The 57671-nt window shown below is 45.2% G+C and carries 47 protein-coding genes and 1 pseudogene; 17 read left to right on the forward strand and 31 right to left on the reverse strand.

The window, feature by feature from the left end; genetic code table 11:
- Nucleotides 1–137: 137 nt before the first annotated feature.
- From JK130_RS13535 to JK130_RS13550, 4 genes are all read right to left on the reverse strand, one after another.
- A complete protein-coding gene (locus JK130_RS13535; RefSeq protein ID WP_218354862.1) occupies nt 138–698 on the reverse strand; it encodes a YqhA family protein in 561 nt (186 codons plus the stop codon).
- A gap of 90 nt (nt 699–788) precedes the next feature.
- Nucleotides 789–992, reverse strand: a complete 204-nt coding sequence (locus JK130_RS13540; protein WP_218354863.1) for a hypothetical protein — start codon at nt 990–992, stop codon at nt 789–791.
- Between the two features lie 199 nt (nt 993–1191).
- Nucleotides 1192–1512: a hypothetical protein gene (locus JK130_RS13545; RefSeq protein WP_218354864.1), complete on the reverse strand. Its 321-nt coding sequence runs from the start codon at nt 1510–1512 to the stop codon at nt 1192–1194.
- Between the two features lie 383 nt (nt 1513–1895).
- The gene (locus JK130_RS13550) at nt 1896–3620 is read right to left on the reverse strand and encodes a tetratricopeptide repeat-containing diguanylate cyclase (RefSeq protein WP_218354865.1); all 1725 of its coding nucleotides are present in this window, start codon (nt 3618–3620) and stop codon (nt 1896–1898) included.
- A 516-nt stretch (nt 3621–4136) separates the two neighbouring features.
- Between JK130_RS13550 and ansA the strand changes: the two genes are divergently transcribed.
- From ansA to JK130_RS13575, 5 genes are all read left to right on the forward strand, one after another.
- A complete protein-coding gene (gene ansA, locus JK130_RS13555; protein WP_218354866.1) occupies nt 4137–5144 on the forward strand; it encodes an asparaginase in 1008 nt (335 codons plus the stop codon).
- Nucleotides 5145–5175: 31 nt separating this feature from the next.
- Nucleotides 5176–5988, forward strand: coding sequence for a DUF2797 domain-containing protein (locus JK130_RS13560; RefSeq protein WP_218354925.1), 813 nt, complete (start codon nt 5176–5178; stop codon nt 5986–5988).
- Nucleotides 5989–6510: 522 nt separating this feature from the next.
- On the forward strand, nt 6511–7128 hold the full coding sequence (locus JK130_RS13565) for a hypothetical protein (RefSeq protein ID WP_218354867.1): 618 nt from the start codon (nt 6511–6513) through the stop codon (nt 7126–7128).
- Nucleotides 7129–7309: 181 nt separating this feature from the next.
- Nucleotides 7310–7564, forward strand: a complete 255-nt coding sequence (locus JK130_RS13570; RefSeq protein WP_218354868.1) for a type II toxin-antitoxin system Phd/YefM family antitoxin — start codon at nt 7310–7312, stop codon at nt 7562–7564.
- Entirely contained in the window at nt 7557–7820 is a 264-nt protein-coding gene (locus JK130_RS13575; RefSeq protein ID WP_218354869.1) for a Txe/YoeB family addiction module toxin, read from the forward strand. The genes JK130_RS13570 and JK130_RS13575 overlap by 8 nt, the downstream gene beginning before the upstream one ends.
- Nucleotides 7821–8667: 847 nt before the next feature.
- Here JK130_RS13575 and JK130_RS13580 read toward each other — a convergent pair.
- From JK130_RS13580 to malQ, 17 genes and pseudogenes are all read right to left on the reverse strand, one after another.
- Nucleotides 8668–9822: pseudogene (locus JK130_RS13580) on the reverse strand (IS110 family RNA-guided transposase).
- A 107-nt stretch (nt 9823–9929) separates the two neighbouring features.
- On the reverse strand, nt 9930–10331 hold the full coding sequence (gene vapC, locus JK130_RS13585) for a type II toxin-antitoxin system VapC family toxin (RefSeq protein WP_218354870.1): 402 nt from the start codon (nt 10329–10331) through the stop codon (nt 9930–9932).
- Nucleotides 10328–10522 (reverse strand): type II toxin-antitoxin system VapB family antitoxin, encoded by a 195-nt coding sequence (locus JK130_RS13590; protein WP_218354871.1) that lies wholly within the window; start codon nt 10520–10522, stop codon nt 10328–10330. The genes vapC and JK130_RS13590 overlap by 4 nt, the downstream gene beginning before the upstream one ends.
- Before the next feature lie 407 nt (nt 10523–10929).
- Nucleotides 10930–14073, reverse strand: coding sequence for a PAS domain-containing protein (locus JK130_RS13595; RefSeq protein ID WP_218354872.1), 3144 nt, complete (start codon nt 14071–14073; stop codon nt 10930–10932).
- Between the two features lie 720 nt (nt 14074–14793).
- Entirely contained in the window at nt 14794–15012 is a 219-nt protein-coding gene (locus tag JK130_RS13600) for a hypothetical protein (protein WP_218354873.1), read from the reverse strand.
- A complete protein-coding gene (locus JK130_RS13605) occupies nt 14996–17812 on the reverse strand; it encodes a DUF349 domain-containing protein (protein ID WP_218354874.1) in 2817 nt (938 codons plus the stop codon). The genes JK130_RS13600 and JK130_RS13605 overlap by 17 nt, the downstream gene beginning before the upstream one ends.
- Nucleotides 17802–18092 carry a YeaC family protein gene (locus JK130_RS13610; RefSeq protein WP_218354875.1) on the reverse strand — a complete coding sequence of 97 codons (291 nt, stop codon included), beginning with the start codon at nt 18090–18092 and terminating at the stop codon, nt 17802–17804. The genes JK130_RS13605 and JK130_RS13610 overlap by 11 nt, the downstream gene beginning before the upstream one ends.
- Complete coding sequence (locus JK130_RS13615; protein WP_218354876.1) at nt 18089–18418, reverse strand: zinc-ribbon domain-containing protein; 330 nt, start codon at nt 18416–18418, stop codon at nt 18089–18091. The genes JK130_RS13610 and JK130_RS13615 overlap by 4 nt, the downstream gene beginning before the upstream one ends.
- 125 nt (nt 18419–18543) lie before the next feature.
- The gene (locus JK130_RS13620; RefSeq protein WP_218354926.1) at nt 18544–20166 is read right to left on the reverse strand and encodes an alanine/glycine:cation symporter family protein; all 1623 of its coding nucleotides are present in this window, start codon (nt 20164–20166) and stop codon (nt 18544–18546) included.
- A 92-nt stretch (nt 20167–20258) separates the two neighbouring features.
- Entirely contained in the window at nt 20259–21386 is a 1128-nt protein-coding gene (locus tag JK130_RS13625) for a M14 family metallopeptidase (protein ID WP_218354877.1), read from the reverse strand.
- Between the two features lie 175 nt (nt 21387–21561).
- The gene (locus tag JK130_RS13630) at nt 21562–22107 is read right to left on the reverse strand and encodes a TlpA family protein disulfide reductase (protein ID WP_218354878.1); all 546 of its coding nucleotides are present in this window, start codon (nt 22105–22107) and stop codon (nt 21562–21564) included.
- Between the two features lie 206 nt (nt 22108–22313).
- Nucleotides 22314–23759 (reverse strand): glyceraldehyde-3-phosphate dehydrogenase, encoded by a 1446-nt coding sequence (locus tag JK130_RS13635; protein ID WP_218354879.1) that lies wholly within the window; start codon nt 23757–23759, stop codon nt 22314–22316.
- Between the two features lie 550 nt (nt 23760–24309).
- Nucleotides 24310–24705, reverse strand: a complete 396-nt coding sequence (gene msrB / locus JK130_RS13640) for a peptide-methionine (R)-S-oxide reductase MsrB (RefSeq protein ID WP_218354880.1) — start codon at nt 24703–24705, stop codon at nt 24310–24312.
- 28 nt (nt 24706–24733) lie between these two features.
- Nucleotides 24734–26287 (reverse strand): NADP-dependent phosphogluconate dehydrogenase, encoded by a 1554-nt coding sequence (gndA, locus tag JK130_RS13645; protein WP_218354927.1) that lies wholly within the window; start codon nt 26285–26287, stop codon nt 24734–24736.
- Between the two features lie 198 nt (nt 26288–26485).
- Nucleotides 26486–28576 carry a glycogen debranching protein GlgX gene (gene glgX / locus JK130_RS13650; protein ID WP_218354881.1) on the reverse strand — a complete coding sequence of 697 codons (2091 nt, stop codon included), beginning with the start codon at nt 28574–28576 and terminating at the stop codon, nt 26486–26488.
- Between the two features lie 9 nt (nt 28577–28585).
- Nucleotides 28586–30751, reverse strand: a complete 2166-nt coding sequence (gene glgB, locus JK130_RS13655) for a 1,4-alpha-glucan branching protein GlgB (protein ID WP_218354882.1) — start codon at nt 30749–30751, stop codon at nt 28586–28588.
- Nucleotides 30752–30808: 57 nt separating this feature from the next.
- Nucleotides 30809–33016 (reverse strand): 4-alpha-glucanotransferase, encoded by a 2208-nt coding sequence (gene malQ, locus JK130_RS13660; protein ID WP_218354883.1) that lies wholly within the window; start codon nt 33014–33016, stop codon nt 30809–30811.
- 243 nt (nt 33017–33259) lie between these two features.
- Here malQ and gap point away from each other — a divergent pair, with 243 nt between their 5' ends.
- Together gap and JK130_RS13670 are read left to right on the forward strand one after the other, a co-directional pair.
- A complete protein-coding gene (gap, locus tag JK130_RS13665; RefSeq protein WP_218354884.1) occupies nt 33260–34255 on the forward strand; it encodes a type I glyceraldehyde-3-phosphate dehydrogenase in 996 nt (331 codons plus the stop codon).
- A 147-nt stretch (nt 34256–34402) separates the two neighbouring features.
- Nucleotides 34403–35254, forward strand: a complete 852-nt coding sequence (locus JK130_RS13670) for a D-hexose-6-phosphate mutarotase (RefSeq protein ID WP_218354885.1) — start codon at nt 34403–34405, stop codon at nt 35252–35254.
- A gap of 53 nt (nt 35255–35307) precedes the next feature.
- Here the strand turns inward: JK130_RS13670 and JK130_RS13675 are convergent, their stop codons facing one another.
- Genes JK130_RS13675 through zwf form a run of 5 tightly spaced genes read right to left on the reverse strand, consistent with a single transcriptional unit; the run spans nt 35308 to nt 40934 of the window.
- A complete protein-coding gene (locus JK130_RS13675; protein WP_218354886.1) occupies nt 35308–35955 on the reverse strand; it encodes a bifunctional 4-hydroxy-2-oxoglutarate aldolase/2-dehydro-3-deoxy-phosphogluconate aldolase in 648 nt (215 codons plus the stop codon).
- The gene (locus tag JK130_RS13680) at nt 35952–36911 is read right to left on the reverse strand and encodes a glucokinase (protein ID WP_218354887.1); all 960 of its coding nucleotides are present in this window, start codon (nt 36909–36911) and stop codon (nt 35952–35954) included. Before JK130_RS13680 ends, JK130_RS13675 begins: the two co-directional genes overlap by 4 nt.
- Complete coding sequence (gene edd, locus JK130_RS13685; RefSeq protein ID WP_218354888.1) at nt 36908–38737, reverse strand: phosphogluconate dehydratase; 1830 nt, start codon at nt 38735–38737, stop codon at nt 36908–36910. The genes JK130_RS13680 and edd overlap by 4 nt, the downstream gene beginning before the upstream one ends.
- 9 nt (nt 38738–38746) lie before the next feature.
- Nucleotides 38747–39439 (reverse strand): 6-phosphogluconolactonase, encoded by a 693-nt coding sequence (gene pgl / locus JK130_RS13690; RefSeq protein WP_218354889.1) that lies wholly within the window; start codon nt 39437–39439, stop codon nt 38747–38749.
- Nucleotide 39440: 1 nt separating this feature from the next.
- The gene (gene zwf, locus JK130_RS13695; protein WP_218354890.1) at nt 39441–40934 is read right to left on the reverse strand and encodes a glucose-6-phosphate dehydrogenase; all 1494 of its coding nucleotides are present in this window, start codon (nt 40932–40934) and stop codon (nt 39441–39443) included.
- A gap of 267 nt (nt 40935–41201) precedes the next feature.
- Here zwf and JK130_RS13700 point away from each other — a divergent pair, with 267 nt between their 5' ends.
- Both JK130_RS13700 and pyk read left to right on the forward strand, forming a co-directional pair.
- A complete protein-coding gene (locus JK130_RS13700) occupies nt 41202–42050 on the forward strand; it encodes a MurR/RpiR family transcriptional regulator (RefSeq protein WP_218354891.1) in 849 nt (282 codons plus the stop codon).
- Nucleotides 42051–42504: 454 nt separating this feature from the next.
- Nucleotides 42505–43941: a pyruvate kinase gene (pyk, locus tag JK130_RS13705; RefSeq protein WP_218354892.1), complete on the forward strand. Its 1437-nt coding sequence runs from the start codon at nt 42505–42507 to the stop codon at nt 43939–43941.
- Between the two features lie 76 nt (nt 43942–44017).
- On the opposite strand, the gene JK130_RS13710 is transcribed toward pyk, so the two are convergent.
- Nucleotides 44018–44569 carry an NAD(P)H nitroreductase gene (locus JK130_RS13710; protein WP_218354893.1) on the reverse strand — a complete coding sequence of 184 codons (552 nt, stop codon included), beginning with the start codon at nt 44567–44569 and terminating at the stop codon, nt 44018–44020.
- Nucleotides 44570–45080: 511 nt separating this feature from the next.
- Between JK130_RS13710 and sppA the strand changes: the two genes are divergently transcribed.
- Together sppA and JK130_RS13720 are read left to right on the forward strand one after the other, a co-directional pair.
- Nucleotides 45081–46946, forward strand: coding sequence for a signal peptide peptidase SppA (gene sppA / locus JK130_RS13715; RefSeq protein ID WP_218354894.1), 1866 nt, complete (start codon nt 45081–45083; stop codon nt 46944–46946).
- 12 nt (nt 46947–46958) lie between these two features.
- A complete protein-coding gene (locus JK130_RS13720; RefSeq protein WP_218354895.1) occupies nt 46959–47474 on the forward strand; it encodes a SprT family zinc-dependent metalloprotease in 516 nt (171 codons plus the stop codon).
- Between the two features lie 26 nt (nt 47475–47500).
- Here the strand turns inward: JK130_RS13720 and yfbV are convergent, their stop codons facing one another.
- Entirely contained in the window at nt 47501–47950 is a 450-nt protein-coding gene (yfbV, locus tag JK130_RS13725) for a terminus macrodomain insulation protein YfbV (RefSeq protein ID WP_218354896.1), read from the reverse strand.
- A gap of 278 nt (nt 47951–48228) precedes the next feature.
- Between yfbV and trxB the strand changes: the two genes are divergently transcribed.
- The 4 genes from trxB (at nt 48229) to infA (ending at nt 51059) form a co-directional block, all read left to right on the forward strand.
- A complete protein-coding gene (gene trxB / locus JK130_RS13730; protein ID WP_218354897.1) occupies nt 48229–49194 on the forward strand; it encodes a thioredoxin-disulfide reductase in 966 nt (321 codons plus the stop codon).
- Between the two features lie 112 nt (nt 49195–49306).
- Nucleotides 49307–50056, forward strand: coding sequence for a leucyl/phenylalanyl-tRNA--protein transferase (gene aat, locus JK130_RS13735; RefSeq protein ID WP_218354898.1), 750 nt, complete (start codon nt 49307–49309; stop codon nt 50054–50056).
- A complete protein-coding gene (locus JK130_RS13740; protein ID WP_218354899.1) occupies nt 50053–50766 on the forward strand; it encodes an arginyltransferase in 714 nt (237 codons plus the stop codon). Before aat ends, JK130_RS13740 begins: the two co-directional genes overlap by 4 nt.
- A 74-nt stretch (nt 50767–50840) precedes the next feature.
- On the forward strand, nt 50841–51059 hold the full coding sequence (gene infA / locus JK130_RS13745) for a translation initiation factor IF-1 (RefSeq protein WP_137166795.1): 219 nt from the start codon (nt 50841–50843) through the stop codon (nt 51057–51059).
- A gap of 80 nt (nt 51060–51139) precedes the next feature.
- Here infA and clpA read toward each other — a convergent pair whose 3' ends face one another.
- Both clpA and clpS read right to left on the reverse strand, forming a co-directional pair.
- Nucleotides 51140–53419, reverse strand: coding sequence for an ATP-dependent Clp protease ATP-binding subunit ClpA (clpA, locus tag JK130_RS13750; RefSeq protein WP_218354900.1), 2280 nt, complete (start codon nt 53417–53419; stop codon nt 51140–51142).
- A gap of 25 nt (nt 53420–53444) precedes the next feature.
- Nucleotides 53445–53765, reverse strand: a complete 321-nt coding sequence (gene clpS, locus JK130_RS13755) for an ATP-dependent Clp protease adapter ClpS (protein WP_218354901.1) — start codon at nt 53763–53765, stop codon at nt 53445–53447.
- Between the two features lie 205 nt (nt 53766–53970).
- Between clpS and cspD the strand changes: the two genes are divergently transcribed.
- Nucleotides 53971–54192, forward strand: a complete 222-nt coding sequence (gene cspD, locus JK130_RS13760; RefSeq protein WP_218354902.1) for a cold shock domain-containing protein CspD — start codon at nt 53971–53973, stop codon at nt 54190–54192.
- 282 nt (nt 54193–54474) lie between these two features.
- On the opposite strand, the gene JK130_RS13765 is transcribed toward cspD, so the two are convergent.
- Nucleotides 54475–56697 (reverse strand): NADP-dependent isocitrate dehydrogenase, encoded by a 2223-nt coding sequence (locus tag JK130_RS13765; protein WP_218354903.1) that lies wholly within the window; start codon nt 56695–56697, stop codon nt 54475–54477.
- Between the two features lie 373 nt (nt 56698–57070).
- Between JK130_RS13765 and JK130_RS13770 the strand changes: the two genes are divergently transcribed.
- Nucleotides 57071–57622 (forward strand): pseudouridine synthase, encoded by a 552-nt coding sequence (locus tag JK130_RS13770; protein WP_218354904.1) that lies wholly within the window; start codon nt 57071–57073, stop codon nt 57620–57622.
- Nucleotides 57623–57671 lie beyond the last annotated feature (49 nt).

Raw genomic sequence — 57671 nt, forward strand, 5'->3', positions numbered from 1 at the left:
GCCAGCAGTGGTGTTTGATAAATTACGTGGCGCGGCTTAATTTAGCGAGTGGTGCACTTCGGGGTTGAATCCGCGGGAACATCTTCTTTGTTAATAAAAATTAGCAGTGGTAATTTTTACTTATTATCAAACCTGCCTTAATGTTCTTTATCCCGGTGTGCCTGACTCATCAAAAACAAGCCTGCGGCAAGCGCAAGAATAGATAAAGCTAAATAAATAGCATCTAGTGGAGTTTCAAAACTAATATCTACCACGGCTCTGAAAAACTCAATGATAACCGCCAAAATCACTACCCTTGCAATCTTATCTTTGAGCTGATCAAAAGAATGAACATTAAAAGGATGCGAAGGACCGTGGCTTTCTGCCTCATCAATGGGCGACACAAACAGCCGATAAATTCCTGTACCAAATATCAGCAAAACAACGGCGATTAAGTAGATATCAATGGCAATAATAATACTTGGAACAACTGTATCGTGAATATCAGGCCCGGGCTCACCAAGGTAATACTTAACGATTAAAACCGCCAGATTGAAAATATCTACGGTACCTATACAAAACAATAACAGCGCCCCAAGAATGCTCGGTATTACTGCGAACATAACTAATAATCTGGAACGCCACAGCGCGCGTTCAAAGGGTTGCTCGAAGCGCTCAGAAAGCGGCTGACGCTTATTACCTGATGAGTTTGGTTTCATTGCATTAGTACTAAAAAACAAAAGAGCGATAGTAGTCTAAACACAGCAGATTTAAAGCACTTTCTACTAAAAACAGTACAGTAAATGTAGTTAGCAACGCTTTTCGATACTTTTTAAATCGCACTTTACACGCTTTAACACACGTTGTTGCAGTTCGAGGCGACGTTGATGCTCACAAACCTTACCCTGAATGGCCGCATCAATAAGAACACTCGACTGATGATGCCGAACACTGGATTTTTGAAATACCTCTTGTGCGTGTTCAAACTTATTCTGTAGGCTATCTTGTACCATAATATTCTCAGTAGTTGATAATACCAAAGTCCAGGCTTCGTTTTAGAAGCTATTTTTCTCGCTCATTCAATTTTTGTATGCTTTTTTATTCGGTAGGGGTTGGCCCTTCGCTTTGTAGCACAGAGAAAATTCTTCGGTGAAAGAAAGGCTTGCCAACAAGAGGAAACGATCAAAACTAAAACCATCAATGGAATCAACTCTAAAAGCTATGAATATGTTGCTCGATAGCTGAAATTTCTCTTTTTCGTTTAGCGTAACTTACATCCCATAGTGCCGTAGCTTCGTGCAGAAAAAAACACACTATGGCAATCAATAACACCAAAGCATTTATTTTGAAGAGCATAGCCAGAAGCAAAGCCACACCGACTTCTACGAATATAAGCAAATGAATAAAAGACTCTTTCACACCTGCGGTAGACGCTATGTACGACTTGCACTGGCATAACCAATCGGAAAAGCCCACAAGCATCCATAGTGGAATAATAAAGTAGAGTAAAATAAGCTGATTGGGTTCGCTCAAAACATTTCACTTTGTCCACATAGCGTATTATTGAAGGCTAAACTATTTATTAAAATTAGTTAACCTTTTTTTGTGAAAATATAAGAACTGAATTTAATTGATTGAAATCACACCGCAAAAGTTAACTTATCGAAAAATAACAGAACAAATGAAAATACAAAATTAAATGCTTTATAAAAATAATTTACTTTATTCTATATCAATTATTGTATCGAAAATTTTTTGAAGTGACTGTCGATAAATGAAATTAAGGAAGTCAGTTTATTTTCTTAACTCCCCCCTGTATATAAGTTGAACATCTATAGCCCAAGCGTGTATCTTGCCTATAGCGAATCGCAAGCTATGTCTTATAACCGTTAAGTTTTTCACTGAATGCGGCGAAACTAGAGATTTGATTCGTGATTAGAATAGGTGCACACCTGATCGCGGCCATATTTCTTCGCCTGGTATAAGGCCAAATCAGATGCCGAAAACAACTGTTCCAAATGATAACCCACCTGTTGAGTATCGCTGATACCGAAGCTAGCCGTAACGGTGAGCGCTGTACCGACCACATCCGGATCAATTCTGCTAATTGCTTCACGGCAACGTTCAGCAAAAACACGCGCCGTATTTATATCAGTATTGGTCATTAGTATGCCAAATTCCTCACCACCGATGCGTCCTAGCAGGTGTTGATTAGAATGACAGCATTCATTAATCATTGATACAACTTTGCGTAAAACCCAGTCGCCGGTCTGATGTCCATGGCTATCATTTATTTTCTTGAAATGATCGAGATCGAAGAAGATAAGCGCAACAGGGAGATGATTGATTTTCGCTTTTGATAAGAGTAAGTTTGCCTGTTCACTGAAATGACCTCGATTAGCAACTTGCGTTAAGGCATCGGTGGTGGCCAAATACTTCAGTTTGTTCTGTACCCGGCGAGTGCGATAAGACCAGAATAAAAGAATAATCACCGTCAATACGGCCAGCCCTAGTGCCATGATCATGCTCTGAATTTGTTCACTAACCAGGCGTGTCTCTGTGCTAAGCAGTTTATTTTCTTTGTTCAATAACGTAATTCGGGTTTCTTTATTCTTCAGATCAAAACGCGCCTGCTGTAAAGCGAGGGATTTCACCACCTGTTCATTGTGAAAATCATCTTCAAGCCGATTTACCGCAGAAACATAGGTATAGGCCAGCTGGTAATCGTTTTGCGCAGCAGACAATTTTGCTAAAAGCTCGTACGCAATAATCAAAGATGCTTTGTATTGCTCTGCTTTATCTAAGGCAATAACCTGCCGGGCAATGCTGACAGCCGCTTGGTTATTACCAAGCATATATTTAAGTTTGGCATAAGTGGCTAAAAACTGACTTTTAAGAAACACAAAGTTCACCGGTTCGACCTTTGACCATGCTTCTTTTGCGGCTACGCGGGCCTTACTCAGTTCATTCTGACTTATATAATAGCTCACCAGGGTAATCAGATTGGTCGAGATAAAGTAATCCTGTTCGGTCGATTTACATTGCTCTATTGCTTCATAAATTTGTGCTTCGGTGACCGTGGATTTATCGAGTTTAATTTCTACACCCTTACTTTTTGCAAAACACTTATGTTCAGCGTTAGCAAAAGGGTGTTCTAAAATACGACGGATGTAGATCTCGGCGGTTTCTAACTGCCCTACATTTTTGTAAAACACCAAAAGTCCCTGATAAGCTTCAGCTTCTGTTTCAGCCGTACCATGGCGTTCGAGGAGACTGTTAAGCTCAGCAGCAAGCTCAAAACTTTGCTGCCAATTTTCGCGATAAGAAGCGATACCTAACGCAGATTGCAATACCCTGATCCTAAGTACCGAATCAGGCAGTACTTGTAATAATGCTTCATATTGGTCAAGGGTGAAGTCTAAGTCCCCGTCAAAGGTACTTAAATAGGCTTTCAAATATCGGTAAAGGTACAGTTCTTGTGGTTTAAGCTGGTCTAACTGAATTTTGCTAAGCAGCCGCTGAGCCTGTGAACGATCGCTCAATTTTATCGCATCGACTTCTTCGAGTATGTGCGCATTTTTTGCGTAAGCGGCATGGGTCATTCCCAGACAAATAATCAGTACTACAATAGCTCTGAGCATAGATTACTGCCGTGTCAGGCAGACAGAAATTTGTTTACTTCGAAGAATGTTATTGAAGCTTAGGTTTACCCGTGAGCCCCAACCACAAGCCCTGAGAAAAAATGTACAGAGACCGGGGCCTATGCTCAACCTTTGATAAAAAAGAACTTCTGGTAGGTCGATAAGATAATGGTATTTTTTTGAAAATATTCCGCTCATAAATATCCCTGTTTATAAAGCATCAGATGTTAGTACACACATTTAATACGGGTTAAATACGTAAGTTGACTTGCTTTTACGCCCCCTGCGATAAAGCCAGCTATTTACCTATAGGTATGAATAATGTGTATGTTTTGTCTTATATTAACGAGTTAATTATGCCCGTTGTCGGACTATCTGCAAGCACTAATTGCTTTTCATCTTATACTTTTGGCTAATCTTATTAGTTAAACGATATCTTCACTCTGTTTGCCTTTGTGATGACTTATGGCTGTCACTTGTTACAATATAGCCAAATCAATTGCTTATCGGCACCCCATGCGTAAAAACATCTATATAGCCTATACAGGCGGAACCATTGGCATGAAGCCGTCGCAGCACGGCTATGTACCGGCTGCTGGTTTTTTAAGTCAAACGCTTCAGGATATGCCTGAGTTTCATCGTAGCGAAATGCCGTTATTCACCCTGCACGAATACGACCACCTGCTTGACTCATCAGATATGAAACCTGCTGACTGGCAGCGAATAGCGGAAGATATTTCGCGAAATTATGCAAAGTACGATGGCTTTATTATTTTGCACGGTACTGACACCATGGCGTATACCGCGTCGGCTCTTAGCTTTATGCTGGAAAATTTATCGAAACCAGTCATTGTCACGGGCTCGCAGATTCCTTTAGCTGAACTGCGCTCTGATGGACAGGTCAATCTGTTGAATGCGCTTTATATCGCCGCAAATTACCCTATTGCTGAGGTTAGTCTGTTTTTCAATAATCGTTTGCTACGGGGTAATCGGAGCCGTAAAGTAGATGCAGACGGTTTTAATGCCTTCGACTCGCCAAATTTTCCGTCATTAATAGAAGCCGGTATCAACATCCGCCTGAATGCAGGAAAATTAGCCACCGATGAACACCACGCTATGCAGGTTAGTTCGGTTTCTGCACAGCCTATTGGACTGGTAAGCCTATACCCCGGAATATCTTCCCAGGTAATTAAAAACATACTTCAGCAGCCGGTGAACGCACTTATATTACTGAGTTATGGCGTTGGCAACGCGCCGTTACATCGCGACCTTCTGGAGCAGTTAGAACATGCTGCAGCTAATAAAATACCGGTTCTTAATTGTACTCAGTGCTTGCGCGGGCGCGTAAACATGCGCGGTTATGCCACCGGCCAGGGCTTAGCTGCGGCGGGAGTGCTCCCCGGTAGTGACATGACGCCCGAAGCAGCTCTGGCGAAACTGCACTATTTATTGAGTAAAAATTTACCGTTTGAAAAAATACAATCTTTATTGACGCAAAACCTGCGTGGAGAATTAAGTGACTGATTCAAAGATTTTGACCGGCAATATTCGAAAAATGCAGGTTAGTGCTGACCCCCAGTCTCATGAAGTACAGTATTCTTTGCCGGTTGGTGAGACATTGCTACCCATGAATCCTCTCATAGGACAGCGTATCTCAATGTCTCATACCGGCACGATTAACTGTGTGCACTGTAATCGAAAGACCAAAAAAAGCTTTAACCAGGGTTATTGTTACCCGTGCATGACCCGTTTAGCACAATGTGACAGCTGTATAATCAAACCAGAAAAGTGTCACTACCACGAAGGTACTTGCCGCGAACCCGAGTGGGGTGAAAAGTATTGTATGAGTGATCATTATGTTTATTTAGCCAATACTGGAAATTTGAAGGTAGGCATTACCCGCCATGTAACAGACACCGTTTCCAGTCGGTGGATGGACCAGGGTGCCAGCCAGGCTATCGTCATGTTGCGAGTTCCCAACCGCCTTACAAGCGGGTTGGTAGAAACTTTGTGCAAAGACTATATTGCCGATAAAACAAACTGGCGAACCATGCTAAAAGGTGCACCCGAAGAACAGGACCTTTGCGCTAAAAAAGATGAGCTTTTGCGTGCCATAAAGCCTGGGTTAGATAAGCTCCAACAAGAAAAAGGACTGCAGGCAGTCAGTGAGATCTCTTCTGAAACGGTGGAAATTGTTTATCCGGTTCAGCAATATCCCGAAAAGGTAAGTTCGATTAACCTGGATAAAACCCCCTCTTTTAGTGGTATTTTGCACGGTATAAAAGGGCAATATCTTATTCTGGATGAAAACCGGGTTATAAACATGCGTAAATACGCAGGTTACGAACTGCAAGTGTCGACGCAATAACAAATTCGGTAAAAGGTTTTTCTGCTGTGATTTTTCGCAATGAATATCACCATCACTGCTAGTTAATACAGGATGGGCAAGGCCACCCAGTCGGGCAAGGTAATAAGGTAATTAACGATAAGATTGTTCGATGAGACAATCCCCTCTTACCTCACTGTTGCAAAGTCCTCGTTGAAAAATAGTGAAGGCCCGATAACTATCGGGCCTGACGCTATCTGCGCTTTTAGCACTAAAAATTATTTGAATAGCTTATGTCTGATTTTACAGCCTAGATACAAAGGATCGGACGTTATCTTACAGGCGGCTATGAGCAAAGAGCGGTCGTTAAACCATCACTGCATCGACGTCTGCTTAAGCTAACAAAACAGTAGTAGAATTTTGTGAACGCAATTTCAAACAAGCGTTTGCCGCCATATTCAGAAAAACGAGAAAATCGCGCGTTTTTGTCCTGAAAATAATTAGGCTCAGCCTATCGATGGTAGTATCAACGTTGACTTTCAGAAGCTCGGCAATCATGGCAATATGGATAAAAACGAGCACGTGCTCGGTAAAAAAACGCGCAATTTGCGCGCTATTAAATTGTTAGGTTTTCAGGGAAGTATGAAGCATTCAATTATTATTTTATTACTGCTAATCACAGGATGTACCTCAAATTCCAATCAGGAATATCCAGATAATTGGGCAAAGATACCTAAAATAATGGGTAATGAGTGCCCTGATATATCTGGGAAGTATGAAAATATTGCTACAAACACTAAAGGTGAAAGTGGTTTAAATTTGGCATGGCTAATCCTGCCTGAATCTAAAGATAAAAACGATATTAACTCTATCGAGTTAATTCTTGACCCTTTGCATAATAGCCTTCTAATTGTAGCGACTTCCGATGAAGGTGTATTTATAGAGTCTACATTGTCAAAACAAAACGAAGAATTTTCTTGTAAACAAGGGGCATTAGTTTTCGAAAACAATCAATTTGTTAACGAGCATGGAGTCATAGCTCAAAATTGGAGATCTTATGCAGTTAATAAAACTGCTGATGGGCTGGTAATGCGCTACATCGATAGTGCAACAGGAGTAGCTTTTTTAGTTCCAATAACTGGTAGCCATAAGTATTGGTATCTCTATAAAAAGAAAACCTAACAAGAAATTAAACAAGGACAAAAAACAGTTGGTTTTTGCTCCTTCGTCGCTTATTTTAACCAACTATTTTTTGCCTGTTAATTAGGCGTTAGGTGCCAAGGTAAAGTCATGCACAACATTCTGTACATGTACTTAGTTTTGAACTAAACTTGTTCCATATACTGTACAAGTGAGGTGCGAAATGAGAATAGTCTCTTTTACCGAAGCCCGAAATGGCCTAAAAGCCGTTTTAGATAATGTAATTAACGATGCGGATACTACTGTAATTACTCGTCGTGACTCTGGAGATGCTGTTGTAATGTCATTGGATTACTACAACAGCCTTATGGAAACTGTTCATTTACTTCGTTCTCCAGCGAATGTTGAACACTTAAATCGTTCAATTGCACAATTTAAGGCGGGTAAAACGACCCAGCGAGAACTTATTGATGAGTAACAGGCTATTATCATGGACTGATGAAGCTTGGAATAGTTACATCTATTGGCAGACTCAAGACAAAAAAACCTTGAAACGCATCAATAAGCTAATTGCCGATGTTAAGCGCTCTCCGTTTGATGGAATTGGAAAACCGGAACCCCTTAAAGAAAACCTTTCTGGCTTATGGTTTCGCAGAATAGATGATACTAATCGTCTGGTATATGCCGTAAATGAAACAGCAATTACGATTATCTCGTGTCGTTATCATTATTAGTAGGTGGCAGCTAACATCAAGTAAGTGGGACAATTTCACGCTGGCTCCCGTCACTTCGTTCCATATTATAGCCTGCGTGCAATTACCCCTTCTTGGGGTGTTAGTACCCTCGGAGCAGGAAGCTTGAAAGTAAAACCATCGAAAAAGCTCTATCTGAAAATGTTAAGAAGTCTTTTGATCATTGGCGTTTTATTCGGTTTTACTGCGTATGTCTGGTCAGCTTCAGTCTATGAATGTATTTCTTTCTTTTCTCGGGACTTTTGCGGCTCTATTGGACAGGCAGAACTAATTTACCCACTTTTTGCTTTAGATGTGTTCTTAGCTTTTTATTTACTATCCCCATTTTTTACCTATTTCAGCTATCGGGAAATAATCAGAAATAGGAATAAAATCAAATAATGTTGCTAGGTAGTATTGAGTTTACGGGTACTAACAACCCAATAAACTCGTTCACTTCGTTCGCTGGGACACGTACACGCGGGGCGGCTTCGCCATTATGCCCTGCACGCCTGCGCCCGTTATTGAAAAGTTGGTATGACTCCCTTTGTCAAGCTTGAACGAGTGCTTCCCTGACACTCTTTCAGCCCATAATTAGCTTTGTTTCTTACTCATAATAAATGAGCTAACGCACCAGATGAGGCAGTAATGTCGTCGGTTGGTATGCTGGTATTCGTAGATTACTTATTCATTGAATAAGCAGAGCTGACCTTACATGTTCCGCCGTAGCACCTTCTCATCAGTCTATGCTCGTGGATCAATCATGGTTAGGTGACTGCCATCATAACTTTTTCGTAGGTTGTGCCACATTCCGCGGCCTGATCCGAATGCGTTAGCTCAAACTCGTTTATCATGCAGGTACTCTGCTCAATCTTAATTTTGGATTGACCGGCGTAAGCACGACTTCTCTCGCGATAGCCCATATGTAGGCGGCCATCTCTCTGGCTATTGCGGTGATAATGAGGTTGTAATGTTTACCTTTCTTGCTCATTCGCTGGTAGCGTTTGCACAGGCGAAGCTGTGCTTTCCACGCAATATCGACAATGTCTTTGGGTAGCCCTTCTTGCCGGATTTGAATATTAGTCGACACATTCGCGGGATATCGATAGCTGTGCGCCCCCTCAATTAACAAGCGCCTAGTTCTGCCGTTGCCAGACTTCGTAATAGCCCCCAAATGACGTTTTCCGCCTGAGAAATGCTCGCTTGGTACCAAACCTAAATAAGCCATGAGCTTTCTAGGATGGTCGAAGCGGTGTAAATCTCCAAGCTCAGCAACAACTCCAACCGCCACTAGCAGCCTCACACCACGCATGGCTTGAATCGCTTTAACGACAGGATAATACCGCCACTGGTGTACATGATGTGTCAGTTCGTTATCTAACCTTTCCAATCGTCGTATGCGCTCTTCTATCGTTTGTAAGTACTCTTGCAGCACAATGTGCTGCGAGGGATGAGGTAATATCAGCTCGGTCAGCCACCGCAGATGTTTCTTCGACCAATTAGCAGTGCCCTCATATCGAATATTATTTCTCAGTAGCAGAGCTTTGAGTTGGTATTTGGCTTCTTTTAAATCCTTCATGGCAAGCTCGCGAGCGCGGGATAAATCTCGTACTGCCCCATCTTCTGGCTCCGGCACATAAATAGGCGTGAGATCTTCCGACTTTAGCAGCTTCACTAATTAAAGTGCATCACGGCGGTCAGTCTTAATTCGTTCACCAGGCTATTTGGGTATAAGGGAAGGCACGACGACATAACAACAATGCCCTAAACTTGTTATCAGCCGATAAATCCAGTAGCCACAAGGCCCTGCTTCGTAAACCACACGAATCGTTGCCTCAGGGTATTTCGATTCAAACTGACGAATGAGCTTTTTAACGCTGACTTTTGAAGAAAGAATACGACCATAGTGCACAGCACTTGCCCCGCGCTGCTCTTCACAATAGGCAACTTCGTGAAACTCTTTATGCGTATCCAATCCGATAAAAATCATGCTATGTTTGTTCATGCTAGCCTCCAAATTGATTTAGTATTGAACAAACTAATTATGGCACTGGCTTTTTGAGCTAACCCAGGAAAATGCGGAGGCTAGCATTTCTCAGGGAGTCATTGTGTCTATGTTTCGGTTAATACCGATTGAAGTTTCAAATGTTTGGTAAAGGGTATAAAGTCTTTATCAGCAAATAGCAGTGGGATACTTTTATTTATGCAAAATGTTGCAATTATTACGTCAGCGGTTTTTCTTATAGTTATGCCACGCTTTCTTAAAACACGGTAATTTTCAGCTGCATTTATCGCTATTTCTGGTGAAAGCATACTAAACTGAGGTAATACTTGTAGGTGTTCTTTAGCTGTTTCATAGTCTTTATCAGAACGAAACCCTTGAAGTATCTCCAATAAGATTAAATCACCAATGACCACACTATCATTACTCAAAACTGTATCTAATAAATTAGTTTCTTGTGTTTCAATACCTTTAAAGTAATCAATCCAAACACTAGTATCTATCAATATCATTCACTGGTTCTCATATCATCAAGGTCGCCTTCCCAATCTAACCTTCCTCTAAGAGAGCGAATCTTAGCTTGTTTTCTGAGTCTGATTAATGCTTTTAAGCCTTCTTCTACAGCTTCTTTTTTGGTTTGTAGACCAGTCGCACTGAGCGCTTCTGCCATTAATTTATCGTCGATGACAATATTAGTTCTCATGTTGCACCTATGTGTAGAGAGTGGTAATTTTATACACATTATGACTCCGTTGAAAAAACATAACAATAGATTGAAGACGGATAAAAATTATAGAGCAAATTTTTACTGCTTAATCAGGCGTTATACACAATTGGTCAGAATAACTTTTTAACGTCGCGGTAAAAGTTTTCATTAGAACCAAGAGCTACAGTAATAGCAGGACAGTCACCTTTTACATCATCCCTGCATACTTTTAAAAGGGACCCTTAACCACTAAATTAAACCCATTCCGGCTAAAAGAACGCCGGAATGGCGAGGTAGGTACAAGGTGTGATGAGACCGATACAGGGTAAGGCCAGTCTGGCTCTGCCTAAATTTTTTATTTGGCTTTGGCGCTTTACTAGCTTCTAGCATCTAGTCATTAGTATCTATTTGCTGTTTTCAAACTGTACGGAGTCGATTCCATTCAGGATTTGCTGCAATTGACTGAAGCCAGCGGGCTTAGCCAGGTGATGATCAAACCCAGCGGCCTTTGACTTCTGGCGATCGCGGGACTGGTCATAGCCTGTCAGCGCGATGTAGGTCGAACAATCAGCAGTCATCTTAAGTTGTCGCGCGAGTTCATATCCCGTCATGTCGGGTAAACCAATGTCCAGGATGAACGCGTCCCAACGTGGTTCGGCCCGCACTATGGCCAGCGCGCCAGCGCCATCGACAGCGATTTCGGCCTCATGGCCCTGTGCATCCAGCAGAATAGCGAGCAACTCCGCCGCATCCCGGTTGTCGTCGACAACCAGTATTTTCAACGATGTACTCGCACCCGTGGCGACAGATGGCGCTTGTACCAGCGCCTCATCAGTTGCCGCCAATGGCAACGTCATCGTGAATGTGCTGCCCAGATTAAGGCCAGGGCTTGTGGCGGTAATAGTACCTCCATGCTGCTCCACGATACTGTGGACCAGAGCCAAGCCGATTCCCAGGCCTCCCTGGGAGCGATCCGGAGTGCGCTTACCCTGCGCAAACAGCTCGAATACCGTTGGCAATAGTGCGTCGTCCATACCTATGCCGCTGTCAGTGACACACAGTTGCACCTTTTCATTTTGGACTTGCATCGACATTTGCAGCCGACCGTTAACTGGCGTGTACTTCGCAGCGTTGTTAAGCAGGTTCGCCACCACCTGAACCAGCCTGTGGCGGTCACCGATAACCACCGCCGTATCAGGGAATTGTGTGGTGAGGGCATGCCCGCGCGCAGCGATCAAGGGCTGGGCCTGTTCCACTGCTGCGTCCATTACCGAGCGAATGTCCACTGGTTCACGCGCAAAGTCCACCAGGCCCCGCGTCACCCGCGAAACGTCCAGAAGGTCGTCCACTAGCTCGGTCATATGCGCCACCTGGCGCGTGATGACTCCCCCAATCTCCCGCACCTGCGCTTCATTATCCACAGGTGCCATCTCCAGCAAGCTAGCCGCTGTCCCAATCGGGGCCAGAGGGTTGCGCAGCTCGTGTGCGAGCATGGCAAGGAATTCGTCCTTGCGGCGATCCGCCTGCTCTAAGCTCTCGACCATTCGCCGGCGCTCTGTGATATCGAGTACCGTCCCGATCATTGACAAGGGTCTGGCATCCGGCATGTCGTTTTCGAACAATATCTGCCCGCGCGCCATTGTCCACACCACCTGACCATCGGCGTGGGTCCATCGGAACTCCTCGGTATAGCTGCCACCGGAACCGGGTTGAAGTGCATGATTGAGAGCGGCGTCTATCCGCGGCCAGTCCTCGGGATGGACGCGCTGGGACAAGACGTCCAGCGTCACCACCGCATCATCCGTTGCAGCACCGACTATCTGCCTGCATCGTGGGTCCATGCGGACGTCGCCGGCCTGTACGTTCCAGACCCAGGTTCCGAATTGGGCCACGTCCATGGCCAGTGCAAAGCGCTGTTCAGATACACGTAATGCGTTCTCCATGCATTTACGGTCCGTAATATCGACGGACGAGCCGATCAAACCCAAAATGTTCCCGTCTTTATCACGCCACGGTGCCTTGGTCGACAACCAGAAGGCAGGGGTCCCATCCGATAGCATAACCTCTTCCTCGACTTGCTCGCTAACGCCGGAATCCATAATGCGGCGGTCGTTCGCCATAATGGCGGCGCTCTGGACGCTGTCTGCGAGTACGTCTTCATCGGTACGCCCCAGGAACGCCTCGGGGGGCAGGCCCAGCAGTTCCGCGACTCCGCGGTTGGCAACCACGAATCGGCCAGCACGGTCCTTGGCATAAACCACCCCGGGCACCGCATCAGTAAACATACGCAGCAGCGTGCCGGCCTGGTCGCGTTCGGCTTCCATGCGTCGTCGGTCCTCGATGTCTAACAATACGCCCGGGAAGCGGATCGCCTTACCGTCGGCGTCAAGTTCTACCCGACCGTTGGCTTCGACCCAGCGCAGGGTACCATCCCTGTGCCAGACCCTATATTCGCACCTGTATGCACCACCGCGCCCCATCACCTCCTCGAGCGCCGCCGAGACTCGGTCGCGATCATCGGCGTAAATGGATTCCAGGGGGACTTCCAGTGGGAGGCCCGACTTACACAGCGTCTCGTCGAGTCCAAAGCTGGCGGCGAAACGGGCGTCTGCAATAAAACGATTGTCTGGTATCGTCCAAACCCAGGTCCCAACGATGGCCCCCGCGTCCAGCGCCAGTTGTACGCGTTCGGCTGCGTCCGCTGCATCTGCAGCCATTTTCTTATGCTCAGTGATATCGCGTATGAACACGGCCAGTCCCGCGTCGACCATATAGGCGCGCGCTTCAAACCAGCACAATCCTTGTTCAGCTGATACGTGTGAATAATCGCGCCGCTCTGGTGTACCGCTGGCCCTGACGCGTTGGCACATTGAGTAGACTGAAGCCTGACCGTCTTCCGAAAAAAGGGCCCCGAACTCCTCTCCGACTATGTCGCCCTGCGTCTTAATCAGATGCGAAGCGGCATCATTGGCTTCCAGTACGCGCAAGTCGGCTCCCAGTAACAGGAATGCTTCATCCATGTTGTTGAGCACACCGCGATGCCGGGCCTCGCTTTCGGCCAACCGCTTCTCGGTCAGCACCTGGGCGGTGATCTCGGTGCACGCGCAGAACAATCCCTCGACTTCCAAACCTTCGCCTCGCACCGGAGAATAGAAGAAGGAAAAATGAGTCTGTTCCGGATAGCCGTGCCGGTGCATTATCAGCGGGATGTCCTGCATCTGCACCGGTTCGCCTCTCAAAGCAGCAGATACTATCGGCTGGAGTTGCTCCCGGATCTCGTACCAGACACCTAAGAAATCGCGGCCAAGCGCATCTGGATGTTTGTTTCCCAGGATTTCGGCGTAGTAGTCATTATAGATAAGAGTGCGCGTGGGACCCCACGCTACAAACATCGGTTGGTTTGACGCCAACATGATTCCCACCAATGTTTTCAATGATGACGGCCAAGCCGTCGGTGCACCCAGGGGCGTTTGTTCCCAGGCAAAGGCCCGCAACCGCGCACCCATTGCACCGCCGCCAGCCAAAAAATGTGGTGTTTCTTTTGTCACTTGGTCCTACCTATAACGCCAATGAGAACGACTGACGCGCAATTGCGAGCCAGTCCAGTGAGCGCAGCGAACGTGTTTACTACACTTTATAGGCGAATGAGTCATCGTCCAACAACTGCACATTTCTCCGAGAGATAATTATTGAAGAAATCTCTTGTCACTATGCAGTGCTCGGTTTCTTCACGTGTGATTTCAAATATACCAAATTCTCTAAATTTTAAAATCTTAGCATTTGGAAATGCAAGAAGAACTGGCGAATGCGTCGCAGTTATAAAGTGCGACTCATCATTAACACGCTAATGAACTTCAGCAAGAGCAGCCAGTTGAGGTATTGGTGATAGCACAGTCTCTGGCGCATCTTGTATGAATAAGCTCTTTCCCACGCAATTTATCTAAGCGCACTGACATAAATGATTCACCTTGCATGAAGTGATTTATTACCAGATCGTGCTAAATAACCAAGCTTATCTATGTATGATGCAACCTAAAAAAACGGTCTGCTCGCAAAAAATATAGAAGGCTAAATAATATCTGAGTGAGTGTTTGATAGATTCAAACCGCTCAAACATCTATTTAAACGGAAATTTAAATGTCTGCTTTAGTTTGTTATTTGAAACTTCCCTGTGCTTTTACCTATATCCGCTGCTGGCACATATGGAAGGGTCAGACTCAATTACACTCTGAATTGAAAACATCAGAGGCAATAGTGCCTAACCCAAATCATTTCACCTCTTCACCGTCGAGATCGCGTGCTAAATCATCAAGTTCAGAAGCCGTGGTATCGAACTGGTTATCTGCGTATTCGTAGGCTACTTTTACGTGATGATCAGAACGCCCAAATTTCACTGTTAGATTTTGAGCGCTAAGATGCTTTGCCGTATTTAGAAAACGATAAGCCTTTTGTTCGGTTTCAAACTCATATTCAATCTGCACGTTCATTTGTTGATTCCGTATAAATAAACAAACGTTTTATAACGTCTGCAAAACGTTCAAATAAAGGCTTTTCGATATCAGTTATGGCACCACAACTTACCCACAAAAGAACAATATCCTCTAACTCTGATTCATCACCCTGCTCTAGCTTTGCCATCATCATTGCCAACTGAATGTTTTGACGTAGCGAGGTATCTTCGTCGGGCGTTGCCGTATTTGCCAAAATCTCCAACTTGGTGGTATACCACCTACGCGGTTTATCAGGCGTTTTAGCCAACAACGCTTGCTGATGCGCACGAGCCAGGGCCTGCCAGATTTGATCATCAATTTGTTCACTCGCAGGTGACTCGGCGTGAGTATACATTGAAAGCGCTTCAAGCAGCGCACTATACTCTTGTGCAACAACCTGTCGTTGTCTGAGTTGTTCTATGTGTCCTACTGCTTTTTGTAAGTCACTCAGCGCTTTGTAAACGCGTTTAGATTCATTGCCCTGAAGGTGCTGCAACTCAATCTGTACCACCGCCGCTGACACCCGAACTTCAGTCAAAGATTCAATATTGAGCCGCTGTCTTAAGTTATCAATCTGCTCAATAAGGCGATCAGCTTCATTTTTTTGGGCAGATTGTTGTTCATCACTACTTTGCTTTAGCTGCTGAAACAAAGAATCGTTGATGCTTTTAAAGGTTTTCCACAATTTACTTTCATGGCGCCGACCAGCATGACCCACTGTCTTCCACTGCTGTTGCAACGCCCGGGCACGCGAAGCCGCAGACTCATTAATACCCTCTTCCAGCAATTCCCGGGCGTGCGCGATAAGCTCTTGTTTACGCTCCCGGTTTTGGTGATGCCAGTGATTAATTTTCTCAGCTGGTGTATTTAATGCGGCGTCCCAACGTTGTTTTAGTTTTTCGTAGTCGCGTTTATCTACTTGTCCGGTATTACGCCACTGCTGCTTTAATGCTTCAACCTGCTGTTGCAATTGTTCAACTGGCTGGTCGCAATCAAGGCTTTCTACCTTCTCAATGAGTTTCTGGCGCTCCTGATACGCTGCCTTGCGCTGAACTTCCTGCTCGGCATAAAACTCCCGGCATGGCGCAAAAGCAGCTTCAAGGGCCGCATCAAACTTCTCATCTTGCTGCGAGTCATTGTTCGGGCTAGTTAGGCTTTGCCATTGTTGTCGCAAGCTTTTTATTTCTTTTGCGCGCTGAGCTATATTGTCGGGCTTTTCAGACGCTAACTGCTGCGCCTGATCGAGTAGTTCAGGTTTTCGTGGTGCGGCCAGATAACTCTGCCACCCTTCTAAGCGCTCTACCTGAATTTGCGTGCTTTGATAACGTCGGCTTAACTTTTTCTGTTGGTCTTCATCTAGCGACTGAAATTCTTTGTTCAGCTGATTAAACCGACTCATGGCTGAACGATATTTACCTTGTTCAATCATATTGTCGATAATATTCAGCTGTCTGCGGCAACTTTTGATGGCTTCATCACGCTGCTTTTCGGCCACTTTACGTTGCTGATTCATATCTTGAGACAATGAACGCCATTGACGCTGATATTCTTTAGGAAGAATAAACACCTGAGATGCAGTCTGCTGCCATTGCTGTTTTAATTCACTAAAAGCCGTAAAATCAGATTCAAATTTTTCTTTATCATTTAACGCATGTTTAAGAATATCTTCCAGTTGTTGACAATACTGTTGTTGTGAAGAGAACTGCTCAAGGTATTCGCGCTGAACCGCCATTTCTTTGGTAAGGTCGGCGACCTCTTTAGATAAGCTATCATCTGCTTCAGCATTCTGGTTTAGCGCACTCAGAGCTGTATCCGCTTGTTGCATAGCTATATGGCTTTGCTCAATTTGCTCTAACGTAGCTTTGGCTGGGTTATTAGCGTACAAGTCATCAATTTGCTGCTTAACATATGCCATGGTTTGACGGGCTGTATTGAGCAAAGCAGACCGCATCGCCTGGCTACGAGCAGCCTCATAATAAGGCTTTAAACGTGCCAGGTGTCTTTCGCTCTGTTCACAAAGCTGTTGATACTTTGTTTTAGCGTCGTGCTGCTGCTCGTCGTCCAGCCAGTGTAATTGTTCTTCAAGTTGTTCAAACTCACTAATCAACGCAGAGCGGCGCTCCAGTACATCTTCATAACTCGTGCGTTCCAGTAAAGCTTTTAGCTTTGCTAAGATTAAAGTCACCTGCCGGCTGACCACATCGGGCATTTTTTTCGCTTCAGCGAAGTGCGCTAATTTATGACTGATTGTTTCCAGCAGTGCCTGGTCTGACTCTTTTCGCGATAATTTTTCAAGTAACTGAGCATCATTAGTTTGTTCAATAATACGTCGGCGAACCGACGGCGCCGCTGATTGCTGATAATAGCTTAATGTAAACTCGTCCCGGTTAACCTTATCAAGTAGCGTTAAAATCACTTCATCAGAAAGACCGGTAACGGGCTTTAGTAATGCCGACTTTGCCAGCTCAGTCGTTGCTGTTTCAATGAGGTAGTCTGATCGTTGCTGTTCAGACAAACTACTATGAGAATCAGTCAATACTGCGTTTTCTATGTACTGTCGCGCTGTACGCTGAACCTGCTCATGATGCGCGCTTTGTGCTGCTTTTTGCCACAACGCGAAAGAGTTTAATTTATTTAAAGCAGCCAGAGTAACTTGAGGGTCGCTGTCGTTAAAGGCCAGTTCATGCAAAATAGACTTATCCTGAGGTTTGTCAGCCGACAGCTTTTCTATTGCAGACTTTCTGACTTCAGGTTTGTTACTTGAATGAGAAGGCGAAAATAAACGTTTAAATATCATCCTGTCTAAACCGCGCTATTTCGTTGTCGGGCGTAGAATTTTGTACAGACTGTTGAAAGTCTCTTTTACTTTTATGCACAATTTCGCCCTGTTCATTAATGGTCATATGCTCGGTCGACTTTTCTACTTTAGATTGATACAAAAGGACCGCCTGCATGCTGCTTTCGTGTTGCTCATTAGTCAGTGGCGTACCATCAGGCCACTTGCCGGTTTCAACTGCCTGGCGCAATCGCAGATAAAGCTCAGGAGTCATGGCAGCAACAAGTGCATCAATATTCATGAGGAAAACCGTTTAATAATCAAAATTCTGATACGATTTACGATGTACCAAATAAAGCCCACCACCGAGCTCAATACCGCCAGGTTGTATTGTAAATCGCCTTTAGTGGCCCCACCCCAAAACATAAAGCCAAATCCGGCCACAAATAACAACATCGCCATCATGGATTGATTTTGAATACTGTGAAGTTTCTTAAATCGGTTAAGCTTTTGCTTTCTTAAAATATCTTCTGAAGAAGCATCGGCCAAAGAAAAACCACAATGCGGGCAATCGGCTGCTTTGTCTGAAATTTTCTTATTGCACGACGGACAGTCAATCAGCGCCATATAAACTCCGGTTATAAAAATGTGTAAAAAGCAGGGTGTTTTAACTATTGAACAGTGATGATAAAAAGCGTGACGTCGCAAACGCTAATCTTCATGTTTACGCACGTCACACTGATAAGGCGGGCTTATTTTTTATAAAAGTTTGTCCAATACGTACTAACCGTCTGCTTCATTTCTTTGCTTAGCAATAATATACCAAACAGGTTGGGCAGTGTCATAATTACAATTGCGACAGCTGATAAAGCCCAGACCACGGTGGTGTCTGAAAATGAGGCCCAGACAAACCCTGCTACGTACACTACGCGATATGGCATCACTGAACGCGGGCCCGCCAGGTATGTCATTGCCCTGTCACCATAGTAAGACCAGGCGATTGCGGTAGAAAACGCGAATAGCATCAATCCAATCGAAACAATGTACTGTCCCCAGTGCCCAAAAAATCCACGCGTGAAGGCTATTGTAGTAAGCGCCGCAGAGTGAACCAGCGACTTACCATACACTTCCAGATTTTCTTTGGTCGGTTTACCATCAACAATTTGAAGCGTGCCACTAAAAGCGTCTTCATCGTTAACCGTATAGGTAACATCTTCTGCGATAGACCGGGCATTGATTAATGTAAAGCCTCCCGAGACCGCCGTACCATTTACCACGGTGATAGGTCCATTATAAGCTTTCACGGTATTACCATCGATTTCGTTCAGGTAGTTATAAAGCTTTTTTACATCCCCTGATTCGTTATCGCTATAGCTGCCTTCGACATAATACATGTCAGTGCGGTCGAAATGGTTTTGGTGTTTTTCTTTCCACACTCCGGAAGACAAAATAACCAGACCGGTGATAGTACAAATTACGATGGTATCGATAAAAGGTTCAAGCAACGACACCATGCCTTCAGAAGCCGGCTCTTTTGTCTTTGCCGCCGCATGCGCAATAGGCGCAGAACCCTGACCTGCTTCGTTAGAAAACAGACCCCGGTTGACCCCTTTGTTGAATGCGTAGGCTAAGGACGCACCTAAAAACCCACCCGCTGCGGCGGTACCGCTGAAGGCATCACTAATAATTGAGGTGAACGAAGGACCAATATTTTCCAGGTTCGCAAAAATTACCGCCATAGCACCGATAAGGTAAATCACCGCCATGATAGGAACCACACGTGCGGTAACCGCCGCAATACGCTTGATACCACCCAGAATTACCATGGCCAGCAAAATACCAAGTATACTGCCGACAATAATCGGATCAAAACCAAAGGTAGCTTCGATACTTTGAGCAATACCGTTACTTTGGGGTAAATTGCCGGTACCAAACGAGCTGATAACCGTAGCAACCGCAAAGGCGACGGCCAGCCACTTCATGTTAAGACGCCTGTCCATGTAGTACATCGGACCGCCGGCCATGGTGCCGTCTTCGGTTTGCACACGATATTTATGAGACAGCGTAACTTCAACAAACTTTGTGGTCATACCGAAAAACGCAGTGGCCCACATCCAGAATAAGGCAGCCGGGCCCCCTAAGTACAGGGCAAAGGCAACACCACTGATATTACCGGTGCCTACCGTGCCCGATAACGCCGTAGTTAGCGCTCTGAAATGCGTGGTATCACCAGGTTCATCGTCTTTATCAAATTTTCCAAGAACCACTTTCCAGGCATGCATAAAGTAGCGAACCTGGGGAAAGCCCAAATAGATTGTGAAAAACAGCCCTACGCCAAGTAGCACAAAAGGAAACCAAACTGCGCCCCCCAGCATACCATCCAGTGTGTTAAATAAACTCAGTAAACCTTCCAAACCTGGTTCCCCTCAATACTTATTGTTTTATTATTGTGATGTGCTTTTTCTAATTATCTTAATGACGGAACGACCGCACGAATCGCTACCAGCATATCTTCGCCTAACTGATGACAACGTTGCGCTGACCAGCCAAATATAGCATCAGGCAAATCGGCATTGTCTTTAAATGGCATTTCAAAAGTATACGCTAAACATTCAAAACGCTGCCCTACCGCATTCGAAGCCACCGACAAATTTGCCTCGCCGGGCTTATCTTTGTCGTAGCCAAATTCATCCTGAAATTCTGGCGTTACCGTTAATAAAGCTCGTTTAAACGTCTCTTCTAATTCTTTAATTTTGTCACTGTACGCAGGAATACCTTCGCTGCCGGCCACAAAATTATACGGCAAAGCTTCGTCACCATGTAAATCAAGGTACATATCAACACCGATTTCTTTCATGGCATTGAGTACATACAATACTTCAGGACTTTTCTGCGCGGTGGGTTCGGCCCATTCGCGATTTAAATTGGTACCCACCGCATTTGTACGCAGGTGTCCTCGTGCTGAGCCATCGGGATTCATGTTCGGAATGATATGAAATACAGCCTGGTCAAGAAGCTGACGAGATAACCCATCTTCTTCATCCAGTAGCCGGTATAGTAAACCTTCGGCGCACCATTGAGCCATAGTTTCACCCGGGTGCTGGCGTGCGGTGATCCAAATATTCTTTTTGCCTTCACCAGGTTGTCCGATAACCAGCATCGACATATCACGACCATCAAGGGTTTGACCCAATAAACGGTGCTCGCAGTCGATGAACATTTGCGCATCAGCTACCAAGTCAAGGTGCCGCTCGTAGCTATAAGGAACAAAATAAGCAAAATAAACGCTGGGTTGTTCAGGCGTAAATTCAAAGGTTAAGTTATCACCGTCAAACTCACTGTCTACCCGAAACCAGGTTTGACGATCATAGGAAGCCAATACATTGTAATCTTTCCAGCCTTCAGGATACGCCGACTTCGCCAGATCGGTGATGCGCAATGTATACAGAGTAAAAACCTCACCGAATAAGCGAAAGTGGAACCACTGGTAAAATTCAGATTCGTTGTCAGGATTAATACCCAGAACAATATCTTCAGGAGACTCGGCTTTAATAACGCGAATATTACCGCTGTCGAACTGACTGGAAATATGCATGATAGTCACTTTTTAAAAACGAATTTGCGCGGTAATTTAGCACACTGTGTTTGGTCAATACCATGCTTTAAAGGGGATCCTGAGCAATAGTGAGTCAATTTTTTTACATTTTTGTTCAACTTTGCTGACAGTTGTACAACCGATAGACAATTTTTTGTTTACCTTTGCCCATTATTTAATGAGGTGTATCGGGACCGGGCGCTGATAGCCAGGTTCTGACCTTCAAGCCTGCGGCTGTAGAATACCCCAGCGCCCTATCGATCACGTTAAATTGTTCATCCAAAAGATAATAAGAAGGATACCCCTGCACCTGAAAATTCGATTTCAGCTGTTTGTTCCCTAAAAAGACCCGCTCGTCTACGTTTGCCTCTTTCAAAAATTTTCGCACTTCAGCAGGATTATCATAATCAAGAGCAATGCGAAAAACCTGAAACCGTTGGGTGTCCACTACATCCACATTTTTAATGCTCATTTTACAAATTTCACACCAGGGCGCGAAAAAGTAAATAAGCGTTCTTTTTCCAGCTTTAGGTGCAATGGTAAAGGGTTCTCCCTTCAGGGTTTTAATGAAGGTGACCGAGGCCACCGCATCTTCACCTGTCGACAACATCCCTCGCATTTGCCACTCACTAATGCCGTAGATGACCAGGCTCACCAGGGCGATATCCCGCATCCAGCGAACCAGAGAGCGCCGATACCATGGTCGAGGCAAGTTTGCCATATTGATTTTCCTTTAAAGACAGCGAACAACTAAACAATAAATACATTTGAATCTGACAAGTTACACAATGTTACGGTATTTTATGAAAAAAGGCTGATTTGAGTTAAAAAAAAAGCGAAAGAGCCAGGCCCCTTCGCTTTTTTGTGTTTTTACTTAAACGGTGTCAGATGCGCTAGCAATCGAATCCGAACTGCCGGTTCAACCCTTCAGGCTGGTAAGGTCGGATAGCTAAGGTTTGCCATATCCCGCACCACCCGCATCACCTGGCAGCTATAACCAAACTCGTTGTCATACCACACATACAAGGTCACGCGGTTATCAGACACAATAGTGGCACGTGAGTCGACCACAGAAGCTGCCCTTGAACCCACTAAATCAGAGGATACTACCTCTTTGCTGGCGGTATAATCAATCTGGTGTTGTAGTGATGAAAATAGTGACGTATCTCGCAAAAATTCATTAACCTGCGATTTATCGGTGGCTTCATTCAGATTCAGATTCAATATAGCCAGCGATACATTCGGGGTAGGTACACGAATCGCATTGCCGGTAAGCTTACCCGCCAAAACAGGATAAGCTTTGGCTACGGCTTTAGCGGCACCGGTTTCGGTGATAACCATATTAAGCGGTGCGCTTCGGCCGCGACGCTCTGCTTTATGATAATTATCAATAAGGTTTTGATCATTAGTATATGAATGAACGGTTTCAACATGCCCGCTCACAATACCGTACTTTTCATCCAGGGCTTTCAAAACCGGGGTAATAGCGTTGGTGGTACAGCTTGCCGCCGACAATATTTTATCGTCTGGGGAAATCGTATCGCAGTTAACGCCGTGTACTATATTTTTGATGTCACCTTTACCCGGAGCGGTAAGCATAACTTTGGCAGTACCCTTGGCCTTTAAATGCAGACCCAGACCGTCTTCATCGCGCCAAATACCGGTATTGTCTATAACGATGGCGTTGTTGATGCCGTATTGGGTGTAGTCAACTTCATCAGGGCTGTTGGCGTATATAACCTGTATAAATGAGCCGTTGGCTTTAATAACATTACGTTCTTCATCAATAGTGATACTGCCATTAAACGGGCCGTGTACTGAATCACGGCGCAGTAAACTGGCACGTTTTTCAAGATCGCCCTCGCGGCCACCGCGCACCACAATGGCACGTAGACGCAGTTTATTATTTACGCCCTGACGTTCAATAAGCAAACGTGCAAGTAATCGTCCAATACGACCAAACCCATATAGCACCACATCACGGGGTTCTTGTTCGTCTTTTTGATCGATAACTGTCGCAAGTTTTTCTTGTAAATAGCGGTCAAGGTCTTGTTGGTCAACTGCCGAACCGTAATGAAAATCGTAAGCAAGCTTGCCAATGTCAATCTGCGCCGGAGCCAGATGCATTTTATCCAGCGCTTCGAGAATGGGCCAGCTTTCACGTAAGCGCAATTTAATGCCTTCATACAAGCGAACCTGACGATGAGCTTTAATCACATCAATAGCACCAGCGTTCAGCAAAGGTCTGCCATACACAGAAATCTCAACTGCAAATTTGCGATACAAGCGACCAATCAGCGGTAACATCATCTCCGCATATTCCTGACGCTCTTGCCAACTACTTTGTAATTCCTGTTCGTACTGTTGATTCATGCTATGCCTTCATCGACTTAAAGTAAGAAAAAGTCCATGACGACTTATTATTAGGGTACATTCGAGATGAGTTTGATGTCGGTCATGGACGCAAGCATTTTAGGAAAGAGACAACTATTTACCAAATTGTTGATTAATTACAGTAATTCGGCAATTGATGTATTTTGCCTATATTCTTTGGTAAGTTTTCCACAATAAAAACAAAAATCGTTCAATTGCCGGTTTTTGTTTACTGCGCTAATACAATTCAACGTAATGACCAGCGTCAAAACGATAAGCGTAAAGTCTGTATACTTTTGGCTATTATTCGTTCCTATATACCCTGAATAAAAAATTCTGTAGCGGACTGGTAGCTAAAACCTAAGTAAACAGGCTTTTTACAGGCCGTAATTTTGGCGAGTATCAATAAAATGGCAACAGGCGGTTCGTAAAAAAGTTTCAGTAAATATTTTCGCAGGTACAAAAAAAGAGTGGCTATCCACCACCCTTTTTAAACAAGCTATAATATTCTGTACAAAAAGCAATCACATGTTAAGGCGTTGTGGTGCAATCAGCCTTCTACTGTATCGCCTGTGTCAGAGTTAAAATCCATCGATAACGAATTGACACAATAACGCTGACCAGTCGGCTCAGGACCATCTGGAAACACGTGCCCTAAATGAGCTTCACACTGTTTACAGAATATCTCTGTACGTACCATCCCATGACTGGTGTCCTGCTTAAAGCCCACGTTGCTGTCTTTAGCCTGATCATAAAAAGATGGCCAGCCGCAGCCAGTATCAAACTTGGTCTCGGCAGAAAACAGTATTGCTCCGCAGCACTTACAAACATAATTACCATCACGGGTTTCGTCTAACAATACACCGGAAAAAGGCCGTTCGGTACCGGCTTGCCGGGTCACCCGATAGGCTTCATCAGAAAGTGTCTCTTTCCATTTGTCTGTCATGTTGCCTCCTGTGTATAGGTTTACTTGTTTATTTTTTAACAGCGACCTGCAAACGCTCAGGATGACTCCAGTCAAGATGGAATTTTTTACCTGCAGGTTTGTCGATACGCTGATAAGTATGAGCGCCAAAGTAATCGCGCTGACCTTGCAGCAGGTTAGCTGGCAATACTGCGGTACGATACGAGTCGTAATAGCTTAACGCCGACATCATTGCCGGACACGGAATACCAGCCAGCGTCGCCTGAGCGATAGCCTCGCGCCAGTCAGACTGCATTTGGGTGATTTGATCAGCAAAAAACGGATCCAGCAGCAGGTTCTCAAGATCTTCGTCATTCTCGTACGCATGTGCAATTGACTGCAAAAATACTGCGCGAATAATACAACCTGCCCGCCAGATCTTAGCAATTTCACCAAATTCCAGGTCCCAGTTATGCTCAGTGGCAGCAGTTGCCATAAGCTGAAAGCCCTGCGCGTACGCACAGATTTTAGAGCAGTACAGTGCTTGTTCCAGCTGATTTACCGTGCTCATTTTCGCTTCATCGCTAAGCGGTTGTGACTCGGGGCCATGCAAAATAGTACTCGCTTTAACGCGTTCTTCTTTAAGACCGGAAATACTGCGCGCAAACACTGCCGCGGTAATGGTTTGGGCAGGGCTGCCAACTTGCAAAGCACTTACCGCCGTCCACAATCCTGTTCCCTTCTGACCGGCTTTGTCTAAAATAACATCAACCAAAGGAACACCCGTTTCAGGGTCCATTTGCTCCAGCACCTCGGCGCTGATTTCCATCAGGTAGCTGTTTAGTTTACCTTCATTCCATTTACGAAAAACTTTAGCAATTTCGGCTGCCGACATTCGTAATGAAGAACGCATAATTTGATAGGCTTCACATATTAGCTGCATATCCGCGTATTCAATACCGTTGTGCACCATCTTAACGTAATGGCCTGCGCCCATGGTACCTATGTAAGTAGCACATGGTTCGCCGTTTTTAACCGGTTTGCCTGGCGTGTAGCTTTCGATGGGTTTGCCGGTCTCAGGATCGACCTTTGCGGCAATCGCCGTAAGCACCGGTTCAATTCGGGTCCAGGCATAGGGATTTCCGGAAGGCATCAGTGACGGTCCAAAGCGGGCGCCGACTTCACCACCAGAAACCGCGGTGGTGAAAAAGATAAATTTGCTTTTGTAGCGCTCTTCGCGCTCGACCGAATCGGTCCAAAGGCTGTTACCCGTATCAATAACAATATCGTCGGCTTTGATACCGGCATCGATAAGATGGTGACATACGTGATCGACCGGGTCGCCGGCCGGAACAGAGAGAATAATTAAATGAGGCGCTTTTAGCTTACTCAAAAGCTCAGTGTACGAGCTGCAACCTTCAATACGCGGTACAGAATCATCGCCGCGTTCATCTGCTTCTTTAGCCAGTATCAAATCAACTTTACTTTGGTCTAAATCAAAGCACGCAACCCGATAACCATTGTCAGCTAAATTCAGGGTTAAATTCGCCCCCATAACGCCTAAGCCTATAAAACCTACATCGCAGTTTTTTTCGACCAGAGCATTTCCATCTTCTTTGTGCATGGTTTTCACCTTGTGTTTCAGATGGCTGCGCATGTTACCACCTGCATCGCTTTTGAACACTGTAAACAACAGTTTGAAAAGAAAAAAGCCAGTGTCTTGTGTTCACTGGCGTTGACATTAAGATGGGGATACCGCGTTATTATTACAAGCTTACCCTGCTAAGTGACAAATAACCCCCACACCACCCACAAGTAATCTTTACGTTACGGGGGCAGGATTAACCAGGGTATGACTAAACACCGCCAGGCTTTTACCCGCTTGCAAAAAGGTATCCCGTACGCACATCTCAGGTTGCTCCTGTACTGATGGAAACCGGGTGTCGAGCTTAAGTTGCCAGCCGCTACATTCACTTACCGTAGGTAACTGAACGGTGACTTCGCTTTCGCTGGTATTAAAACAAATAAACCAATGTTCAGCAGGCGCTTCAGGCGTGTCGAGTCCTTCAATTTCAACCCCGAAAGTCTGGTTATTTTCGTGCCAGTCCTCGGTTTCTTTCACCGCGCCATCGGGTTTGAACCAACGTATTTTTGACACATTATTACGTTGCTGCCACGGGTCAGTTGGTTCTAACAAATGACACAGCACATCACTGCTTTTTCGTAACTCAATAACGTAGCTACAAAAATTGAGAAAATCCTGCCGTCTTTTGTTCAGTTCCCAGTCATACCAGTTTATGTCGTTGTCCTGGCAGTAGGCATTGTTGTTGCCATGCTGAGTCTTACTTAATTCGTCAGCCCCAAGAACGTGCGGGGTGCCCTGACTTAACAGTAACGTTGCAAACATATTACGCTTTTGCTTTTCACGAAGCGCTAATACTTTCGGGTCTTGCGTAGGGCCTTCTACCCCATAGTTTGCTGATAAATTGTGACCATGGCCGTCTTTGTTTTCTTCACCGTTAACCTCGTTATGCCTTTCGTTATAGCTAACCAGATCTTCTAAAGTAAACCCATCATGATAGGTAATATTGTTAACCGATGTATTGATGTGCCGGTGACCTTTAATAAAAATGTCGCCAGACCCGAAAACGCGGGTAGCAAATTCGGCGGTAGTGCCTTTATCGCCTCGCCAGAAAGCCCGAACATTATCGCGATACTTATCATTAACCTCTAGCCAATCGCTATTAAAACTACCTAACTGGTAACCATCAGGACCAATGTCCCAAGGTTCGGCAATTAATACCGCCTGACTTATTATCGGATCTTGCTGCATAGCCCTAAGCAAACCTGCCGTAGGAGTAAAGTGTTGCGGCTCACGGCCAAGACTCACCGCCAGGTCAAACCGAAACCCGTCAACGCCGATAGCGGTTAACCAGAAGCGCAGAGCATCTAATATGAGTGTCATCATTTCTGGTTGCGCAGCATTTACGCTATTGCCACACCCTGAATGATTTGAAAAATACAACTCGCCGTTAGGCGCCTGCTCGTACAAATACGCCTGATAAGGGCAAAAGCCTTTAAACGATAAAACCGGTCCGCCCTTGCCGCCTTCGGCCGTGTGATTAAAGACCACATCAACAATAACTTCTAAACCCGCTTCATGATAGCGATCTACCATTGTGCGTACTTCTGAAAGCGCATCAGCATGAGCGTAGCGTGGTTCTGGAGCGAAAAAGTTTACCGGATTGTAGCCCCAGTAGTTAGTCATGCCTTTTTCCGTGATATAAGGCTCGGGCATGAAAGATGCCATGGGCAAAAACTGAACGCTGGTTACCCCCAAGGCTTTTAAATGAGATAACACCGCCGGGTGACAAGCCCCAAGATATTTACCCCGCTGCTCAGCAGGTACTTGCGCATGTAACTGGGTAAGTCCTTTTATATGCGCCTCGTACACAATTCGCTGATGCGGCTTCAGTTTTGGTTTAGCCGGGCGCTGCTCACAATAAACAGCGTGGTCTATCACCAGACACTTGGGCACCATAAAATGCGAATCATTAATGTATTGGCGGGCATTCCAATGCACCGGCCGACTTAATGCTTTAGCATACGGGTCGATAAGCAGTTTATCGGCCGGAGAACTATGCAATTCGCTATGGCCGCGATCTACCCGATAGGCATATAACTGACGATGCCCGATGCCATGGATAAGTCCGTGCCAGACGTCGCCTGTTTTATTGGCTAAGGCTATTTCGCAAAGTGTTTCTTCAGTATCAGAACTGTACAAACACAAAATCACCGAATGCGCATCAGGACTGTAGACGGCAAAATTCACACCTTCTGGTGTTACTGTAGCGCCTAGCGGTACTGCACTTCCACAGCTTTGAACCCACTGATTTTCTAACGATACATTCAAAATATTGTCCTATTCACAAATCCAATAAACCGTTGCCAAAGGAGGCAGGGTAACTTCTATCGAATGAGGTAAATTGTTCCACGGTACCGATTGTGCTCTGGCTTTTGTTGATACCGCGTAACCGCTGCCCCAAAAGCACTCATCATCGGTGTTTAGCAGCAAGGTATAATCTTTGTCACTTTCTACACCTATGCGAAAATTTTCATAAGGCGTAGCGGTCATATTGCTGATAACACAAATTTGCTGAGTGCGTTTTTTATTGTGGCGTATAAACGAAACCACGCTTTGCCCCGAATTGCTAAGGTCAATCCAGCTAAATCCGGTGTGGTCATGGTCCAGTTCATACAGCGCGGGGTGCTGTCGGTACAACCTATTCAACGTTCGGTATAAATGCTGTATCCCCTGATGCTTGGGGTATTCCAGTAAGTGCCAATCAAGCGAAGTATCATGATTCCATTCTTTAAACTGGGCCAGCTCGTTCCCCATAAAGTTAAGCTTTTTACCTGGATGGCCAAACATGTACGCCGCATAAGTACGAAGATTAGCCGCAGCCTGCCATTCATCACCTGGCATTTTTTCAAGCAAGCTGCCTTTTCCGTGCACCACTTCATCATGGGACAACGGCAATACAAAGTTTTCGTCATAGGCATAGACCATTGAAAATGTTAGCTGGCCATGATGATGCGCCCGATAAGCCGGGTCTTTGCTCATATAACTTAATGAGTCATGCATCCAGCCCATATTCCACTTAAACCCAAAGCCCAGCCCGCCGCTGCTAACCGGTCTGGAAACCCCTGCAAACGAAGTGGATTCTTCGGCAATGGTCATCGCATCCGGAAAATGACGATACACTTCTTCGTTCATCCAGCGCAGTAAACTTATGGCCTCGTAATTTTGATTGCCGCCATCAACGTTGGGTATCCATTCACCCTCATTGCGCGAATAATCCAGATACAACATCGAAGCAACTGCATCAACTCTTAGTCCGTCTATATGGAATTTGTCTAACCAGAATAATGCATTGGCAACCAGAAACTGGCGCACGCTGTCTTTACCAAAATCGTAAATACAAGAGTTCCAGTCAGGATGCCAGCCGCGTCTTGGGTCGTCATATTCATAAACATGACTACCGTCAAAGCGAGCCAGTCCATGACCGTCTTCAGGAAAATGCGCCGGAACCCAATCAATAATAACGCCCAGCCCGCTTTGGTGGCACTTGTCTACAAAGTACTTAAAGTCGTCTGGAGTACCAAAACGACTGGTCGGAGCGAACATTCCTACCGGCTGGTATCCCCATGAACCGTCAAAAGGAAATTCAGAGACCGGCATTAATTCAAGATGGGTATAACCCATATCTACCGCGTAAGGAACCAGGGTATCGGCCAGTTCGTGATAACTTAAATAGCGACGTTCATCGTCAGGTTTACGCCACGACCCCAGGTGTACCTCATAGATACTCATGGGCTGATGATATTTGTCATAGCCGCGTTGGGCCATCCAGCTTTCGTCTTGCCACTGATACTCATTATGGTCGTAGACTACCGAGGCATGAGATGGGTATTGCTCAGCCTGGTAACCCAGCGGGTCTGCTTTATGGGGTAACGTATTACCACAGCCATCTTTTATCTGAAACTTATAACGGTCACCGGCAACCACTTCAGGCATAACCAGCACCCAGTAACCAATCTGGGTTTTTTCCAGCGGATGCAACCGCCCGTCCCAGCGATTAAAGTCGCCAATAACGGATACCGCGGAAGCATTAGGGGCAAACACACAAAAACGGATAGCCTGATGTCCGCCGTCCAGAGTTATTACTTGCGCCCCACCCTGCTGGTACAGATTAGCGGGCTGGTGGTCAATAAAATGGACCGCACTAAAAGCCTGAGTTTTAAATTGATAAGGGTCCAGATGTTTTTCTACGCGATCTTGATAGTGAACATGCAGGCAGTACAGCATATCGTCTTGCAGTTCTGAAAAAGTCCCTTCAAACAAACCTGGCTCTTGGTCAGGCTCAAGACGACCAAGAACGACTTCTGAATCGGCAAGACTGAGTTCGACCAGTGTGGCATCAGGACGCCATACACAAATCCGCTGTCCTTGCGGTGTTTCAAATTTTCCTAATTTTGAAAATGGGTTTGTGCAACTGGCCCAGGCTAATTGTTGCTCGATATGCATGATGTACTCCTGTACCCGGTGCCGCCAAAATAAGCGGCGCCCTCAGTGATCAATAGTTTATTTGTTTGTGCTAGCCTGATCGCGTGCATCAGTTAGCCGTTTTGCCAGTTGCGCCAGGTTTTCGTCAGCAAAAATATCTTCAAGGTTACGTGTAAGCTTACGGCGCCAATTTGGATATTCGTCGAAAGTACCAGGGATGTTCACCGGCATATCCATTTGCAACCAATCTTCAAGTTGCAAGCTTAACAGGGCGCTGGAGCCTGTTGCCATATGCGTTTGTAAGCCAAAATTTAGCGGCTGAGTCATTGCTGTTTGGTTTACGTCCCGGGATACCTCGCCACTTAACGTATTATGGCCGTCCATCGAATTCAGAATTTCCTGTTTGTCGGCGTGTCGAGCTGCGTATAAGTTTTGTAAAACATCTTCTGATGGATATAACCCCAGCTCTTTACCTAACTCAAGATCATGGCAGTGCCAGTACCCTATCAAAGTAGGCATATCGTGAGTGGTTAACGTAGACATGGACTGCTCTGGATAATGCGAAGGTGAGAAAAATCCACCATCTTCGGCTTGTTCAAAGAAAAATACCCGATAAGAAAAAATGCCATTTTCTGCCAGCTTACCACGAATTTCTTCAGGTACGGTGCCCAGATCTTCACCTATGACGAGGTTTTTATTACGATGACTTTCAAGAGCTAATATGCCAAGCAAATCATCTACCGGATAATAAACATACCCCCCCTCGCGGGCGTGATCACCTTCAGGTACCCACCACAATCGAAGCAATGCCATGACATGGTCAATTCTTAACGCCCCGGCTGAGGCCATATTTGAAGAAAACAGATCAATAATTGGCTGATATCCCTGATCATACAGACGTTGCGGGTCCATGGGCGGTAACCCCCACTTTTGACCCAACGGGCCTAAAACATCCGGCGGCGCACCCACACTGGCTTTTACACAGTACAGGTCTTTGTTGCCCCAAATTTCAGCACTTCCTTCACTGACACCCACGGCCAGGTCGCGATACAAACCTATGGTCATGCCGGCTTTTTGCGCCGCCTGATTAGCCTGTTCTAGCTGTTCAGCAGCCTGCCACTGCAAAAACTGATAGAAACGTACTCGTTTTGCATGTTTCTTTGCAAACTTGGTCACTTCCGGTTTGTGATATTCTTTAAATTTGTCTGGAAATACCGGCCAGCCCCACGACGGTTCACCGGCGTCTTTAAGATGCTCTTGCATAACATCATAAACGGCCAGCATATCGAGACTTTCCCCGCCATTTTCGATAAACGCATTAAACGCTTTGAGCTGGCGGCTGTTTTTATCAAAATATTGCTTCTCATAAGTGCTAAAAACAGCATTCAGTACTTCTATCTTAAGCTCTGCAACTAATGCATAGTCAACATGCTGGGCGTCACGGGCGGCCTGAAGCTTGGTTTTGAACTGCTGACTGTTTACTATCTTTTGCACAGCAGCGTCCTGATAACCGTCGATGGCTGTTACATCAAGGTATAAGAAGTTTAACCATCGACGAGATGATGGGCCATACGGGCTACAGGCTTCAGGATTCGCAGGGTATAAAGCATGAATAGGATTAAGACCGATAAACTGTGCACCCTTTTTGGCCGCGTCAGTGACCAATCGATCCAGGTCCGAAAAATCGCCTATTCCCCAGTTTGTCTGGCTGCGCACACAGTATAACTGAACACTAAGACCCCACACTTTATGACCTGATGCAATTGAGTCTGGCATGTAGCAAGAGTCGGGAGCCATGATTAATCGCATGGTAACAAACGCTTCATCATCACCTTCAACCATTAGTTTTAGCGTGTGATAACCCGGCTCAAGTTGCTCTTCAAAATCTATGACGTATTCCTGGTATTCAACCTCTTCAAGTTGTGCAACATTAATTAGCTGAGTATCAACCGGAACAAATGTCTTGGTAAACACCTTGCCCTGCTCGGTGGTAACCACAAAATCGTACGTATCATTTACCAACTCTAACGGCAACCTCAACGAAAACTTCAACCGTTCAGAGACCCTGCTTACCTGAACAGGGTTGAGCACTGACTGCCAGTAAGTCAAAGTCTCTGTTTTTATCTGATTCAGAACCGCTTCTTCGTCGGTAGTATCATAGCCAAGCGCATTAAGTAATTTTTCCTTGCTGCTTTGCTTAATAACCGCAGGTTTTCCCCAGGCATCTACGTAATTTGATTCAATGCCGCGCATTTCTGCCAGCGTTTGTAAAACTTGATTGGTCATTCTAGCGTATTCCTTAATCGGGCTGCGTTAGTGCATAAGATGTTAAAAGGCGAACGGGTCACTTTCGCCTACATACCGTTAACATTATGTGAAAGCATCGGTTAAGCGAAATTGAATACGTTTGCATAAATTTAGTTTCGTAATAAAGCTACATTAAAGCAATTACTTTTGCTAATTGTGCCATTTTGATCCATACTTTACGTAATTTATTTACATTAAACTATACTTAAGTAGAGGTAAGTCATGACAGTACGTATCGGTATTAACGGTTTCGGACGAATCGGTCGCCTCGTAATGCGCGCAGCGACCCTTCGCGATGATATAGAAGTTGTTGCTATTAACGACTTAATGGACACAGATTACATCGCCTATCTTTTAAAATATGATTCTACTCATGGCATTTTTGATGGTGAAGTATCGGTAGACAATCAAAACCTGATTGTTAACGGTAAGACAATTCGCGTGACCAATGAAAAAGATCCGGCGTCTCTGGCCTGGGGCCAGGTTGACGTAGATGTTGTGGTTGAAGCAACGGGCTTATTCTTAACGAAAGAAACCGCACAAAAACATTTAGATGCGGGTGCCAAAAAGGTGGTTATGTCGGCCCCTTCTAAAGATGATACGCCTATGTTTGTCATGGGTGTCAATGACGAAAGCTATGAAGGCCAGTCTATTGTCTCTAATGCATCATGTACCACTAACTGCCTGGCGCCTGTTGCTAAAGTGCTCAATGATAAGTTTGGTATTGTTGATGGATTGATGACCACGGTGCATGCTACTACCGCTACCCAGAAAACAGTGGATGGGCCTTCTGCCAAAGATTGGCGTGGCGGGCGTGGTGCCAGCCAGAATATCATCCCTTCTTCGACCGGCGCTGCAAAAGCAGTAGGTAAAGTTATTCCAGAACTTAACGGCAAACTGACCGGCATGGCATTTCGGGTTCCAACGCCTAATGTTTCGGTTGTCGATTTAACGGTTAACCTTGAAAAAGCGGCCTCCTACGAAGATATTTGTCAGGCGATGAAAGAAGCCTCCGAAGGAAAACTAAAAGGCATTCTTGGCTATACCGAAGATCCGGTAGTTTCGAATGACTTTTTGGGCGATGCGCGTACCTCCGTTTTTGACGCAGGGGCAGGTATTGCCCTTACCGATAAATTTGTGAAGGTGGTCTCGTGGTATGACAACGAATGGGGCTATTCGAACAAGGTTCTTGATCTGGTTGCTCATATAAGTAAGTAATAATACCTACGGGGCTGATAGGGTTGTCTTGTCAGGTCGCCCGAATGAGAACAAAGGTGCGCGTAAAACCGCACCTTTTTTGTGTGTGTAGTTCATACGGGTTGCGTGATATACGTAACGATTGCGATAAGTAGGATATTAACAATAATGAGTATTGCCCCAGATATTGAGGTCAGTGAAATCTCAGGCATCACGTTTTTAGACATTGAAAACCGATTTGCAAGCGCCCGAATAAGCTTATTCGGGGGACATATACTGTCCTACATACCAAAAAGCGATAACCAGGAGAGATTGTGGTTAAGCCCTTATGCTTCGCTTAACGGGGGAAAACCCATACGCGGTGGAGTGCCGGTATGCTGGCCCTGGTTTAGTGATGACCATGGTCGCGAAAAAGGTGAGTTACCCTCTCATGGTATTTTACGTGCTCAGGTATGGCAGTTGCAAAGCAGTGAATCATCTGAAAAAGGCACCCATATTAAACTTGTGCCGTCTTATACCCGCGCCGACGGGTTTGAATATGATTGTGAAGTAAGCTTAGATATTCTGGTTGGAGAAACCTTGCAAATACGCCTGACCACCAAAAATTCAGGCATTGTTCCGTTTACTTTCAATACCGCTTTACATACCTATTTTCAGGTAGACAATATTCAGAAAACTGAATTAACCGGTATCGAAGGAAACTATAAAGACAAGACCGATAACTGGGCCATAAAAGCCAGTCCGACTCCCTACACTATTGTAAGTGAGACCGACCGCATACATTTGACACCAGTGCCTCGCACCCAAATTTTACAACAACAAACACCTTTTACGGCTATTGAATCTGAAGGTCACGATAGTTTAGTGGTCTGGAATCCGTGGCAAGGCGCGGCGTCTATTTCAGATATGGACGCTTTTGGCTACAAGCATATGATTTGTATTGAAACTGCCGTTACACAGGGCGCTGTGGTAGAGCCTGGTGAGCAACATTGTTTACAGCAGACAATTGTTCCGGTTTAACAAAAGAGCAGGTACTGCGTAAATTAAAGCGCAGTACCTTAATCTAAACTCAATTACTGAGCTTGTGCGCCTGATACGGCTTCTTTAGCCAGCTGAGTTATGCGTTCCCAATCGCCGCTTTCGATAGCGTCATCAGGAGCCACCCACGAGCCGCCAACACACACGACATTTTTTAATGCCAGATAATCTTTATAGTTGGCAAGACTGATACCGCCGGTTGGACAAAATGTAACATCCGGAAATGGGCCGCTGATAGATTTAATGGCTTTTATACCGCCTGATGCTTCAGCAGGGAAAAACTTCATATGCGTGTATCCTGCGTCTTTAGCCTTCATTAAATCTGAAGTAGAAGAGATACCCGGGATCAAAGGAATTTCGCACTCTTTACCCGCTTTTAATAACTCGGCGGTCATACCCGGACTAATCGCAAACTTTGCCCCGGCTTCAACGACATTTTTAAGCTCTTGTGCGTTGGTTACCGTCCCGGCTCCAATCAATGCATCAGGAACTTCGGTCGCAATGCGTTTAATGACATCCAGCGCCTGTGCAGTACGCAGAGTAACTTCCAATACCTTTATACCACCGGCCATTAACGCCTTGGCTAAAGGAACGGCTTTTTCCACATCGTTAATTACCAATACTGGCACTACGGGCCCCGCTGCAAAAACCTCGGCGGGAGAAAGCTTCCATTTTGTTGTCATAATTCACTCGTAATATGTTGATTTAAATAGGCTGCTGCACCTAGCAAACCGTGATCAGGTTCGGCAATAAGATAGGTTGGTATATCTTTGACGTAGTGTTTCATTCGGCCCTTGGCTTCAAAGCGAGCGCGAAAATCGCTACGTTGAATGAAGTCGGCAAAACGATTAGCAATACCGCCGCCAATAAAAATGCCGCCGGTGGTCGCTAAGTTAAGGGCTAAATTACCCGCAAAACTTCCCATAATGCGACAAAATTGCGTTAACGTTGCCTCACAAATATCACAACTTTGCGCCAGTGCCTGCTCGGTAACCTGTGCTGGACTGCTCAATGTCGCCTGAATTCCCTGGTCGTCTGCCAAAGCATGATAAATATTCATGATCCCACGACCTGACATTACCTCTTCGGCAGATGCCCTACCCTGTGTTTTTTGTAAATAGCGCCAAATAACCACATCTGTTTCATCGACAGGAGCAAAGTCGGTATGTCCGCCTTCCCCGTCTAATGTCATCCATCCTGTGGACGTCTTTGTCAGGTGCTCAACACCCAGGCCCGTACCCGGGCCAAATACAGCGATATTTCCCGACGGTAGTGCTGTGCCCTCACCCAGTTGAACAACCTGACTGTTGTCCAGTGCGGGTAATGAATGCGCGACCGCCGTAAAATCATTAATAACAAACAAAGCCGACAACCTGAGCTGCTTTTGTAAAGCCTGCTGAGAAAATACCCAGCTATGGTTGGTCATTGCTACCTGGTCGCCCAGTACCGGGCAGGCAATAGCAATACAGCCCTGAGTAAACTGGTAGTCACTGTATTCATCAAAGTAAGCCTGTATGGCTAAATCAAGAGAAGCAAAGTTAAGACATAAATATTTTTTTATGTCTGTCACCCCAGTACTTGTCACCCGGGCCAATCGAATGTTAGTGCCCCCGACATCGGCCACAAATTTCTCACTCATAGCGCCTGTTCCTGGGTGTAAAACAATGAACATGCACCTTCTTCAGCGCCTGTGAGTACCGCACGCATGCCCCCGAACATTTCGCGTCCCATCCCTTCATGATGATTGGTAAGGTCAGCTTTAGCCGGTTCGCGTGCATCCAGTTGTGCTTTATCAACACACAAAGTAAGCTCGCCGGTCTCAGTATTCAGCTCGATTATGTCATCGTTTTTCACTTTGGCTAACAGTCCGCCATTAAATGCTTCTGGCGTAACATGGATGGCGGCAGGCACCTTTCCTGAAGCGCCCGACATACGACCGTCTGTAACCAATGCAACCTTGTAGCCTCGGTCTTGTAGTACACCCAGTGGCGGAGTTAAACGATGTAATTCAGGCATACCGATAGCTGAAGGCCCCTGGAATCGAACCACAACAATACAGTCTTTATTTAAATCGCCGTTTTTAAATGCATCATCTAATTCAAACTGATCTTCAAACACTACGGCTGGCGCTTTAATTTTACAATGGGGTGTACCCAGCGCAGAGGTCTTTATCACTGCACGCCCAAGGTTACCGTCAAGTACGCTTAAACCGCCATCAGGTTTAAATGGAGTAGCGACCGTCGCCACAACTTCTTTGTCATGTGACTTCGTTGTACCGTCGCGCCATACCAGCTCGCCGTCTTCTAAACGAGGCTCCTGGGTATAACGTTCAAGCCCATATCCGCAAATAGTATTTACATCGTTGTGCAGTAATCCGGCATCCAGAAGTTCTCTGAACAATAACGCCATGCCGCCGGCGGCCACAAAATGGTTAATATCGGCAGAACCATTGGGATAAATACGGGTAAGCAGTGGTGTTGCATTTGAGATTTGTGAAAAATCGTCCCAATTCAGCAGAATACCTGCCGCACGGGCTACCGCAATTAAATGCATTGTGTGGTTAGTAGACCCGCCGGTAGCCAATAGCGCGACTAAACCGTTAACAATGGCTTTTTCGTCGACAATATGACCAATAGGCATATAGTTGTCAGTCAGGTCAGTCAAACGGGTTGCCTGAACCGACGCGGCTTTTGTAAGAGCCTCACGTAGTGGCGTACCCGGATTTACAAATGATGAACCGGGCAAATGTAAACCCATGGTTTCAACCACAAGCTGGTTTGAGTTAGCGGTACCGTAAAAAGTACAGGTTCCGGCTGAGTGATAAGACTGTGATTCAGCTTCCAGCAGGGCATCGCGGCCTACTTTGCCTTCAGCAAATTCTTGTCTTACACGCGCTTTTTCTTTATTAGGCAAGCCTGAAGGCATGGGTCCGGCAGGGATAAATACCGTAGGTAAATGACCGAATGATAATGAACCAAGCAATAATCCTGGTACGATTTTATCGCAAATACCTAACATAACGGCTGCATCAAACATATTGTGAGACAAAGCAACTGCTGTACCCTGAGCAATAACGTCGCGGCTCATCAGGCTTAAGTCCATACCCGGATTACCCTGGGTCACGCCATCACACATCGCCGGAACACCGCCAGCGAACTGCGCAACACTACCGACCTCTTTGACTGCCTGGCGAATAACATCAGGATAGGTTTCATAGGGCTGGTGAGCTGACAGCATGTCATTGTAAGCCGACACTATTGCTACGTTGGCTTTGGTCATACTACGCAGGTCAGATTTATCATCAGTACCGCAGGCAGCAAATCCGTGCGCAAGGTTACCGCAAGAAAGCACTCCACGATGAGGGCCCTGACGGCGCGCACGGTCAATTTTATTCAGATAAGCTTTTCGTGTCTCTTTGCTTCGCTCGATAATGCGCTGCGTGACTTCAGCGATTTGATTGTTCATAAATAGCTCCTATGGTGCCCACATCAAAGTGACGGGGGCCCGGTTTACAACGGCAGTGACCGGTTTTTCAAGTTCTGTGCTGTTTGTAAGCGCGTCTTCCAGAACCGCTTTTTTCTTCTCACCGGTAAGGTGAATAAATATATTACGGCTATTTAACAGCGCCGGTAACGTCAACGAAATACGCTGGTGCGGGGCAGTCGCCGGTTGAACCGCCAGACAAATTTTTCCACTAGACAAATTCAAACCATCTTCAATTTGTTCTGAACATGGAAATAATGACGCAGTATGGCCATCTTCGCCCATGCCTAAAATCAAGGCATCAAAGGGCTGACTCATACTCGATAGGTTAGATTCAGCCTGGGCAATACCGTCTGCGGCGTCCGGATCGTCCGTTTTAAGTTCAACAAAATTAGCCTCACTGGCTTTATTTTGTAGAAGGTTGTCTTTTACCAAACGGGTATTGCTGGCTTCGTGGTCTTCATTAACCCAACGTTCGTCAGCAAGCGTCACATCTACCTTAGACCAGTCTAATTCTGTTTTGCTCAGTGTTTTAAACAGTGCCAGGGGTGTGCGGCCGCCACTGACTACCAGGCTAGCCCGGCCCCGACTGTTAATTCCTTCTGACAAGATAGACGTTAATGTTTGTGCAAATTTTGCTGTAAGCTCGTCAGCCGATTCAAAATGTTGTTGTGTTAATGCCATATTATTTCTTCTTCGTCATTTTGCTTTCATACCAACTGCGGTTTTCGCGCGCCAGTAAGCCAATTGATGCTACCGGACCCCAGGTACCCGCCTGATAAGGCTCAGGAGGCTCTGGAGAATGCTTCCAGGCTTCTAAAATAGAATCTACCCAGTTCCAGGCATGCTCTACTTCATCCCGACGAACAAATAAAGCCTGATTGCCTAACATCACCTCTAACAACAGTTTTTCATAGGCGTCAGGTATACGGTCTTCAGAGAATGCCTCAGAAAAACTCAGGTTAAGTTTGGATTTTTGCAAATCCATCGACCCTGAACTGGTCAGCCCTGGAATTTTATTCATTACGGTAATTTCTACGCCTTCGTCAGGCTGTAGGCGAATAACCAGTTTATTGGGTGGAAGACTATTGAAACTGGCACCAAACAAATTATGTGGCTGGCGTTTAAAGTAAATAACCACCTCAGACACTTTGGTTGGCATGCGTTTTCCGGTACGCAAATAGAATGGCACTCCGGCCCAGCGCCAGTTGTCTATTTCCGCTTTTATGGCTACAAAGGTTTCGGTTTCGCTGCGGGTGTTAGCGTCCTCTTCCTCAAGGTACCCGGGAACCTCCTCACCTTTTACGAAGCCGGCAGAATATTGACCACGTACTGTAGTGTCACTGACATTTGAATTATCAATGGGTCTTAGCGCTTTTAATACTTTAAGTTTTTCATCCCGAATACTATCTGCATCTAAGGTCGCCGGCGGCTCCATGGCTACCAGACTCAGTATTTGTAACAGATGGTTTTGCACCATATCGCGCATTTGTCCGGCGTCATCAAAATATCCCCACCGCCCTTCTATACCTACCGACTCAGACACACTGATTTGCACATGGTCAATACAGTTATGGTCCCAGTTGGTAGTGAATATAGAGTTAGCAAAGCGCAGTGCAATAAGGTTCAGTACCGTTTCTTTACCTAGATAATGGTCAATACGATAAATCTGCGATTCGTTAAAGTACTCAGAAACCTGGTTATTGATGACCTTTGATGATTCGAGATCGTGACCTATCGGCTTTTCAAGCACAACCCGTACACTGCTATCGATAATATTGCAGCTGTGTAAGCCCCGGCAGATATCCCCATAAATAGCCGGCGGGGTGGCCAGATAACACACCATTGTCCGACTTGCATCTACTACGGTATCTAACTGCTCGTAGCTGGCAATGTCCTTCATATCAACCTGAATATAATCAAGCCGCTTACAAAAGCGCCCCCAGGTCTCTTCACAAATCTGCTTATCGCTGAACTTTTCAATATTCGTTTTTACTTCAGCGATGTACTCATCTTTACTCATTTGCTGGCGTGCCACACCGACAATAGTTGTATCTGGATGAATCAACTGCGCTTTTTCTAGCTGATATAGCGACGGTAACAATTTTCGGCGTGAAAGATCGCCCAGTGTGCCAAATAACACAAAATCACAGGGTTCGAATGAATTATCCATTACCATAGTGTGGCCTTTTTAAATAAGTAGTAGAAATACTATTGTTATACGTCTGAAAATAGCATTTCCCTGATGTTATTGCCCAGTAGTTAACACCAAATGTAGTAAAATTACAACTTTGATGCAGAAATTACGTTACGAATTTTAACAAAATCTGTTGTATTTTTTTTACCATGACGTCAAAAAAGTACATTTTCCTTGTCTATGAGCACGCTTAACGTAGTATAGGCTTTATAAAAACAGATCTATAATAATACTAAGTGTATAAGTTGTATGAATATTCTTGAGAAAATCACACAAAACAAAGCCGTTTTCAGTAAGTCAGAAAGAAAAGTTGCTGATATTATTCTGGCTCATCCTCAAACCGCCATACACTCAAGTATTGCTACGCTGGCGAAAATGTCAGACGTAAGCGAGCCTACTGTTAATCGCTTTTGCCGCCGCCTCGACACCAAGGGTTACCCAGACTTCAAACTGCATTTGGCCCAAAGCCTGGCAAATGGCACTCCTTATGTAAATCGTCATGTTGACGAGAACGACGGACCCCAGGAATATACTAACAAAATTTTCGAGTCTACAATGGCTTCATTAGAGGTAGCCCGGCAGTCTGTAGATGTGAATATAATCAACCGCGTGGTAGATTTACTTACCCAGGCTCAAAAAATCTCTTTCTTTGGCCTGGGCGCGTCGGCTTCTGTGGCTCATGATGCATTAAATAAGTTTTTTCGCTTCAACGTGCCTGTTGTTTATTTTGAAGATGTGGTTATGCAACGAATGAGCTGTATGAACTGCACCGACGGTGATGTTGTCGTTCTATTTTCGCATACAGGCCGCACCAAGAGCCTGGTCGAAATTGCCCAGATAGCCCGTCGTAATGACGCTACTGTAGTTGGCATTACATCGCAAGACAGTCCACTGGCTAATGAATGCAGCTACGTTTTATCGCTTGAAGTACCCGAAGATACAGATATGTATATGCCTATGGCTTCGCGTATTGCGCAGCTGACTCTGGTCGATGTTCTGGCTACCGGTTTTACATTGCGCCGAGGCAATAAATTCAGAGAAAATCTAAAGCGGGTCAAAGATACCTTACGGGATTCGCGTTACGATAAACCCGATTAAAATACGCTTTTATCTCAATAATAAGTCAGGGTTGTTATACAAGCTACACTACTCAAATTATCCTCAGGTGTAGCTCCCCTGTTAGCAACCTTATCAGCGCCAGTTTAATACCAGTACATTCCCTACTCTTTTTGACTGGTCTACCTTATTCACTACTTTTTTGTACATTACTTCAGATTACTTTGTTCAGTTCGCTTAATGCAGGGTTTATGACCTGCGTTATAGTGGTTGACTACGCAGCCACTGTGACTACTTATTAGGCAATATGCTCGTTCCTCGTTTAACTGTTGGCCATGAATAATCTAAGAGTGTGCAGCCCCATTTATATTATTATAGATCCAATTTTTGTAATATTATTACGAAAAATGATTACATCTATGAGACAACCTGAACGCTTTACGTTAAAATAACAATTCGCCCTTCATCATTTATAAGCAGATAAGCGACAAACACTATGAGCAGAAGAACAAAAATTTTAGCTACATTAGGCCCGGCAACCGATTCTTTGGAAAAAATTCAGGCAATTATTGCTGCGGGCGCTAATGTTGTACGTATGAACTTTTCTCATGGTCAGGCCCAGGACCATATAGAGCGAGCTGAACGGGTTCGCGAGGCGGCAAAAAATCTGAACCGGTATGTGGCCATTTTAGGGGATTTACAGGGCCCGAAAATACGCGTGGCCCGCTTTAAAAATGGGTCGGTAGAGCTGGAAAACGGTGCCCCGTTTATATTGGATGCTGAACTGGCTATAGACGCTGGAGATGAAACTCAGGTGGGCATCGATTACAAAGCGCTGCCTGATGATGTCAACAAAGACGACATTTTGCTGTTAGATGATGGCCGTATACAACTGCAAGTGACTCAGGTCGTCGGGCAAAAAGTACATACTAAAGTTACCGTCGGTGGCAAGTTATCGAACAACAAAGGCATCAACCGCCAGGGCGGTGGCTTGTCTGCTGAGGCGTTGACCGATAAAGACAAAGAAGATATTAAGACTGCCGCTAAAATCGGTGTGGATTATTTGGCGGTCTCATTTCCGCGAAACGGAGCAGACTTAGACTATGCACGCGAACTGGCGATTGAGGCTGGTTGCCATGCGCAGATTTGCGCCAAAGTAGAACGAGCAGAAACAGTTGCCACACCTGAAGCGATGGACGATATTATTAGTGCCTCTGATGCAGTAATGGTGGCGCGTGGAGATTTAGGCGTAGAAATTGGCGACGCCGAGTTAGTGGGCGTGCAGAAAAAGCTTATTTCACGTTCAAGGCAGTTAAACAAAGTTGTTATCACAGCCACTCAAATGATGGAGTCGATGATTGAAAGCCCGATGCCTACGCGAGCTGAGGTCATGGATGTTGCCAACGCGGTACTTGATGGTACTGATGCGGTCATGTTGTCTGCTGAAACCGCCGCGGGTAAGTTTCCAGTAGAAACAGTCACTGCTATGGCCAGAGTGTGCGAAGGAGCCGAGACGCATCCTAGCATTCATTTGTCGAAACATCGTATGGATGATATTTTTTCAAATACCAGCGAGACTATCGCGCTTTCGGCAGTATATGCAGCCAACCATCTTCCCAGCATTCGGGCAATAGTGGCGCTAACAGAAAGCGGTAACACGCCCAAATTAATGTCTCGAATGACCACCCGTTTGCCTATTATTGCGATGTCACGTCACAAAGACACGTTAAACATGATGGCACTGTTTCGCGGTGTAAAGCCTGTTTGTTTTGATTCAGAAAACAGCGAACCGGGCAAGCTTAAAGATGATGTGATTAATACTCTTAAAGCTCTCGGTGAAGTTGAAGCCGGTGATACGCTGGTCATGACCTATGGCGACCAGATGGAAAAGATCGGTGCCACTAACGCGATGAAAATTGTCAAAGTTGACTAGATATCGCGTTTAACGCATCAGCACCTTACAACATCAAAAAGACCAGCCGGTGAAGCTGGTCTTTTTTGTAATTGCTTTATCTCCAGTGATTAAAAAAGACTTCTGCCTCTTTTTTCTCGGGTGGCAGTGCGGTGGTCACCGGCGTTCCAAGGTATAAAAAACCGACTATCTCGTCTTCGTCGTTAAGATTTAATTCTTTTTTGACAATATCGCACTGCGCATACGCCCCGGTTCGCCACAATCCGTTAAAACCCTGAGCCTGAGCCGCCATTTGCATGGCCATAACCGCACAACTGGTTGAGGCAATTTGTTCAACTCGTGGCACTTTCGGGTGCTCCTGATACTTAGCGATAGCAACAATAACCATCGGCGCACGTAAAGGTAACTGAGGCGCACGCTCTATCTCTTTTTCGGTTTTGTCATTTTCAATAGCAGACCGCTCAAAAATACTGCCCAGCTTATGAAGCCCCTGCCCTTCGCAAACAATAAAATGCCACGGCATCAGTGCCCCGTGATCGGGCGCGCGCAGTGCGGCTTGCTTGATATTCTCTAACGCTTGTTCAGCAGGCGCCGGAGCCGTGAGTCGGGGCTGAGACCGACGGTTTAATAATAAAGACAGTGCATCCATTAAATTCTCCGGTTGCGTAGGTATGAAAGTATTTTTCTATCCTACGGACGAAAAAACGAAAAGACCACCTTCGATTTTTTCACTAATGTTCAATAATAAGTCACGGCCAAACAGTCGCTGTATAATTAAAGTACGAATTGATGAGAATATACGAGGTGACATAGTTTCAGACAGGTTGCCCCCTTGCCAACATTGATATTTGAGGTTGATATCAGTGGCGGTCACCTAAATAGGGTAAGCTTCAACTCAATGAGTGTGCTTAGAACCTGGACTGCGTCTATTAAAAATCTATCAAACGACTTTTTTACAACAACACAAGCTTATGAAGTATTGACCTTTCCCTTAGCGTTAGCGGGTTTGTTGCGCTGGCTGTTTTCTATCGGGCTTCTTCTTAACCGGCCGATTGCACTATTAATATGATTAAAAATTACAATTCTTTACAATTATTAGTAGCGATTCAATTGAGTTTCTATACCATTGTGCCAAGACGTAATCAGAGGTAAAACCGACTATGGCAGCGAACGGAAGCTGGACTAAATCCCTATTCGTAGGACTATGGACAGTACTCAACTTTTGTCGAAAACTGTTCTTTAATATCATTTTCATTTTTATCGTAGTAGCACTTTTAATTGCTATCACCGCCGATAAAAAGCCAGTATCAGTGCGCCCCGACAGTGCATTGTATATGAACCTGAAAGGCCAGCTGGTTATTGAGCGAGAAGCCGTAGATCCTTTCGAACAATTTATGCAGGAAGCCTTTGGCGATGAGCCGGAAAGCCCTGAATTGTTGGTTCGCGAGCTGGTCAGTGTGCTCGAAAACGCCAAGCAGGATAATCGAATTAAAGCTTTGGTTATGGACCTTAAGGATTTTCAGGGCGGTGGCTTGGACAAACTGAGAACCGTTAGTCAGGCAATTGATGACTTTAAAACCTCAGGCAAACCGGTTTATGCCATTGGTGATTATTATTCGCAGAATCAGTATTACCTGGCTGCGCATGCTGATCATATTTACCTGAACCCCATGGGAACGTTGCTACTAGAAGGCTATGGTCGTTTCGGACTGTACTTTAAAGACATGCTTGAAAAGCTCAAAGTGACTACCCACATATTTCGGGTAGGTACTTATAAATCAGCGGTCGAACCATTTTTGCGAAATGATATGTCTGATGCCGCACGCCAGGCAAACAGCGAATGGCTTGATACCTACTGGGGACAATACAAACAGGATGTCGCCGCAGCCCGGGGTATAAGCGAAGACAATTTCGATGAAAAGCTCTCTGTACTGGTCGAAAAATTTAACGAAGCCGGGGGTGATTTTGCTCAGTACGCGCTGGAAAACGGCTGGGTCGATGCATTGAAATCACGAACCGATATCCGCGATGAATTGGTGGAAATAGTGGGTGCCGATGAGACTGAGTTAAGCGTCAACGTCACCTCATATAAAGACTACTTAAAAGTTATTAACCCTGCAGCGACCCGGGTACCCGGATCTGACAAAGACAAGGTGGCAGTTGTTATCGCAAAAGGTCAGATACTGGATGGCGATCAGAAGGCCGGAACTATCGGTGGCGATAGCACGGCACGGCTTTTACGACAGGCCCGTATCGACGATACAGTGAAAGCAGTAGTAATGCAGGTCGATAGTCCTGGTGGTTCATCGTTTGCGTCTGAAGTCATTCGCCAGGAAGTATTAGAGCTGCAAGAAGCCGGCAAGCCTGTTGTGGTTTCGATGGGTACTTATGCAGCATCAGGGGGTTACTGGATTTCAGCTCCAGCAGATAAAATCTACGCTTCACCCAGCACTATTACCGGCTCTATTGGTGTATTTGGGATGTTTATGACCTTTGAAAACACCCTGGACTATCTGGGTGTAAACAGTGACGGTGTGGGCTCAACAGAAATCGCGGGATTGTCACCGGTTCGCAAGTTAGATCCACGGTTTGGTGATTTGTTACAACGCAGCGTAGAAAGTAACTACGAAAAATTTATTACCATGGTGGGTAAATATCGCGGTATGAGCCCTCAACAGGTAGATGAAATTGCTCAGGGTCGGATATGGATTGGTACCAAAGCTAAAGAAATCGGCCTTGTCGACGAATTGGGTACCTTAGAAGATGCGATTGCCAGCGCGGGCGAACTTGCCGGCCTTGAGAGTTACGAAACTAAATATGAAATTCATCGCCTTACCCCTCAGGAGCTATTCTGGAAAGAGTTTTTTGGCCAGGCCTTTGTATGGGCTGCAAAAACTCAGTTTAGTCAGAATAACTCGCCGTTAATGGGCATGGTCAAGAACGTATTAGCCGAGTACGAGTCGGTCAATAAATTGAATGACCCAATGGGCGTTTATATTATGTGTCTGCAGTGTAAGGTTCAATAGGTTAAGGTTAATATGGACCGCCCCTGTAACACCGACAAGCTACAGGTCGAACGCAAGATAGATCAGCTGCTGGCAATTGCCAGCAGCCTTTATGAAGTGCCTTTTAAGCGTCCCGCTGTTACCTGGAGAAAATCAGGTAAAAACGCGGGCACCGCTAATCTCACCCACAATCGAATTAATTTGAATCCGGTTTTGTTTTGTCATAACCGAGAAGCCTTTTTTACTGATGTTATCGCTCATGAGTTAAGCCATCTATTGGTCTTTCAGCTATTTGGAAGGGTTCAGCCCCACGGCTGGCAATGGCAGAAAATGATGGAAGAGGTTTTTCAGCGCCCTGCTAATACCACCCATAACTTCGACTTGGCCCCTTTAAAGCTGAAAAGCTTTTATTATAGATGTGACTGTGGGCCGGTAGAATTGTCGGTACGACGTCATAATAAAGTGATACGAGGCCAACAGCGGTATTTTTGTCGACGCTGTAAGCAAACCTTAATAGCAACGGCCGAACAACAGGCTGCTAGCCTATAAATGAATCAGCCGATCAAAGTGGTGGGTTAATTAAAAAAGGAACGCGTTAATCCCTGGTCAAGCTGTTCAAAAGCGGCTTTTAATATCATCGCCAGCTCTTGGTATTTAGGTTCAGATTTACGTACCTGTACCTCACAACCCTCTTCTTGCAACTTAGAATAAATCTCAAAATACCAGTTTTTAAGAGATGCCGGCAAAGGTTGATCGGCGCGCTGGCCTAACCACAACAATCCCTGTAAAGGCAAACTTAAGAAAAAGGCACCTATGGCGATAGCCTGAGGTAAGTAGCTTGTACCAAATGTATCAAGAAGCAATGCACATGAAACTACAGCTAACGGCGGCATAGAACGAATTGCCAAACGCGTAGCGGCAATAACTTTACACTCGGGAAAATAAGCATAAAGCTGTTTTTTGTTTGGCCAGGTATTCAGATATTTGTGACCCTGGCGAAACATTGTAACCATGGACTGCGCCATAACTCACCTCTAGTATGGGGAATTGATTCGAAGAACCGGATAGCGGTATCTTGTTTTACCGCTGTTAAATCCCATCGTTTTAAATAGTACCCTTACACCGCAAGTATAGCTCAATCTCAGGGTTAACTATATTGAAAAAGTTTTCATGAAAAAATAATCACCCTCAATAATCGTGTCATAGCATTTGCCATTGCGCTATTGATTGTGAATAATTCGCCCTAATAATAGAACACAAACTTATCTTCCCATGTAGTGTGGGAGAAACTGGAGAAAATATTATGGCAGAGACCAGACATGTACGCCTATTAATTTTGGGCTCAGGTCCGGCAGGGTATTCTGCGGCGGTATATGCAGCGCGCGCTAATCTGGACCCGGTGTTAATTACCGGTATTCAGCAAGGCGGGCAGTTGACCACCACCACCGAGGTCGAAAACTGGCCGGGAGATCCTGAAGGACTAACCGGTCCCGATTTGATGGTGCGTATGCAAAAGCATGCAGAAAAATTCGATACCGAAATTGTATTTGACCACATCAACAAAACGGATCTTACCAAAAGGCCGTTTACTTTGTATGGTGATTCAAACACTTATACCTGCGATGCGTTGATTATTGCCACCGGTGCCTCTGCCAAATATCTGGGTCTTGAGTCAGAAGAAGCGTTTAAAGGGAAAGGCGTTTCTGCCTGCGCCACCTGTGATGGTTTCTTTTACCGAAACCAGAAAGTAGCCGTAGTGGGCGGCGGTAATACCGCAGTAGAAGAAGCGTTGTATTTATCTAATATCGCCTCTGAGGTTCACGTGATTCACCGCCGTGATACGTTCAGAAGCGAAAAAATTCTTGAACAGCGTCTACGTGACAAAGCTGAAAACGGCAATGTAACCTTACACCTTAATCGTACGCTGGATGAAGTTATCGGCGATGAAATGGGGGTAACGAAAGTACGTGTTGCTGATACGCAGACTGATAACAAAGAAGACTTAGAGGTGATGGGTTTGTTTGTCGCAATTGGACATAAGCCTAATACCGACATCTTTGCAGGTCAGGTAGAAATGAAAGATGGCTACATTACGGTAAACAGCGGCTTGCAGGGAAATGCCACACAAACCAGTGTCCCTGGTGTTTTTGCTGCCGGTGATGTGTCTGATCATGTTTACCGTCAGGCGATTACCTCGGCAGGTACCGGCTGTATGGCAGCGTTAGATGCTGAGAAATTTCTGGATGGGTCACACGCTGATCAGTGGTAATTGTTAGCCAGATTGCCTAACATCATTGCTATTGCTCAAAAAAACGCTCCCTTTGGGGGCGTTTTTTATAAATCCTCATCATTATGTTGATGTAACCAGAACCACGGGTTGTATGATTGAACTTCCTTATTTAGCTGAACATACACCGTTCCCCCCGGTTAACAAAGCGCTAAAAGACCCGGATGGGCTATTGGCGTTTGGTGGCTCGTTGAGTGTTGAACGGCTATTTAATGCCTACTCTAATGGTGTATTTCCCTGGTTTAGTGATGGTGAGCCTATATTATGGTGGTCGCCTGACCCCAGAGCTATCATTTTATTAGAAGAGTTTCAGGCATCACGAAGTCTACGCAAGCTCGCGCGAAAGCAAGTTTATACCGTTACCCTGAATCATAATTTTGAAGGCGTTATTCATCATTGCGCGTCAATCGCCCGTACCATGCCCGGCGCAAAAGACGCATCAACTGAAACCTGGATAACTCAATCTATGATACAGGCCTATCAAAGATTGCATCAGGCGGGGCTGGCGCATTCGGTTGAAGTATGGGATGCCCAAAATACTTTAGTGGGTGGTCTTTATGGGGTGGGAATAGGTCAGGTATTTTGCGGCGAATCAATGTTCCATATTGCTCCGAATACCTCTAAGCTTGCTATGTATACGTTAGTTAACCATATGCGCCGACACAATCTTGCGTTTATTGATTGTCAAATGCCCACTGCGCACCTTAATAGTCTTGGGGCGCAAACCATTAGCCGCGAACAGTTTATTACTCAGCTGCGTGAGTACCGGTCTATGTTAGACCCCGAAGGTGCGATTTCTGCCGACTATACAATGTGCTGGCAAAAGCAGGTTATTACTCTATGAAGTTTGGTATTACCCAACCCTTTGACTGCAGTTATTTAGCCACCGAGCAAGAACAACTGCTTGTTTATGCCGAAAAAGACAAACATATTGCGGCGCGTTACGGCCAGCTTATCCAGGCTGGATTCAGACGTAGCGGTGAACAAGTTTACCGGCCCCACTGCCCTGCCTGTAATGCGTGTCAGTCGATAAGAGTGAGGGTAAAAGATTTCGCGCCAAGCAAAAGTCAGCGCCGTCTTTTAAAACGTAACCAGGAGTTTACTAGCCGGTTAGTGCATTCTCCTAACGATGACTATTATAGACTGTATGAACGCTATATCATCGAACGCCACGCTGATGGTACAATGTATCCCCCGAGTCGGCAGCAGTTTGAAAGTTTTGTGCTTTGTAGCTGGAAAGACCCAATATTTATAGAAGCTTATAAAGACGATCTGCTGATAGCAGTAGCCGTAACAGATGATATAAATGATGGTCATCACCATCAGGCGTTTTCGGCGTTATATACGTTTTTTCATCCCGAGTTTAGCCAATTTTCGCTAGGTAGCTGGATGATATTACAGCAACTTCAACATGCTTTTCGGGCTGACAAAGACTACCTCTATTTGGGCTACCAGATAGACGAGTGTAATAAGATGAATTATAAGCGTAAATTTACGCCACATGAACGCTTTGTTCACAACAAATGGCAAATTGACCATAAAGATTCATTTTAAAACTTTACATGTCGCGATAGATTAGTTAAGGTCTGCGCGGCAAAATTTTGGACTTACTGAGGCATCTGCTATACATGGCAAAAGAAGATTCTATTGAAATGGAAGGCGTCATTCTTGACACGCTTCCAAATACAATGTTCCGCGTTGAACTTGAAAATGGTCACGTGGTTACTGCGCACATCTCAGGAAAAATGCGTAAAAACTATATCCGTATCCTGACAGGTGATAAGGTCACCGTAGAGATGACCCCTTACGATCTGACTAAAGGTCGTATTATCTATCGCGCGAGATAATATCGGTAAGTAAGAATCTTAACACCTGATAGCAAAAACCCGGCCTAGGCCGGGTTTTTATTTATCTGACAGGTATTGTCTTAATTAGACTCAACATGCATTTGTTTTGAATCAACATCAGAGTAGATAAAAACAAGTTTGTCTTTCTTAAAGCCCACTTTCACATTGCCGCCTTTAGCTAACTCGCCAAACAGCAGCTCATTGGCTAGCTCTCGTTTTATCTCATCTTTAATCAATCGTGCCATGGGACGTGCCCCCATCGAACGGTCATAACCTTTTTCGGCGAGATATGCACGCGCCTCACTGGTTACCTCTAACGAAACCCCTTTAACATCAAGCTGCGCCTGTAGCTCAATAATAAATTTATCCACTACCTGCAATATAATATCGGTTTCAAGATGGTTGAACCAAATAATGCCATCTAAACGATTTCTGAATTCAGGTGAGAAAGTCTTATTGATTTCACTTAATGCATCGTGACTATGATCTTGCTGTTTAAACCCGATAGACTTACGCACAGTTTCCTGAACCCCCGCATTGGTGGTCATTACCAGTACCACATTACGAAAATCAACTTTGCGTCCATTATTGTCTGTCAGAGTGCCGTGATCCATTACCTGCAGTAAAATATTGTAAATATCGCTGTGAGCTTTTTCAATTTCATCCAGCAATACGACCGAATACGGATTCTTAATCACCGCATCTGTCAATAAACCACCCTGGTCAAAACCAACATAGCCAGGAGGTGCGCCAATTAACCGGCTAACCGCATGACGCTCCATGTATTCAGACATATCAAAACGTGCCAGCTCCACACCCATTATCTTAGACAATTGTTGAGTGACTTCCGTCTTCCCTACCCCGGTTGGGCCTGCAAACAAGAAGCTACCAATGGGTTTTGTTTCATTGCCCAGGCCTGAACGTGACAAGTGAATTGCATTGGTTAAGGTCTCAATAGCCTGATCTTGCCCAAATACCATCATTTTTAAATCGCGCCCCAGGTTTTTCAGCACTTCTTTGTCTGAAGCTGAAACCGATTTTTCAGGGATACGCGCCATTTTGGCAATAATTTGTTCAATTTCAGCAACATTGATGGTCTTTTTACGCTTAGACTGGGGTAATAGTCGCTGACTGGCACCGGCTTCATCCATCACATCAATCGCTTTGTCTGGCAAATGGCGTTCATTGATATATTTAGACGACAGCTCTGCCGCAGCCTGTAACGCTTTACGAGTAAAACGGACACTGTGATGCTCTTCGTAACGTTCTTTTAAGCCCATCAAAATTTTAGTGGTATCGCTTACGCTAGGCTCGACCACATCAACTTTTTGGAAACGCCGGGCCAAAGCGCGGTCTTTTTCAAAAATGCCCTGATATTCCTGATAAGTCGTAGACCCGATACACCGTAGTTCGCCACTGCTTAGTTTGGGTTTAAGCAAATTAGACGCATCCATAACCCCACCAGAGGCCGCACCGGCTCCAATAATGGTATGAATTTCGTCTATGAACAAAATAGCATGCTCATCTTTGCTAAGTTCTTTCAAAATCGCTTTCAAGCGTTTTTCAAAATCGCCGCGATACTTAGTACCGGCTAATAATCCACCTAAATCTAATGAGTAAACCGTGCTTGATGCAATAACATCAGGCACATCATCATTAACAATGCGGTACGCCAAACCTTCGGCAATAGCGGTTTTTCCAACGCCAGCCTCGCCCACCAATAACGGATTGTTTTTACGACGACGACAAAGTATCTGAATGGTCCGTTCGACTTCAGAATCACGCCCAATAAGCGGATCTATTTTTCCGTCTTTGGCATGTTTGTTTAAGTCGGTAGCATATTTACTTAACGCCGAATCGTCGCCGTCACTGTCACTGCTTTCTTCACCCGTCTCGCCGTGGCTCTGGCCTTCTTCATCTTCAGACTTACTTACACCATGGCTAATAAAATTCACAACATCTAAGCGGGTAATATCAGCTTTTTTGAGAATGTAAACAGCCTGAGATTCTTGCTCGCTAAAGATAGCAACCAGCACGTTAGCACCCGTAACTTCATCTTTGCCAGAAGATTGCACATGAAACACGGCGCGTTGCAATACTCGCTGAAACCCAAGGGTTGGCTGCGTTTCTCTTTCGTTTGCCTGCTCATCAAGTATCAGTGGCGTGGTGTCTTTTACAAACTCAATAAGCTCACTTTTGATGACATCAATATTGGCGCCACACGCTTTGAGGGCGTCTTGCGCAGAAGCGTTGTCCATCAAAGCTAATAGCAAGTGTTCAACGGTCATAAATTCGTGGCGGTGTTCCCGAGCAAACACAAAGGCTTCATTTAACGTTTGCTCTAATTCTTTATTTAACATATCGCTCGCCTTATCGTTGGTTGACTTACGCCTGTTCCATTGTGCACATAAGTGGGTGTTGCTGTTTGCGTGCGTACTGATTGACTTGCATTACCTTGGTTTCAGCAATTTCAGCGGTATAAATTCCGCAGACGGCTTTACCATTATAATGCACTGTCAGCATTGTCTGATTTGCCTTTTCGGCATCCATATTGAAAAAGTGCACAAGAACCTCTATCACGAAATCCATTGGCGTGTAGTCGTCATTGTTTAATAACACTTTATACATTGGAGGCGGCTGCGTTTTCTTACGCTGCGCATCCCGGAGTTTTTCTTTTTCGATACTGATCGCGTTGTCTCTACTCATAGTAATAGGATAGTGCCTTAGCGTATATTACGCTGAATTTTTTCAGACAGATTAATTCTGTTAATTTACGCTTGACATTTAGTGTTTAAAAAATCTACAGTTTAGGTATAGCGAAATGAAGTGACGCATTTGGCTATAGTTGCCCCTTAAAATCTATTGTGGGGGCATAACTGTGTGAGTTCAAGGATTAAGAGGAAGTCGAAGTATGGCGGTTGGTAAAGTTAAATGGTTTAACAACGCAAAGGGTTTTGGTTTCATCGTTCCAGAAAACGGCGGTGAAGACATATTTGCTCACTATTCAACAATTCAGATGGAAGGCTATCGTTCGCTGAAAGCAGGCCAGGATGTGACCTACGACGTTCAGCAAGGCCCTAAAGGGCTACATGCCGAAAATATTGGATTGAAAGGCGACGAACCTGAGCGTTAATACCTAAAGAAACCTTGTATTCAAAGGGCTTTTCCCTGGCATTCGTTGTTAGGCAAAAGCCTTTTTATTATGTGTTAAACATAATGTTGGCAAAATCAAGCCGTTAGAATAATAGATTCAAACAGTACAAACCTTCGCTGCCACTGGTTTTCTCTAAGCACCTCCTCATCATTTTGCGTATTTAGCTTTCTTTTCTATTATTGGGCTTTCACATTGTTTTTCATTTAAATAAAAAAACCCGGCAGTCGCCGGGCTTTTATCTTTCATAACTATTTTCAGTTTTTAACTCAGAATTTTATGCAGTGTCTTACTAGGAGACATTGCATTATATACTTTATCAGTATCTGGATAGTAGTAACCGTCAATAGGCTGCTCTTTACCCTGGGTCGCATCAATTTCTTCTAAGATGGTATCCATATTGGCTTCAAGCTGTTCAGCAATATCTTTAAACTTGGCTGCCAAATCCGGGTCTTCGGTTTGTGAAGATACTTCCTGAGCCCAGTAAAGTGCCAACCAAACATGGCTGCCTCTGTTATCCAGCTCACCGGCTTTACGCTTGGGTGACTTACCGTTGTTTAACAGACTTTCGGTTGCTTTGTCTAAAGAGGTTCCGATAATTTTTGCTTTAGCGTTACTATGTTTAATCGCAACATCTTCAAACGATACCGCTAATGCCAGGAATTCGCCTAACGAGTCCCAGCGAAGATGTCCTTCTTCAACAAATTGCTGCACGTGTTTAGGCGCGGAACCACCAGCACCCGTTTCATACAAACCGCCACCGGCCATCAATGGCACAATTGACAGCATCTTAGCACTGGTACCCAGCTCTAAAATTGGGAACAGGTCGGTCAGGTAGTCACGTAAAACATTACCGGTTACCGAGATAGTGTCCAGACCGCGTATTGCGCGCTCCATGCTGTATCGGATAGCTCGAACAGGCGACATTATCTGAATATCCAAACCATTCAGGTCATGCTCTTGCAGATATTTTTCAACTTTAGTAATCAGTTGAGCATCATGAGCGCGTTCTTCGTCTAACCAGAATACCGCCGGCATGCCTGATTGACGCGCACGGGTAACCGCTAGCTTAACCCAGTCCTGAATAGGCGCATCTTTGGCCTGACACATACGCCAGATATCGCCTTCTTCAACGCTATGTTCCATCAATACGTTGCCGTCACCATCGACAATTTGAACGGTACCATCGGCTTCCATTTCAAACGTTTTGTCGTGCGACCCATATTCTTCAGCTTTTTGCGCCATCAGACCAACATTTGGAACCGTGCCCATTGTGGTCGGGTCAAATGCGCCGTGGGTTTTACAAAAATTAATCACTTCCTGATAAATCGTGGCGTAAGTACTTTCCGGAATCACGGCCTTAGTATCATGCGCTTTTCCGTCTGGTCCCCACATTTGCCCCGAATTACGGATCATCGCTGGCATAGATGCATCAACAATGACATCACTAGGAACATGCAAGTTAGAAATGCCTTTATCAGAATTCACCATTGCAATAGGCGGGCGACTGCCATAACAGGCATTGATATCGCGTTGTATTTCAGAACGCTGAGATTCAGGCAGGCTTTCAATTTTGTCATAAACACTGCCCAGGCCATTGTTTGGATTTACACCCAATTCCTCAAACAGGTCGCCCCACTTATCAAACAACTCTTTATAAAATACCTTAACGCAATGACCAAAAACGATGGGGTGCGACACCTTCATCATAGTGGCTTTTACATGTAGCGAAAACAGCACACCGGTGTCTTTGGCGTCTTCAATTTGTTCTTCAAAAAAGTCGCATAGTGCTTTTTTGCTCATATACATGCCGTCGATAACCTCGCCGGCCAACAAATCTACGCGAGGCTTAAGTGTTTTCTTGTTACCTTGTTTGTCGGTAAATTCGATGCTGACATGGCCATCTTTTTCAATGGTGGTCGATTTTTCGCTAGAAAAGAAATCGCCTTTTTGCATATGTGCAACATGTGAACGAGATGCCTGACTCCATTCCCCCATTGAGTGTGGGTATTTACGAGCATAATTTTTGACCGCTGCGGGCGCTCGACGGTCTGAATTACCTTCACGCAGTACCGGGTTTACCGCACTACCAGAGACCTTGCCATAACGTTCACGAATGTCCTTTTCTTCATCAGTTTGAGGATCATCAGGAAACGCCGGAACCGCATAACCTTTCGCGTTCAATTCTTTTATTGCTGCGCGCAGCTGAGGAACAGAGGCACTGATATTAGGCAGTTTTATGATATTAGCGTTAGGATCCTGAGTCAGCTTGCCAAGCTCAGCCAGTGCATCGGGTACCTGTTGTTCATCAGACAGATAGTCAGAAAAATTCGCCAGAATACGGGCAGCGAGAGAAATGTCTGTTAATTCGATATCGATGTCTGCTGCACCAGCAAATTTTTCGACGATAGGAAGCAACGAATAGGTCGCCAGCATGGGCGCTTCGTCGGTCTTTGTATAGACGATAGTCGACTTGGCTTTGGTCATTATATACCTCAAAGTTTGCGGTAAACTTACCGTAATTAGTCCGTTTGGTACGTTATCAGCCAGCAACTGCTGGTCACAAACGCTTCGACTGGCACCTTTCACTGTAGGGCTGCTCAGCTACGATTTTATGCACTTCCCGCCTCGCCCCATAACGGACCAGCGTACATCTAACATCAGCGAACCCGACAAAAAATGCCGCGTTCAATAGTATAAGGGCGAATATTTTAGTTACAAGTCATACCATTGTCTTTACCTGCTAACTCAGCTTTATACCGTGTATTAACACTGGGACTGAAAATCCCGGTCGTGCCTTAGTTAAAAACACTGGTAAACTTAATCTATCGACTTTTCTTTTAACACCAGGTTCATTTTAATGCCCACGCCCCCGTCTACTGTCATTCTGTTTAATAAACCTTTTAATGTGCTCTCTCAGTTTACTGACGGCGAAGGACGTGCCACGCTTAAAGATTACGTTCCTATACCCGAAGTTTACGCAGCTGGGCGGCTTGACCGGGACTCAGAAGGGCTTTTGATTCTCACCAACAATGGCAAATTACAGCACAAGCTGGCCAATCCTGAAGCAAAAACAAGTAAAACTTATTGGGCCCAGGTTGAAGGTGATATTACCGATGAAGCGCTGTTGAATTTAAATACCGGCGTAGAATTAAAAGATGGGCTTACTGCGCCGGCTAAAGTAAAAAGAATGGCTGAGCCCCAGGTGTGGCAACGAACCCCGCCCGTTCGCTTTCGCCAGCATATTCCCACTTCGTGGATAAGCCTGACAATAACTGAAGGTCGCAACCGGCAGGTTCGCCGCATGACGGCCCATGTTGGCTTCCCTACTTTGCGATTAATTCGTTACCGGGTGGGTAACTGGACTATTGATGGTATTGATAACGGTGAGTTTGTTCAATTCACCTTATGACCCAGAACCTTGCAGTCGAATTTCTGAACGCGGCATAATGTAGTACAAG

The organism is Alteromonas lipotrueiana, from assembly GCF_019249245.1.
In the GTDB taxonomy this organism is placed as follows: Bacteria; Pseudomonadota; Gammaproteobacteria; order Enterobacterales; family Alteromonadaceae; genus Alteromonas; species Alteromonas lipotrueiana.

Excerpts from the sequence above, each read along its gene's own strand:
- JK130_RS13535 (WP_218354862.1), bottom strand. The coding sequence starts at position 698 with ATGAAACCAAACTCATCAGGTAATAAGCGTCAGCCGCTTTCTGAGCGC.
- JK130_RS13540 (WP_218354863.1), bottom strand. The coding sequence starts at position 992 with ATGGTACAAGATAGCCTACAGAATAAGTTTGAACACGCACAAGAGGTA.
- JK130_RS13550 (WP_218354865.1), bottom strand. The coding sequence starts at position 3,620 with ATGCTCAGAGCTATTGTAGTACTGATTATTTGTCTGGGAATGACCCAT.
- ansA (WP_218354866.1), top strand. The coding sequence starts at position 4,137 with ATGCGTAAAAACATCTATATAGCCTATACAGGCGGAACCATTGGCATG.
- JK130_RS13560 (WP_218354925.1), top strand. The coding sequence starts at position 5,176 with ATGCAGGTTAGTGCTGACCCCCAGTCTCATGAAGTACAGTATTCTTTG.
- JK130_RS13565 (WP_218354867.1), top strand. The coding sequence starts at position 6,511 with ATGGATAAAAACGAGCACGTGCTCGGTAAAAAAACGCGCAATTTGCGC.
- JK130_RS13570 (WP_218354868.1), top strand. The coding sequence starts at position 7,310 with ATGAGAATAGTCTCTTTTACCGAAGCCCGAAATGGCCTAAAAGCCGTT.
- JK130_RS13575 (WP_218354869.1), top strand. The coding sequence starts at position 7,557 with ATGAGTAACAGGCTATTATCATGGACTGATGAAGCTTGGAATAGTTAC.
- vapC (WP_218354870.1), bottom strand. The coding sequence starts at position 10,331 with ATGATATTGATAGATACTAGTGTTTGGATTGATTACTTTAAAGGTATT.
- JK130_RS13590 (WP_218354871.1), bottom strand. The coding sequence starts at position 10,522 with ATGAGAACTAATATTGTCATCGACGATAAATTAATGGCAGAAGCGCTC.
- JK130_RS13600 (WP_218354873.1), bottom strand. The coding sequence starts at position 15,012 with ATGAACGTGCAGATTGAATATGAGTTTGAAACCGAACAAAAGGCTTAT.
- JK130_RS13605 (WP_218354874.1), bottom strand. The coding sequence starts at position 17,812 with ATGATATTTAAACGTTTATTTTCGCCTTCTCATTCAAGTAACAAACCT.
- JK130_RS13610 (WP_218354875.1), bottom strand. The coding sequence starts at position 18,092 with ATGAATATTGATGCACTTGTTGCTGCCATGACTCCTGAGCTTTATCTG.
- JK130_RS13615 (WP_218354876.1), bottom strand. The coding sequence starts at position 18,418 with ATGGCGCTGATTGACTGTCCGTCGTGCAATAAGAAAATTTCAGACAAA.
- JK130_RS13620 (WP_218354926.1), bottom strand. The coding sequence starts at position 20,166 with ATGCTGGGGGGCGCAGTTTGGTTTCCTTTTGTGCTACTTGGCGTAGGG.
- JK130_RS13625 (WP_218354877.1), bottom strand. The coding sequence starts at position 21,386 with ATGCATATTTCCAGTCAGTTCGACAGCGGTAATATTCGCGTTATTAAA.
- JK130_RS13630 (WP_218354878.1), bottom strand. The coding sequence starts at position 22,107 with ATGGCAAACTTGCCTCGACCATGGTATCGGCGCTCTCTGGTTCGCTGG.
- JK130_RS13635 (WP_218354879.1), bottom strand. The coding sequence starts at position 23,759 with ATGAATCAACAGTACGAACAGGAATTACAAAGTAGTTGGCAAGAGCGT.
- msrB (WP_218354880.1), bottom strand. The coding sequence starts at position 24,705 with ATGACAGACAAATGGAAAGAGACACTTTCTGATGAAGCCTATCGGGTG.
- gndA (WP_218354927.1), bottom strand. The coding sequence starts at position 26,287 with ATGCACAAAGAAGATGGAAATGCTCTGGTCGAAAAAAACTGCGATGTA.
- glgB (WP_218354882.1), bottom strand. The coding sequence starts at position 30,751 with ATGCATATCGAGCAACAATTAGCCTGGGCCAGTTGCACAAACCCATTT.
- malQ (WP_218354883.1), bottom strand. The coding sequence starts at position 33,016 with ATGACCAATCAAGTTTTACAAACGCTGGCAGAAATGCGCGGCATTGAA.
- gap (WP_218354884.1), top strand. The coding sequence starts at position 33,260 with ATGACAGTACGTATCGGTATTAACGGTTTCGGACGAATCGGTCGCCTC.
- JK130_RS13670 (WP_218354885.1), top strand. The coding sequence starts at position 34,403 with ATGAGTATTGCCCCAGATATTGAGGTCAGTGAAATCTCAGGCATCACG.
- JK130_RS13675 (WP_218354886.1), bottom strand. The coding sequence starts at position 35,955 with ATGACAACAAAATGGAAGCTTTCTCCCGCCGAGGTTTTTGCAGCGGGG.
- JK130_RS13680 (WP_218354887.1), bottom strand. The coding sequence starts at position 36,911 with ATGAGTGAGAAATTTGTGGCCGATGTCGGGGGCACTAACATTCGATTG.
- edd (WP_218354888.1), bottom strand. The coding sequence starts at position 38,737 with ATGAACAATCAAATCGCTGAAGTCACGCAGCGCATTATCGAGCGAAGC.
- pgl (WP_218354889.1), bottom strand. The coding sequence starts at position 39,439 with ATGGCATTAACACAACAACATTTTGAATCGGCTGACGAGCTTACAGCA.
- zwf (WP_218354890.1), bottom strand. The coding sequence starts at position 40,934 with ATGGTAATGGATAATTCATTCGAACCCTGTGATTTTGTGTTATTTGGC.
- JK130_RS13700 (WP_218354891.1), top strand. The coding sequence starts at position 41,202 with ATGAATATTCTTGAGAAAATCACACAAAACAAAGCCGTTTTCAGTAAG.
- pyk (WP_218354892.1), top strand. The coding sequence starts at position 42,505 with ATGAGCAGAAGAACAAAAATTTTAGCTACATTAGGCCCGGCAACCGAT.
- JK130_RS13710 (WP_218354893.1), bottom strand. The coding sequence starts at position 44,569 with ATGGATGCACTGTCTTTATTATTAAACCGTCGGTCTCAGCCCCGACTC.
- sppA (WP_218354894.1), top strand. The coding sequence starts at position 45,081 with ATGGCAGCGAACGGAAGCTGGACTAAATCCCTATTCGTAGGACTATGG.
- JK130_RS13720 (WP_218354895.1), top strand. The coding sequence starts at position 46,959 with ATGGACCGCCCCTGTAACACCGACAAGCTACAGGTCGAACGCAAGATA.
- yfbV (WP_218354896.1), bottom strand. The coding sequence starts at position 47,950 with ATGGCGCAGTCCATGGTTACAATGTTTCGCCAGGGTCACAAATATCTG.
- trxB (WP_218354897.1), top strand. The coding sequence starts at position 48,229 with ATGGCAGAGACCAGACATGTACGCCTATTAATTTTGGGCTCAGGTCCG.
- aat (WP_218354898.1), top strand. The coding sequence starts at position 49,307 with ATGATTGAACTTCCTTATTTAGCTGAACATACACCGTTCCCCCCGGTT.
- JK130_RS13740 (WP_218354899.1), top strand. The coding sequence starts at position 50,053 with ATGAAGTTTGGTATTACCCAACCCTTTGACTGCAGTTATTTAGCCACC.
- infA (WP_137166795.1), top strand. The coding sequence starts at position 50,841 with ATGGCAAAAGAAGATTCTATTGAAATGGAAGGCGTCATTCTTGACACG.
- clpA (WP_218354900.1), bottom strand. The coding sequence starts at position 53,419 with ATGTTAAATAAAGAATTAGAGCAAACGTTAAATGAAGCCTTTGTGTTT.
- clpS (WP_218354901.1), bottom strand. The coding sequence starts at position 53,765 with ATGAGTAGAGACAACGCGATCAGTATCGAAAAAGAAAAACTCCGGGAT.
- cspD (WP_218354902.1), top strand. The coding sequence starts at position 53,971 with ATGGCGGTTGGTAAAGTTAAATGGTTTAACAACGCAAAGGGTTTTGGT.
- JK130_RS13765 (WP_218354903.1), bottom strand. The coding sequence starts at position 56,697 with ATGACCAAAGCCAAGTCGACTATCGTCTATACAAAGACCGACGAAGCG.
- JK130_RS13770 (WP_218354904.1), top strand. The coding sequence starts at position 57,071 with ATGCCCACGCCCCCGTCTACTGTCATTCTGTTTAATAAACCTTTTAAT.